The organism is Oerskovia sp. Root918 (genome assembly GCF_001428945.1).
GTDB lineage: Bacteria > Actinomycetota > Actinomycetes > Actinomycetales > Cellulomonadaceae > Oerskovia > Oerskovia enterophila.
This window is the reverse complement of the sequence record NZ_LMJG01000017.1, coordinates 1-57,320: the sequence shown is the minus strand read 5'-3', so window position 1 is coordinate 57,320 and position 57,320 is coordinate 1. Positions and strand designations below refer to the sequence as shown.

Annotated in this window: 51 protein-coding genes (1 of these 51 running past the window's edge); 32 read left to right on the top strand and 19 right to left on the bottom strand. The window is 70.5% G+C overall.

All coding sequences use genetic code 11. The features are described 5' to 3' along the window. Positions 1 to 561 carry the 5' end (the start) of an MFS transporter gene (locus tag ASE27_RS18525; protein ID WP_235535494.1) on the bottom strand. It extends 639 nt beyond the left edge of the window, so only the first 561 of its 1,200 coding nucleotides appear in the window; its start codon is at positions 559 to 561; the stop codon falls past the left edge of the window. Between the two features lie 109 nt (positions 562 to 670). On the opposite strand from ASE27_RS18525, the gene ASE27_RS18520 reads away from it, so the two are divergent. Then, positions 671 to 1,360 carry a M23 family metallopeptidase gene (locus ASE27_RS18520; RefSeq protein WP_056654131.1) on the top strand — a complete coding sequence of 230 codons (690 nt, stop codon included), beginning with the start codon at positions 671 to 673 and terminating at the stop codon, positions 1,358 to 1,360. A gap of 158 nt (positions 1,361 to 1,518) precedes the next feature. After that, positions 1,519 to 2,925 carry a cellulase family glycosylhydrolase gene (locus ASE27_RS18515; protein WP_056654129.1) on the top strand — a complete coding sequence of 469 codons (1,407 nt, stop codon included), beginning with the start codon at positions 1,519 to 1,521 and terminating at the stop codon, positions 2,923 to 2,925. Positions 2,926 to 3,036: 111 nt separating this feature from the next. Here the strand turns inward: ASE27_RS18515 and ASE27_RS18510 are convergent, their stop codons facing one another. From ASE27_RS18510 to ASE27_RS18495, 4 genes are all read right to left on the bottom strand, one after another. Further along, positions 3,037 to 3,525 carry a nitroreductase family deazaflavin-dependent oxidoreductase gene (locus tag ASE27_RS18510; RefSeq protein WP_056654126.1) on the bottom strand — a complete coding sequence of 163 codons (489 nt, stop codon included), beginning with the start codon at positions 3,523 to 3,525 and terminating at the stop codon, positions 3,037 to 3,039. Between the two features lie 109 nt (positions 3,526 to 3,634). Beyond that, on the bottom strand, positions 3,635 to 4,039 hold the full coding sequence (locus tag ASE27_RS18505) for a cupin domain-containing protein (RefSeq protein WP_056654123.1): 405 nt from the start codon (positions 4,037 to 4,039) through the stop codon (positions 3,635 to 3,637). Next, entirely contained in the window at positions 4,039 to 5,025 is a 987-nt protein-coding gene (locus ASE27_RS18500; RefSeq protein WP_082609129.1) for a helix-turn-helix transcriptional regulator, read from the bottom strand. Before ASE27_RS18500 ends, ASE27_RS18505 begins: the two co-directional genes overlap by 1 nt. 111 nt (positions 5,026 to 5,136) lie before the next feature. Then, entirely contained in the window at positions 5,137 to 5,733 is a 597-nt protein-coding gene (locus tag ASE27_RS18495) for a dihydrofolate reductase family protein (protein WP_056654120.1), read from the bottom strand. Positions 5,734 to 5,972: 239 nt separating this feature from the next. Here ASE27_RS18495 and ASE27_RS20385 point away from each other — a divergent pair, with 239 nt between their 5' ends. The 5 genes from ASE27_RS20385 (at position 5,973) to ASE27_RS18475 (ending at position 12,450) form a co-directional block, all read left to right on the top strand. Beyond that, a complete protein-coding gene (locus tag ASE27_RS20385) occupies positions 5,973 to 6,164 on the top strand; it encodes a hypothetical protein (RefSeq protein ID WP_157257707.1) in 192 nt (63 codons plus the stop codon). Further along, positions 6,161 to 6,844: a hypothetical protein gene (locus tag ASE27_RS18490; RefSeq protein ID WP_056654117.1), complete on the top strand. Its 684-nt coding sequence runs from the start codon at positions 6,161 to 6,163 to the stop codon at positions 6,842 to 6,844. Before ASE27_RS20385 ends, ASE27_RS18490 begins: the two co-directional genes overlap by 4 nt. A gap of 84 nt (positions 6,845 to 6,928) precedes the next feature. Continuing rightward, positions 6,929 to 8,818 (top strand): alkyl/aryl-sulfatase, encoded by a 1,890-nt coding sequence (locus tag ASE27_RS18485; protein WP_056654114.1) that lies wholly within the window; start codon positions 6,929 to 6,931, stop codon positions 8,816 to 8,818. 8 nt (positions 8,819 to 8,826) lie between these two features. Further along, entirely contained in the window at positions 8,827 to 9,660 is an 834-nt protein-coding gene (locus ASE27_RS18480) for a CPBP family intramembrane glutamic endopeptidase (protein ID WP_157257706.1), read from the top strand. Between the two features lie 222 nt (positions 9,661 to 9,882). Further along, positions 9,883 to 12,450, top strand: a complete 2,568-nt coding sequence (locus ASE27_RS18475; RefSeq protein ID WP_056654109.1) for an alkaline phosphatase family protein — start codon at positions 9,883 to 9,885, stop codon at positions 12,448 to 12,450. 76 nt (positions 12,451 to 12,526) lie between these two features. Here the strand turns inward: ASE27_RS18475 and ASE27_RS18470 are convergent, their stop codons facing one another. Next, on the bottom strand, positions 12,527 to 13,708 hold the full coding sequence (locus tag ASE27_RS18470; protein ID WP_056654105.1) for an alpha-D-ribose 1-methylphosphonate 5-triphosphate diphosphatase: 1,182 nt from the start codon (positions 13,706 to 13,708) through the stop codon (positions 12,527 to 12,529). Between the two features lie 220 nt (positions 13,709 to 13,928). Here ASE27_RS18470 and ASE27_RS18465 point away from each other — a divergent pair, with 220 nt between their 5' ends. From ASE27_RS18465 to ASE27_RS18450, 4 genes are all read left to right on the top strand, one after another. After that, positions 13,929 to 14,897: a phosphate/phosphite/phosphonate ABC transporter substrate-binding protein gene (locus tag ASE27_RS18465; RefSeq protein WP_056654102.1), complete on the top strand. Its 969-nt coding sequence runs from the start codon at positions 13,929 to 13,931 to the stop codon at positions 14,895 to 14,897. A gap of 2 nt (positions 14,898 to 14,899) precedes the next feature. Then, positions 14,900 to 15,778, top strand: coding sequence for a phosphonate ABC transporter ATP-binding protein (gene phnC / locus ASE27_RS18460; RefSeq protein ID WP_056654385.1), 879 nt, complete (start codon positions 14,900 to 14,902; stop codon positions 15,776 to 15,778). A gap of 128 nt (positions 15,779 to 15,906) precedes the next feature. Beyond that, on the top strand, positions 15,907 to 17,427 hold the full coding sequence (gene phnE, locus ASE27_RS18455; protein ID WP_200955979.1) for a phosphonate ABC transporter, permease protein PhnE: 1,521 nt from the start codon (positions 15,907 to 15,909) through the stop codon (positions 17,425 to 17,427). Further along, positions 17,403 to 18,458 (top strand): zinc-binding dehydrogenase, encoded by a 1,056-nt coding sequence (locus ASE27_RS18450; RefSeq protein ID WP_056654099.1) that lies wholly within the window; start codon positions 17,403 to 17,405, stop codon positions 18,456 to 18,458. The genes phnE and ASE27_RS18450 overlap by 25 nt, the downstream gene beginning before the upstream one ends. Before the next feature lie 11 nt (positions 18,459 to 18,469). Here the strand turns inward: ASE27_RS18450 and ASE27_RS18445 are convergent, their stop codons facing one another. Further along, a complete protein-coding gene (locus ASE27_RS18445) occupies positions 18,470 to 19,177 on the bottom strand; it encodes a GntR family transcriptional regulator (protein ID WP_197487092.1) in 708 nt (235 codons plus the stop codon). A 128-nt stretch (positions 19,178 to 19,305) separates the two neighbouring features. Between ASE27_RS18445 and ASE27_RS18440 the strand changes: the two genes are divergently transcribed. The 4 genes from ASE27_RS18440 to ASE27_RS18425 all read left to right on the top strand — a co-directional run bounded on the left by ASE27_RS18440 (position 19,306) and on the right by ASE27_RS18425 (position 21,767). After that, positions 19,306 to 19,995 carry a phosphonatase-like hydrolase gene (locus ASE27_RS18440; protein ID WP_056654095.1) on the top strand — a complete coding sequence of 230 codons (690 nt, stop codon included), beginning with the start codon at positions 19,306 to 19,308 and terminating at the stop codon, positions 19,993 to 19,995. A 116-nt stretch (positions 19,996 to 20,111) separates the two neighbouring features. Next, positions 20,112 to 20,780 carry a bifunctional 2-polyprenyl-6-hydroxyphenol methylase/3-demethylubiquinol 3-O-methyltransferase UbiG gene (locus tag ASE27_RS18435; RefSeq protein WP_056654093.1) on the top strand — a complete coding sequence of 223 codons (669 nt, stop codon included), beginning with the start codon at positions 20,112 to 20,114 and terminating at the stop codon, positions 20,778 to 20,780. Positions 20,781 to 20,840: 60 nt separating this feature from the next. Then, entirely contained in the window at positions 20,841 to 21,344 is a 504-nt protein-coding gene (locus tag ASE27_RS18430; RefSeq protein ID WP_056654090.1) for a VanZ family protein, read from the top strand. 189 nt (positions 21,345 to 21,533) lie between these two features. Continuing rightward, the gene (locus tag ASE27_RS18425; RefSeq protein WP_056654376.1) at positions 21,534 to 21,767 is read left to right on the top strand and encodes a hypothetical protein; all 234 of its coding nucleotides are present in this window, start codon (positions 21,534 to 21,536) and stop codon (positions 21,765 to 21,767) included. A 207-nt stretch (positions 21,768 to 21,974) separates the two neighbouring features. Here the strand turns inward: ASE27_RS18425 and ASE27_RS21030 are convergent, their stop codons facing one another. After that, positions 21,975 to 22,325, bottom strand: a complete 351-nt coding sequence (locus tag ASE27_RS21030) for a transcriptional regulator (RefSeq protein ID WP_056654087.1) — start codon at positions 22,323 to 22,325, stop codon at positions 21,975 to 21,977. Continuing rightward, a complete protein-coding gene (locus ASE27_RS21025) occupies positions 22,322 to 22,882 on the bottom strand; it encodes a hypothetical protein (RefSeq protein ID WP_056654084.1) in 561 nt (186 codons plus the stop codon). The genes ASE27_RS21030 and ASE27_RS21025 overlap by 4 nt, the downstream gene beginning before the upstream one ends. Positions 22,883 to 23,185: 303 nt before the next feature. On the opposite strand from ASE27_RS21025, the gene ASE27_RS18410 reads away from it, so the two are divergent. From ASE27_RS18410 to ASE27_RS18385, 6 genes are all read left to right on the top strand, one after another. Further along, positions 23,186 to 24,085, top strand: a complete 900-nt coding sequence (locus ASE27_RS18410) for an aldo/keto reductase (RefSeq protein WP_056654081.1) — start codon at positions 23,186 to 23,188, stop codon at positions 24,083 to 24,085. A gap of 42 nt (positions 24,086 to 24,127) precedes the next feature. Continuing rightward, positions 24,128 to 25,144, top strand: coding sequence for an aldo/keto reductase (locus ASE27_RS18405; RefSeq protein ID WP_056654078.1), 1,017 nt, complete (start codon positions 24,128 to 24,130; stop codon positions 25,142 to 25,144). A 48-nt stretch (positions 25,145 to 25,192) separates the two neighbouring features. Beyond that, positions 25,193 to 26,242 (top strand): zinc-dependent alcohol dehydrogenase family protein, encoded by a 1,050-nt coding sequence (locus ASE27_RS18400; protein WP_200955978.1) that lies wholly within the window; start codon positions 25,193 to 25,195, stop codon positions 26,240 to 26,242. A gap of 73 nt (positions 26,243 to 26,315) precedes the next feature. Further along, positions 26,316 to 27,104: a carboxymuconolactone decarboxylase family protein gene (locus ASE27_RS18395; protein ID WP_056654073.1), complete on the top strand. Its 789-nt coding sequence runs from the start codon at positions 26,316 to 26,318 to the stop codon at positions 27,102 to 27,104. 51 nt (positions 27,105 to 27,155) lie between these two features. Then, positions 27,156 to 27,521, top strand: coding sequence for a DUF2255 family protein (locus ASE27_RS18390; protein ID WP_056654070.1), 366 nt, complete (start codon positions 27,156 to 27,158; stop codon positions 27,519 to 27,521). 178 nt (positions 27,522 to 27,699) lie between these two features. Beyond that, complete coding sequence (locus ASE27_RS18385; protein WP_235535493.1) at positions 27,700 to 28,392, top strand: DUF6518 family protein; 693 nt, start codon at positions 27,700 to 27,702, stop codon at positions 28,390 to 28,392. A 293-nt stretch (positions 28,393 to 28,685) separates the two neighbouring features. Here ASE27_RS18385 and ASE27_RS18380 read toward each other — a convergent pair whose 3' ends face one another. Together ASE27_RS18380 and ASE27_RS18375 are read right to left on the bottom strand one after the other, a co-directional pair. Further along, entirely contained in the window at positions 28,686 to 29,576 is an 891-nt protein-coding gene (locus ASE27_RS18380; protein WP_056654063.1) for a hypothetical protein, read from the bottom strand. Then, on the bottom strand, positions 29,569 to 30,078 hold the full coding sequence (locus tag ASE27_RS18375; RefSeq protein ID WP_056654060.1) for a hypothetical protein: 510 nt from the start codon (positions 30,076 to 30,078) through the stop codon (positions 29,569 to 29,571). Before ASE27_RS18375 ends, ASE27_RS18380 begins: the two co-directional genes overlap by 8 nt. A 121-nt stretch (positions 30,079 to 30,199) precedes the next feature. On the opposite strand from ASE27_RS18375, the gene ASE27_RS18370 reads away from it, so the two are divergent. Beyond that, the gene (locus ASE27_RS18370) at positions 30,200 to 32,392 is read left to right on the top strand and encodes a P-loop NTPase fold protein (RefSeq protein ID WP_162259242.1); all 2,193 of its coding nucleotides are present in this window, start codon (positions 30,200 to 30,202) and stop codon (positions 32,390 to 32,392) included. Between the two features lie 191 nt (positions 32,393 to 32,583). On the opposite strand, the gene ASE27_RS18365 is transcribed toward ASE27_RS18370, so the two are convergent. Beyond that, the gene (locus ASE27_RS18365; protein ID WP_056654053.1) at positions 32,584 to 34,575 is read right to left on the bottom strand and encodes a hypothetical protein; all 1,992 of its coding nucleotides are present in this window, start codon (positions 34,573 to 34,575) and stop codon (positions 32,584 to 32,586) included. Positions 34,576 to 35,054: 479 nt separating this feature from the next. Further along, positions 35,055 to 36,431, bottom strand: a complete 1,377-nt coding sequence (gene dnaB, locus ASE27_RS18360; protein WP_056654050.1) for a replicative DNA helicase — start codon at positions 36,429 to 36,431, stop codon at positions 35,055 to 35,057. A gap of 486 nt (positions 36,432 to 36,917) precedes the next feature. On the opposite strand from dnaB, the gene ASE27_RS18355 reads away from it, so the two are divergent. Beyond that, positions 36,918 to 38,270: an MATE family efflux transporter gene (locus ASE27_RS18355; RefSeq protein ID WP_056654047.1), complete on the top strand. Its 1,353-nt coding sequence runs from the start codon at positions 36,918 to 36,920 to the stop codon at positions 38,268 to 38,270. A 112-nt stretch (positions 38,271 to 38,382) separates the two neighbouring features. Here the strand turns inward: ASE27_RS18355 and rplI are convergent, their stop codons facing one another. The 5 genes from rplI to ASE27_RS18330 all read right to left on the bottom strand — a co-directional run bounded on the left by rplI (position 38,383) and on the right by ASE27_RS18330 (position 42,763). After that, entirely contained in the window at positions 38,383 to 38,832 is a 450-nt protein-coding gene (gene rplI, locus ASE27_RS18350; RefSeq protein WP_056654042.1) for a 50S ribosomal protein L9, read from the bottom strand. Positions 38,833 to 38,849: 17 nt separating this feature from the next. Then, positions 38,850 to 39,086: a 30S ribosomal protein S18 gene (rpsR, locus tag ASE27_RS18345; RefSeq protein ID WP_030152654.1), complete on the bottom strand. Its 237-nt coding sequence runs from the start codon at positions 39,084 to 39,086 to the stop codon at positions 38,850 to 38,852. Positions 39,087 to 39,183: 97 nt separating this feature from the next. Further along, positions 39,184 to 39,723, bottom strand: a complete 540-nt coding sequence (locus ASE27_RS18340) for a single-stranded DNA-binding protein (RefSeq protein WP_056654039.1) — start codon at positions 39,721 to 39,723, stop codon at positions 39,184 to 39,186. A 148-nt stretch (positions 39,724 to 39,871) separates the two neighbouring features. Continuing rightward, positions 39,872 to 40,162, bottom strand: coding sequence for a 30S ribosomal protein S6 (gene rpsF / locus ASE27_RS18335; RefSeq protein WP_056654034.1), 291 nt, complete (start codon positions 40,160 to 40,162; stop codon positions 39,872 to 39,874). A gap of 171 nt (positions 40,163 to 40,333) precedes the next feature. Further along, positions 40,334 to 42,763 carry a transglycosylase domain-containing protein gene (locus tag ASE27_RS18330; protein ID WP_056654032.1) on the bottom strand — a complete coding sequence of 810 codons (2,430 nt, stop codon included), beginning with the start codon at positions 42,761 to 42,763 and terminating at the stop codon, positions 40,334 to 40,336. A gap of 332 nt (positions 42,764 to 43,095) precedes the next feature. On the opposite strand from ASE27_RS18330, the gene ASE27_RS18325 reads away from it, so the two are divergent. The 4 genes from ASE27_RS18325 (at position 43,096) to ASE27_RS18310 (ending at position 48,379) form a co-directional block, all read left to right on the top strand. Beyond that, entirely contained in the window at positions 43,096 to 43,704 is a 609-nt protein-coding gene (locus ASE27_RS18325; protein WP_056654029.1) for a PadR family transcriptional regulator, read from the top strand. A gap of 52 nt (positions 43,705 to 43,756) precedes the next feature. Next, positions 43,757 to 44,848: an inositol-3-phosphate synthase gene (locus tag ASE27_RS18320; RefSeq protein WP_056654026.1), complete on the top strand. Its 1,092-nt coding sequence runs from the start codon at positions 43,757 to 43,759 to the stop codon at positions 44,846 to 44,848. Between the two features lie 395 nt (positions 44,849 to 45,243). Continuing rightward, a complete protein-coding gene (locus tag ASE27_RS18315) occupies positions 45,244 to 46,566 on the top strand; it encodes an MFS transporter (protein WP_056654024.1) in 1,323 nt (440 codons plus the stop codon). 277 nt (positions 46,567 to 46,843) lie between these two features. Then, positions 46,844 to 48,379 (top strand): MDR family MFS transporter, encoded by a 1,536-nt coding sequence (locus ASE27_RS18310; RefSeq protein ID WP_056654021.1) that lies wholly within the window; start codon positions 46,844 to 46,846, stop codon positions 48,377 to 48,379. 159 nt (positions 48,380 to 48,538) lie between these two features. Here the strand turns inward: ASE27_RS18310 and ASE27_RS18305 are convergent, their stop codons facing one another. Continuing rightward, complete coding sequence (locus ASE27_RS18305; protein ID WP_056654018.1) at positions 48,539 to 50,017, bottom strand: CCA tRNA nucleotidyltransferase; 1,479 nt, start codon at positions 50,015 to 50,017, stop codon at positions 48,539 to 48,541. 123 nt (positions 50,018 to 50,140) lie between these two features. On the opposite strand from ASE27_RS18305, the gene ASE27_RS18300 reads away from it, so the two are divergent. The 5 genes from ASE27_RS18300 to ASE27_RS18280 form a co-directional block, all read left to right on the top strand. Next, on the top strand, positions 50,141 to 50,800 hold the full coding sequence (locus ASE27_RS18300; RefSeq protein ID WP_082609125.1) for an NUDIX hydrolase: 660 nt from the start codon (positions 50,141 to 50,143) through the stop codon (positions 50,798 to 50,800). Then, on the top strand, positions 50,797 to 53,109 hold the full coding sequence (locus ASE27_RS18295; protein ID WP_056654015.1) for a DUF6049 family protein: 2,313 nt from the start codon (positions 50,797 to 50,799) through the stop codon (positions 53,107 to 53,109). Before ASE27_RS18300 ends, ASE27_RS18295 begins: the two co-directional genes overlap by 4 nt. Further along, on the top strand, positions 53,106 to 54,962 hold the full coding sequence (gene murJ / locus ASE27_RS18290) for a murein biosynthesis integral membrane protein MurJ (protein ID WP_235535492.1): 1,857 nt from the start codon (positions 53,106 to 53,108) through the stop codon (positions 54,960 to 54,962). Before ASE27_RS18295 ends, murJ begins: the two co-directional genes overlap by 4 nt. A 59-nt stretch (positions 54,963 to 55,021) precedes the next feature. After that, entirely contained in the window at positions 55,022 to 56,929 is a 1,908-nt protein-coding gene (locus tag ASE27_RS18285) for a protein kinase family protein (protein ID WP_056654012.1), read from the top strand. 144 nt (positions 56,930 to 57,073) lie between these two features. Continuing rightward, positions 57,074 to 57,320 (top strand): NAD(P)/FAD-dependent oxidoreductase (locus ASE27_RS18280; protein WP_157257705.1); only part of this gene is annotated, 247 nt, incomplete at its 3' end.

Below are 57,320 nucleotides of genomic sequence, written 5' to 3'. Positions count from 1 at the left end.
CGCGCAGACCCCGGCGAGCACCGCGAACGCGGTCCGCCAGCCCACGGCTGCACCCAACGAGGTCGAGAGCGGCACGCCGAAGACGAAGCCCGCCGACGCCCCGGCGGTCACGAGCGCGAGCGCGCGGCCCGTGAACAGCGGCTGCACGAGCCGCGCGCCGTACCCGATGCTCACCGAGAAGAACAGTGCGTGCGCGATCCCGCCCACGGCCCGCCCGGCCGCGACGACGGCGAACGTCGGCGCCACCGCGACCAGGGCGTTGCTCACGGTGTACGCGACGAGCGTCCCGAGCAGCAGGCCCTTGCGCGGGAGGCGCACGGTCGCGAGCGTCAGCGGCACCGCGAGCGCGGCGACCATGAAGGCGTAGACCGTCACGAGCAGCCCCGTGGTCGACTCCGTGACGTCCAGCTCGTCGCTCATGAGCGGCAGCAGGCCCACCGGGAGCAGCTCGGTCGTCACGGCGAGGAAGGTCGCGAGCATGAGCGCAAGGATCCCCCCGGCGGCGTCCCGCACGGTCCCCGGACGCCAGCCCGGTGAGGCGTTCGGCGCAGGATCGGTCACCCAGGCATCTTGGCACGGCGCGTCGCCCTCCTCACGACGCGCCGCAGGGACGGGCACGCGGGGCCGCACCTAGGGTGAGGAGCAGGACCCGAGGGGACGGGAGGCACGGATGGTCGAGACCGTGACGCTCGACCTGCCCTTCCGCGACCGCTGGCTCGTGCAGAACAGCCCCGCCCGGCGCGTCCCGAGCCACGGGGTCGACATCCTGGGCGAGCGCTACGCGATCGACTTCGTGGGCGTCGACGAGCGGCACCGCACGGCCGCGGTGCGCGACTGGCGCACGCTCCTCGCGACCGAGCCGCCCGAGCGCTTCGTCGCGTTCGGGCGCCCGATCCTCGCGCCTGCAGGCGGTGTCGTGGCCCACGTGCACGACGGCGAGCACGACCACGAGGCCCGTCGCTCCCAGCCCGCCCTCGTGCCCTACGCGCTCGGGGCCGCCGGGCGCCTGCGCAAGGGCGTGCACGCCGTGGCGGGGAACCACGTGACGATCGCGCTCCCCGGTGCCCGGGCGTTCGTGTCGCTCGTGCACCTGCGGCGCGGGACCGTGCAGGTCGGGGTCGGCGACGAGGTGCACGTGGGGCAGCAGCTCGCCGAGTGCGGCAACTCCGGGAACTCGACCCAGCCGCACGTCCACGTGCAGGTCGCCGACAGCCTGGACCTCACGGTCGCCCAGGGGGTCCCGGTCGCGTTCCGCGACTTCCGCGAGTGGCTCCGCGGCCGGGGCGAGCCCCTCGACCGGGCGACAGGACTGCCCGGCGAACGCTCCGTCGTCGAACCCTTGCCCCTCGCCGGGACGTGACGGGCGCACGACCTTCACGTCCCGGCGCCGGCTCACCCGGGGCACGAGCGCAGCGGGGCTAAACGCTTCACCCCCTGGCCACCGACGCCCCGTGCTCCTCACCATGGGCCGGGTCCGCACGACCGTGCGGACGACGCCGCCAGAGACGAGGACGTCCGATGAGCCGCACCCCCCTCCCACCCGACGCCGCCCCCGGGCGCCTCGCCCCCGTCGTCGCGGGCCTGACGACGGCCGCGCTGCTCGCGACCCTCGCGGCCGTGGGCGTCGGAGCCGCCGCGCGCACCGCCCACGCCGCCGAGACCCCGGGCATCCATGTCGCCGACGGCCGGATCGTCGAGGGCGACGGCACCGACCTGGTGCTGCGCGGCGTCAACCACGCGCACACCTGGTTCACGGGCCAGACCTCGTCGATCGAGGCCATCAAGGACGCGGGCGCGAACTCGGTGCGCGTCGTGCTCTCGAGCGGCGACCAGTGGACGCGGAACACCCCCGAGGACGTCGCGCACATCGTCGACCTCTGCGAGGAGAACCGGCTCGTGTGCGTCCTCGAGGTCCACGACACCACGGGCTACGGCGACCAGTACGCGCCCGCGGCGGGCACGCTCGACCAGGCCGTCGACTACTGGGAGGACCTGTATCCCACGCTCGCGGGGACCGAGGACTTCGTCATGGTCAACATCGGCAACGAGCCGTTCGGCAACGACGCCGCGACCAACACGCGCTGGGGTGCGGAGACGTCCGCGGCGATCGGGCGCCTGCGAGACATCGGGTACGAGCACGCGATCGTCGTCGACGCCCCGAACTGGGGGCAGGACTGGACGAACATCATGCGGGCCGAGGCCGACGAGGTCTTCGTGTCCGACCCCGACGCCAACACGATCTTCTCGATCCACATGTACGGCGTGTACGCGCAGGCCTCGACCGTCACGCAGTACCTCGAGCACTTCGTCGACGCGGGCCTGCCCCTGATCGTCGGGGAGTTCGGCTGGCGGCAGACGTCGTCGGACGTCGACGAGGACGTCGTGCTGGCCGAGGCCGAGCGCCTCGACCTCGGGTGGCTCGCCTGGTCGTGGAGCGGCAACACCGACCCGTACCTCGACATGGTCCTGGGCTTCGACCCGGCGAACCCGAGCGCGTGGGGCACGCGCATCGTCGACGGGCCCGACGGCCTGCGGGACACCGCGGTCGAGGCGTCGTGGTTCGGCGGCACGGTCGAGCCCACCGAGGAACCCACGGAGGAGCCGACCGAGCAGCCCACCGAAGGGCCCGAGGACTGCACCGCGGCGCTGCGCGTCGTGGGCTCGTGGCCCGGAGGGTGGCAGGGCGAGGTCACGGTCACGGCGGGGTCCGCGCCGGTCGACGGCTGGTCGGTCGGCGTCCCGCTCCCGGCGGGGGCCTCGGTGACCCAGCTCTGGGGCGGGGTCCGCACCTCCACGCCCGACGGCGTCGTCGTGACCCCCGCGGCCTGGAACGGGACGCTCGCGGCGGGCGGGGCGGCGACGTTCGGGTTCATCGGGACGGGTGCCGCGCCGTCGGGCACGGGCGTGACCTGCGCGGGGTCCTGACGGGACTGCCGGGCGCTCCTCGCGGGGAGCGCCCGGCGGGACGCGGCGGGGCTGCATGCCCGACGGCGCAGCCTGGGTCGCGTGTTCGGCGCGGCCAGGAGCGACCGAGGCTCACGCCAGCGGCTGGAGCCTGAACAGGCGGACCACCCGGCCCGACTCGCGCTCGTACGCGCGGTACCCCGGCCACTGCGCCTGGATGAGGTCCCACGCGGCCTCACGCTCGCCGTCGTCCTCGACGAGGGACGCCCGCACCCTCATGTCCCGGCCGCGCACCGTGATCGCGGCGTCGGGGTGCGCCAGCAGGTTGTACGTCCAGGCCGGGTGCCGGTCCCGCGCGAACGACGTCCCGGCCACGATCGCCCGGCCATGGCCGTCGGGCGTGTACATGAGGTAGGTGCTGCGCGGCTCGCCCGACCTCGCGCCTGTCGTGTGCAGGACGAGCGAGGGCACGAGGATCGCGCTGAGCTGCACGCGACCTCGCGAGACGCGCGCGAGGAAGCGTTCGGCCGGCGGCAGCACGACCGGCCCGATCCTGCGGAACGCCCGCGTGCGCGTGAGCGGGGCGACGAGCGACCGGACGACCTGCAGCAGGGAGGTCATGCCCTCCATGATGGCCGCGACGGCTGCGGGGTGCGCGTCCGGGGTGGCCGATCGAGCGGCCGGGTGCGAGGCGAGGGGCGGGATCGACGGGCGCCAGGCATCGGGCCCGTCAGCGCGCCGCCGCGTACTCCTCATCGGTCACGTGCTCGAGCCACGTCGTGGTGGTCGCCGCGTCGTCGGCGTTCTCGAGCATCGCGAGGTGCTCCATGAAGTCGTCCGTGGTCGCGCCGTGCCAGTGCTCCTCGCCCGGCGGGCAGTAGACCGTCTCGCCGGGATGCACCTCGACCACGGACTCCCCGCGGGACTGGACGAGCGCCACGCCCGACACCACGTGCAGCGTCTGCCCCTTGGCGTGCGAGTGCCAGGCGGTCCGTGCCCCCGGCGCGAAGCGCACGAGCGCGACGACCATGCGCTGCGAGGGGTCCTGCGGCAGGGCGATCGGGTCGAGCCACACGTCGCCCGTGAACTGCTCGGGCGGGTTCTTGGTGGTCGCGGGCTTGGTCAGCTTCTGCATCAGAGGTCCTTCTCGGTGGGGATGGTGGTCGGGCGTCCTGTCGGCCCGGGGCTCCCGGCGGGAGCACCGGCCTGCACCCCGTGGCCCTCGGCGGCCGCGCCGTCGGCCTCCGTGGCGCGCGTGGCGGCCCACGAGGCGAGGAGCTTGAGCCCGTCGTCGGACGACGACCCGGGTACCGCGGTGTAGACGTTGAGCTGCAGGCCGGCGTCCGCGGGCAGCTCCAACGCCTCGTAGTCGAGCTCGAGCCTGCCCACCGCCGGGTGGTGGAAGACCTTGGTCCCCGTCCGGTGGAGCCGCACGTCGTGCGACGCCCAGAGCCGACGGAAGTCCTCGCTGCGGGTCGACAGCTCCCCGACCAGCGCGGTGAGCGCCGAGTCGAACGGGTTCTTCCCGGCCTCGGCCCGCAGGATCGCGACCGCGTCGTGCGCGATCCGGTCGTACCGGTCGCCCCAGAACTCGCGTGCGGCGTCCGGGTCGAGGAACTGGAACCGGGCCGTGTTGACGGGCTTGTTCGCGATCCGCTCGGGCGAGTCGTAGATCGGCGCGTAGAGCGCCCGGCCCAGGGTGTTCGTGCCCAGCACGTCGAGCCGACCGTTGCGCACGAACGCGGGCGCGCCGTCCATCGCGTCGAGGATCCGCTGGACGGCGGGCCGCAGGACCGGCGCCGGAGTCCGGCGGGCGCGCGACCGCGCAGCGCCCGACGCGTTGGCCGCACGCGCCAGGTCGAACAGGTGGCGGTGCTCGGCCTCGTCGAGCTGGAGCGCCTGGGCCAGGGCCTCGAGCACCTCCTCGGACACCCCGCCGAGGCTCCCGCGCTCGAGCCGCGTGTAGTAGTCGACGCTCACCCCGGCGAGCATCGCGACCTCCTCGCGACGCAGGCCAGGGACCCGACGGTTGGTGCCGTACGCGGGCAGACCGGCGCGGTCCGGGGTGATCCGGGCGCGGCGCGTCGTGAGGAAGTCGCGGGTCTCCGCCTTCAGGTCCATGCCTACGACGGTACGACCAGAGGCCGGTGCGGGGGGAGGTACTGGTGGTACCCGGGACTGCCCGGGCCCTCGTGAGCCGGGCCCACCCGCTGGCTCAGCGACGCGCCCGGCTCACCGGTGCACGTCGTACGTCAGGCGCAACGCGCCCGTCTCCGTCGGCTCGGAAGCCGCCAGGCGCCAGCTCGACGCGGGCAGGCCGTCGTCGAACAGCCGCTCTCCCCCGCCCGAGATCTCGGGGCACAGCATGAGGCTCAGGCGGTCGAGCCGTCCTGCGGCGACGAGCTGTCGCAGGATCGACGCGCTCGACATGACCCACACGTCACCGCCGGCCTGCTCCTGAAGGTGCGCGACGACGTCGGGCGGGCTCTGCGCGGTCACGCGCGCCCCCGACCACCCGGCCTCGGTGAGCGTGCGCGAGAAGACGACCTTCTCGACGTCGTCCAGCCAGCGCGAGAACTCCCGGCTGCGCGGGTCCGCGGACTCGTCGCCCGCGACCGCGGGCCAGTAGGAGCGGAACCCCTCGTAGTTCTTGCGGCCGAGAAGGACCGTGGTGCTGGTCCGCATCAGGTCCTCCAGGAGGCCGAACGCCGCGTCGCTCACGGCGTGCGGGGCCACCCATCCCATGTCGTTCTCGCCGCCCGGGCCGTTGATGCGGCCGTCGAGCGAGACGGAGACGTTGCCGACGACGGTGCGTGAGCTCGGGGCCATGGTGCGATCCTCCTGCGGTGGGACTGGTGTCGCACGGTAGACGGGCGCGGGACCGAGAACTCATCGGTCCCGCGGACAGCGCGGAGGCCGGACCGAGAACCGGACATCTCGACCAGCAGGAGGTGCGTGCCGATGCTCTTCCGACAGCAACAGTCATGGCGTCCAGTCGCTACCGCGGGCAATGCCCCCGGTGCTACAGTCTCGCAGTTCACCTCCCCCCAAGACGCGAGGCGCGGTCCATGATCACCCAGCTTGCCCGGTACACCCGACACATGATCCTTCTGACGATCGTCGGGATCCTCCTGATCCTCGTCTCGCAGGCCGGCTCCGACTCGGGGGGCTTCCTCGTGACGGGGATCCTCGCCGTGGTCGTCGGGGTGGGCCTGCTCGTCCTGACCATCGTCGGCGGCCGACGCAAGAGTCGCCAGTGACGGCCCGCACGGGCTCGAGCCGGCGCGCCACGGTCCTTCTCGCCGCCCCGATCGCCCTCGTCCTCGCGCTGTCCGCCTGCTCGGGCGGGGCGGACGAGGCCTCCCCGACCCCCACGCCGTCCGCTCCGAGCGGCGTGCTCGCAGGGTCCGAGCACGGCCTCGCCGTGGGGAGCACGGAGGCCGTCCCGTTCGACGCGTCGGCCGTGAGCCAGGGACCGCAGGCCACGTTCACCACCCCGGCGACAAGCCTCGTCTACGACGGCAAGGGCAACGAGGACCCGGCCGTCGCCCAGGTCGAGCTCACCTCCCTGACCGAGGGCTCGGTCGAGGACCTGAACCTCGACGAGTCGTCGCTCGCTCTCGTCGAGGGCGCCACGCTCTACTACCTGTCGTACAAGCTCTCGTACGTCAACGGTCCCGTGTTCACCATGCCGAACTTCAACTCGTTCGCTCTCCTCGCGGGCGACGAGAACGTCACGGACGACATCTCCAACTTCAGCGCAGGGAACGCCGAGTGCGGCACGGCCTACGAGGTCGAGAACTTCGGGGCCGGCGCCTCCATGGAGACCTGCACCTGGTTCTTCGTCACCGCGGGCAACCCCGCCCCCACCGCCGTGCAGTGGTACTCGCCCGCGATGCTGGACGCGGGACTGACCCCGGTCACCTGGCCCATCGGCTGAGTCCGCGGGGCGCTGCCGCGGCGGTCGGCGCCCCGTCCGCCGCTCCGGATGCGCGAGCCGTGAACGGCTGCAAGGCTCCGAGACATGTCACGATCCAAGCCAGCCTCCCCCGCCATCGTCCGGCAGCAGCAGGCCTTGCGAGACAGCCTGCCGTTCCACGACACCCAGGACTTCGACGACACCAGTCGTGGGCTCCTCGGCCGACGCACCCCGAACGCGGTGACCGCCGAGGACGGCCGCGTCGTCTGGGACAACGACACCTACGACTTCCTCCAGGGCGAGGCCCCGGACACGGTCAACCCGAGCCTGTGGCGCCAGTCCCAGCTCGTCGCGACGCAGGGCCTGTTCGAGGTCGTCGAGGGCATCTACCAGGTCCGTGGCTTCGACCTGTCCAACGTCACCTTCATCGAGGGCGAGACCGGCGTGATCGTGCTGGACCCCCTCATCTCGACGGAGACGGCCGCCGCGGCGCTCGCGCTGTACCGCGAGCACCGCGGGGACCGCCCGGTCACGGGCGTCATCTACACCCACTCGCACGTCGACCACTTCGGCGGTGTCAAGGGTGTCACGACCCAGGAGGACGTCGACGCCGGGCGCGTGCCGGTCCTCGCTCCCGAGGGGTTCACCGAGCACGCCGTCTCGGAGAACGTCTACGCGGGCACGGCCATGGGGCGCAGGTCGGGATACATGTACGGGGCGGCTCTCGCGCGCGGGCCGCAGGGACAGGTCGGGGCCGGGCTCGGACAGACGACGTCGACGGGAACCATCACCCTCATCGCCCCGACCGTGGACATCACCACGACCGGCGAGGAGAAGACGGTCGACGGCGTCCGGATGATCTTCCAGATGGCCCCCGACACCGAGGCGCCGTCGGAGATGCTCGTCTACTTCCCCGACCACCGCGCGCTGTGCGCGGCCGAGGACGCGACGCACAACCTGCACAACCTGCTGACGCTGCGCGGCGCCGTCGTGCGTGACCCGCATGCCTGGGCGCACTACCTCACCGAGTCGATCGAGCTCTTCGGCGACGACCTCGAGGTCGTCTTCGCGTCCCACCACTGGCCCACGTGGGGCAACGCACGCATCCTTGAGTACCTGAACATCCAGCGCGACCTCTACGCGTACCTCCACGACCAGACCTTGCGCCTGCTCAACCAGGGACTGACCGGGATCGAGATCGCCGAGGTCCTCACGCTCCCCCCGGCGCTCGAGAACGCGTGGAGCACCCATGGCTACTACGGCTCCGTGAGCCACAACGTCAAGGCCATCTACCAGCGGTACATGGGCTGGTACGACGGGAACCCCGCGCACCTGTGGGAGCACCCGCCGGTCGAGGCGGGCAAGCGCTATGTCGAGCTCGGCGGTGGTGCGGACGCCGTGGTCGCCAAGGCCCAGACCGCGTTCGACGAGGGCGACTACCGCTGGGTCGCGGAGCTCCTGAACCACGTCGTCTTCGCCGAGCCCGACCACGCCGGAGCACGCGAGCTGCTCGCCGACACCTACGAGCAGCTCGGGTACGGGGCGGAGAACGGCACCTGGCGCAGCGTCTACCTCTCGGGGACGACCGAGCTGCGCGACGGCCCGTTCGGGACGCCCATCGTCACGGTGTCGGGTGACATGGTCGCCCAGCTCTCCCCGACGATGCTGTTCGACGCCCTCGCGATCCAGGTCGACGGGCCGCGGGCGTGGGACGAGAACCTGTCGATCGACGTCGTGCTGACCGACGTCGACGAGCGCTACCGCCTGCGCCTCGCCAACGGGGTGCTCAGCTACAACACGGCCGTCCAGAAGAGCCCTGCCGACGCCACGCTCACCGGGACCAAGCGTGCGCTACCGGTCCTCGCGAGCGGGAACGTCACCCCGGACACGCTTGCCCAGGCGGGCATCGAGCTGACCGGTGACGCGACCGTGCTGGGTCGCCTCGCCGCCGTGCTGGACCCGGGAGACCGGGACTTCGCCATCGTCACCCCGTGACCCGGGCCATGTCCTCACCTGTCGCAGTCCCGTCGCCCCGGTGGCGAGTCGCACCCTCGGTGCCCGTCGCGGCGGTCGTGTTCGTCGTCTACTGCGTGATCGTCGTCGGCCTGATGAAGGTCTCGGGCGTCGGGTACGAGCACTTCTTCGACACCGCGGACACCACGCTGCGCACCGCGGTCCTGCCGCTCGCGGCAGGCGCCGTCTGGCTCGTCGCCTTCCTCGCCTGGGCGCGCTGGGACCACGTGTTCCGGGACGCTCGCCGCCTGCCGACGAGCTGGTTCCTCTGGACGCTGCCGGCCGTCATGGTCCTCATCTCGGTGCTGCACCTCCTAGGACTCGAGTGGAGCCTGTTCGCCCCCGCGCACGTGCTCGCCGTCCTGCTGGCGAGCCTGCTCGTCGGGTTCACCGAGGAGACCTTGTTCCGTGGGGTCGTCCTGCGCTCGATGCGGCAGGGGGAACGGTCCGAGGGCATGGCGATCCTGTGGACGACGCTCTGGTTCGGCGCGTTCCACCTGACCAACCTCCTGCTGAACGAGCCCGGCGCCGTCATCCAGATCTTCTTCGCCGCCCTCACCGGGACCGGCCTCTACCTGGCGCGGCGCGGGACCGGCACGATCCTGGCCGCCATGGCCCTCCACGCGCTCTGGGACTTCTCGTCCTTCCTGGTCGGGGTCCACCCGGCCGACAACGGTGCGGCCATGGGCGCGAACTTCCTCGTCCCGGTCGTCTACGTCCTGGCTGCGGTGACGCTCGTCGTGCTCGTCGTCCGCGAGCGCACGCGGCCCGCCCGCGAGGCGATCACCCCGGCGCTCGTGCCCGACGTCGGGGCGCGCCCGTGAGCTGTGTCCAGTGGGGCTCGCGCCCTCTGGCCGACCGCTGATCAGCACCCCACCTGCGACGACGGACCTTGAGCGCCGACCTGCTCGCAGGCGGGAGGACGCTTGTCCGCACAACCGGCCGAGAGCGACAGGAGGTGTTCATCGGTCGTTCGTCGGCCCGCAGTCGCCAGGTCGTCGCGTGGAAAGACCGTCTGAGGGTCCCCACCCGACGAAAGGACCACGATGCGACCACGCAACGGAGCGACCCTCGCCACCGCGACCTGCCTCTCGGCAACGTTGCTGCTGGCCGGGCTCCCGGCGGCTGCGACCGCCGACGATCACGCGCACAGCACGACCCCGACGACCTCCGAGGGCCACGTCCTCGCGAGCGAGAGCTTCGACGGGCTCACCACGAGCCTGCGGCCCCGGGTCCACGAGACCCACATCCCCATGAGCACCCTCGGCTGGACGCCCGAAGCGCCGGCCGGCTGGACGGTCACGAACGATCCGTCGATGGCCGGCAAGGGCAAGGACGAGTGGCGGGGATGGACCTTCGCGACCCCGGCGTTCTGGTCGGCGGCCCAGACCGGGCAGGGGCGCGAGCAGTTCACCAAGGCGTCGGGGGTGCTCGCCGTGGCGGAGAACGACGAGTGGGACGATGGCAACACCCCCGGCGAGCAGCTCTTCTCGAGCACGCTCACGTCCCCCGGGATCACTGTGGCCGGGGGCTCGACCGTGCACGTGAACTTCGACTCGAGCTACCGGCAGACGGGCCCCCAGGTCGCAGGCCTCGAGGTCTCGTTCGACGGCGGGGCTCCTCGACGGCTCTTCGAGTACTCGACCGAGGCCCTCGGCGACCAGGTCTACCTGCAGGACCGGACCCTCACCCAGCCCGTGGTGGTCCCCGCCGGCGTGACCTCCATGCGGGTGTCGTGGGTCGTCGAGCGGGCGACGAACGACTGGTACTGGGCCATCGACGACTTCTCCGTGACCGACGCGGCCGTGCCTGGAGCGGAGTCCCCGCTTCCGCCTCCCCCACCAGGTCCCGCCGACGTCCCGGACGGCATCAGCGACCGCAAGGTACTGTTCGTCGACTTCGACGGCGTCCGGCTCGACAAGCTGCGCGAGTACGACACCCCCAACATCGACGCGCTCGCCGCGGCGGGCCAGCTCAGCGCCTCGTACCTGCAGGACAACGCCCTCGGCCCGACCGTCTCGGGTCACGGGCACGCCAACCTGCTGTCCGGTGTCTGGGTCGACAAACACCGTTCTCCCGACAACAGCTTCACGAACCCCAACATCGAGGCGTACCCCGACGTCCTGACGCGGCTCGAGCAGGTGAACCCGCGCTTCTCGACGTTCTCCACCGCCGACTGGGCTCCCCTCAACCAGCACCTGATCCTGCGGCCCGACGTGAAGATGCAGCAGAAGGGCGCGTCGGTCGCCGCGACCGACGCCCAGAGCGTCGAGGACGCCGTCGAGGTGCTCTCGACCCGCAACCCGGACGCCATGGTCGTCTACCTGCACAACGGCGACGCCACGGGGCACGCGTACACCGCAGAGTCGCCGCAGTACAAGACGACGATCGAGACGCTCGACCGCCAGGTCGGTGAGCTCGTGGACGCCATCGAGGCCCGTGCGACAGCCCAGCAGGAGGACTGGCTGATCGTGTCGTCGACCGACCACGGATTCACGGGGTACGGGCACGGTGGGGACCAGCACCTGACCCGCAAGGTCTGGGTCCTCGCGTCAGGCGGCGACGTGCCGGCGACGGGAACGGCGATCCGGGAGTGGCGCCAGGTCGACCTCGTCCCGACGATGCTCAAGCACCTCGGGGTCGAGATCGACCCCTCGTGGGGCCTCGAGGGCGTCCCGATCGGCACGCCCTCGCGCGACCCCTTCGACACCGTCGCGACGGCGTTCCAGGGCGTGGTCGACGAGCCTGCCAAGCCCGAGGACACCCAGGGGTGGACCAAGCAGACGCCCGCGGGATGGTCGATCGACGAGAGGACTCCCGACGTCGGGGTCACGGAGTACCGCGGGTGGTCCTTCATGTCGGGCGAGTTCTGGACCACGAGCCAGGAAGGACAAGGACGGGGGTCGTTCGTCCGCGGCCGCGACGTCATCGCCGTCGCCGACCCCGACGAGTGGGACGACCTCGGCGAGCCGACGGTGTCGGGCGCCCGCTTCGACTCGACGCTGTGGTCACCGTGGCAGACGGTCGGGGGCGGTGGCGCGGTGAACCTGTCGTTCGTCCACCACTACCGCCAGATCAACGCGTCCGCCTCGCAGCACGCCGAGGTCGTCGCCGAGTTCGACGACGGCACGACCCAGGTCCTGTGGGAGCGAGACGCCTCCCAGGGGCCGCTGTTCGAGATCTCCCGGCCGGTGTCGTTGTCCACGACGGCACCCGACGGTGCGACCGGGGTGCGGATCGGATGGCGCCTGTCCGACGCGGGGAACAACGGGTACTGGGCGGTCGACGCGCCCCAGATCGCCGCGGAGGGGTCGACCGAGGATCCCGTCGTCGAGCTGGACGTCGAGGTCATGCCGCGCTGCGTCGCCGGCAGGGTCACCCTCGCCGTGCGTGCGGTCAACGCGGGAGACGTCCCTGCTGACGTGAGGGTGACCACGCCCTTCGGCAGCCGGACCTTCGTGGAGGTGCTCCCCGGGAAGAGCGCCCACCAGTCGTTCGCGACCCGGGCGTCGTCGGTCGAGGCCGGCACGGTCACCGTCACGGGAACCGCGAGCATCGACGGGTCTCCGGTGAGCACGCCGTACGAGCAGTCGATCCCCGCGGCGGCCTGCTGACCCTTCGACCGTCCGGACCGTACCGGAGCGACGAGGGCGCTGGGCACGCGGCTGTCCGCGCTGCCCAGCGCCCTCGTCAGGCGACCGATCGCAGGGTCGCCACCACGGAGAGCCACGCACCACGTCGGCGCGCGAGGACCAGGTCGGCCCTGGTCCCGGGAACGAGCGCACCCCGGTCGACGAGCCCCGCCGCACGCGCGGGGCCGGACGTCACGAGCTCGACCGCCCGCGGCAACGTCGCCAGGCCCTCGCGCACGAGCACGTCCACGGACGCAAGCATCGAGGCCGGCACGTAGTCCGACGCGAGCGCGTCGACCACCCCCTCCTCGACGAGCTCGCGTGCGGACACGTTGCCGGTGTGCGACGCCCCGCGCACGACGTTTGGCGCTCCCATCACGACCGACAGCCCGGCGGAACGTGCAGCGCGCGCGGCAGCGACCGTCGTCGGGAACTCCGCCACGGCTCCTCCGCGGGCAACCAGAGCGTCGACGTCCTCGACCGTCTCCGGGTCGTGGCCCGCGAGGCGGACCCGACCGCTGCGCGCGAGATCGCCCAGGTACGCGAGCGTCACGGCAGCGACCTCAGCACGCTCCTCTCGGTCGGCCCGCCAGCGTGCGACGTGCTCGAGCGCGCCCGCCGACGACATCCCGGCGCGCTCGACCAACCATCGTTCCATCGTCCCGAGACGTGCGTACTGACCGATCCCCGGGGTGTGGTCCTCGTGCGAGACCAGGACCGGCCCACCGCCCGCGGCACGGAGATCCCTCGCCTCCGCGCTCTCGAGCACACCACGCAGCGACTCGACCGCGGACGGGCAGCGGATGTCGACCCGGTGCAGGACCCGCGCACCGTCCTCGCGCACCTCGTCGCCCGCGAGCGCCGTCAGCAACGCCTCGGCCCCGGGCCCTGCCGGCGGCAGGCCGACGGGCGTGCGATCCCCGTAGGCCACACCGTGGTACGCCGTGAGCACCCCTGCCGCCACGAGCCGGTCGGTCGCCGCGCGGGTCGCCAGGTCGAGCGGGAGACGCGCGCCGGGTCGCGGACTGGCCTCGTGGCCGAGGACGTCGGTGTGCACGTCCACGAGCCCGGGGAGGCACAGCGCACCCCCGCCGTGAAGGTCGGCCCGGCTCCCTCGCGGAGCGGGCCCGACCTCGACGACCTGCCCTCCGTGCACGACGACCCGTGCGTCCTCGACGACCCGGCCCGGGAGCACCGCGTCCACGCCGTCGAGCGTGTAGTCGCGGGGAGCACGTCCCACCTCACGAGGAGGCGGACAGCTCTCGTCGGGACGACCGGACCGGCAGGTGGGCGCTGGCGTCACAGGCATGCCCGACATCTTGTCCGAACAACCTGGCGAAACGATGAACGACAGTTCACACCTCGTTCACCGTCGCAGGCACGACTGTTCTCGGGGTCCTCGCAGACTCCTCGACGGTGCTCGTCCCGGGCACCACCTGGACGTCACGACCGGAGACGACATGAAGACCACGACCACCCTCACCGCAGCCGCACTCGCCGCCGTCACGGCCCTCACGCTCTCCGCGTGCGGTGGCTCGAGCGCGGCCTCGGACGCCTCGACGGCCACGACCGGTTTCCCGGAGGTCCTGCGCCTGGGCGCGATCCCCGCGGAGAACTCGACCGACCTCGCCGCGGGGTACGACCCGATCATCAAGATGCTCGAGGCGGAGACCGGCGCGAAGGTCGAGGTGAGCCAGGCGTCCGACTACGCGGGCGTCATCGAGGGCCTCATCGCCGACAAGGTCGACCTCGCCTTCCTCGGCTCGTTCGCCTACGTCATCGCGACGCACAACGACGCGGCGATCACCCCGCTGGGCGCCGTGGTCGCGGAGAAGGGCGTCGACCCCGGCTACTACTCCCTCGGGATCACGCAGGGCGATAACGCCGAGATCGACGGCCTCGAGGACTTCGCGGGCCGCAGCGTCTGCTTCGTCGACCCCGGCTCGACGTCCGGCTTCCTCTACCCGAGCTCGGGCCTCATCGATGCAGGCATCATCGAGTCCGGGACCGAGAAGGACCTCGCGCAGGGCGTCCAGCCGGTGTTCGCCGGCGGCCACGACGCGTCCGCGCTCGCCGTCGCGGCCGGTGACTGCGAGGCAGGGTTCGCGATGCAGTCGATGGTCGAGGACACCCTGCCGGAGGCCGGCGACCTCGCCGAGGGCGACCTCAAGGAGGTCTGGAAGTCTCCCAAGATCTCGGGCTCGCTGTTCGTCGGCAACGACGCGCTCGGTGCCGAGGCGATCGAGACCCTGACCACGCTCATCACCGAGAAGGCCAACTCGGAGTACCTGCTGTCGAAGGGCTACTGCGACGGGGAGTGCCTCCTCACGGACGAGGACGCCTGGGGCTTCGCGCCCGCGCAGGACTCCGACTACGACGGCACCCGCGAGGTGTGCACCTTGACCAAGTCCGACAAGTGCGAGGGGTGACCGTGCGTTCCGGTCCCTCCCTCGCCGTCCCGTCGACCCGGAGCGAGAGCCTTGTGCAGGTCCGTGGGCTCGTCAAGCAGTTCGACGAGACCACGGCCCTGGCGGGGGTCGACCTCGACGTCGCACGTGGCGAGCTGCTCGTCCTGCTGGGGTTGTCGGGCTCGGGCAAGTCGACGCTCCTTCGCTGCCTCAACGGCCTGCACCGGCCGAGCGCGGGCGAGGTGACCGTCGCCGGCACGCGGGTCGACCGCGCCTCGTCGCGCGAGCTGCGCCAGCTGCGCACCGAGGTCGGCTTCGTCTTCCAGCACTTCAACCTCGTCGGACGCCTGACGTGCCTCGAGAACGTCCTGATCGGTGGCCTCGGCCGCGTGCGCGGGCCCCGCTACGGCATCTCCACCTACTCGCGGTCGATGCGGGAGGAGGCGCTGGCACACATCGAGCGGGTGGGGCTCGCCGACCAGGCCTACCAGCGGGCCGACACGCTCTCGGGCGGTCAGCAGCAACGCGTCGCGATCGCGCGCACGCTCATGCAGCGGCCCCAGCTCGTCCTCGCGGACGAGCCCGTCGCGTCGCTCGACCCCGAGAACGCGGCGGCCGTGATGGACCTGTTCGTGCGCGTCTGCGCCGAGGAGGGCCTGACCGTGGTGTGCACGCTCCACCAGGTGGACCTCGCGCTCGGCTGGGCGGACCGCCTCGTCGGGCTCCGGCACGGCGAGAAGGTCCTCGACCGCCCCGCTGCGGGACTCACTCGGGAGGACGCCATGGCGATCTACCGCCGCGTCGAGCCCCTGGCCGAGGACAGGACGCACGTGGAGGGCCCCACCGGCACGCCCGACGACGGCGCCCGGCTCGCCGAGCGCCGCACCGAGGTCCCGGCGTGACGGCCCCCGCCCCGGCACCGGCGCGGGACACGTCCCACGGCACAGCACCGGAGACCGGGCCCCGTGGCGACCTCGGCGTCCCACACGTGGTCGCGCGCCGGCCCCCGGCCACGCGCCAGCAACGTCTCTTGCGCTGGTTCGGCGGTGGCGCGGTCGTCCTCACGCTCGTCGCCGCCTCGTCCATCGGCCTCGACCTGCCTGCCCTCGTCGCAGGAGGCGAGGACGTCGCCAACCTGCTCGAGCGCATGCTGCCGCCGCGGCTCGACGACCCGGCCCGCATCACGACGCTCGCCCTCGACACCGTCCTCATGGCGTTCCTCGGCACCGTGCTGGCAACGGTCCTCTCCGTTCCGCTCGCGTTCCTCGCCGCCCGCAACACGACCCCGCACCCTGCGGTGGCAGCCGTCGCACGTGCCGTCGTGACGTTCTGCCGCGCGGTGCCGGACCTGGTCTTCGCGGCGCTGTTCGTCCGCGCGCTCGGGCTCGGCGTCCTGCCGGGAGTGCTCGCTCTCGCCCTGCACTCGGTGGGCATGCTCGGCAAGCTCTTCGCCGACGCGATCGAGGGCATCGACCCAGGACCGCGGGAAGCGGTGCGCAGCGTCGGCGTCGGACGCGTGCGCGAGCTCGTGAACGGCGTCCTCCCGCAGGTCGTGCCCGCCTGGATCTCCGCGTTCGTCTACCGCGTCGACATCAACCTGCGCACGTCCGTCGTGCTCGGCTTCGTCGGCGCCGGCGGTATCGGCTTCGCGCTCCAGGACGCGCTGCGTGGTCTGGTCTACCCGAAGGCGCTCGGCATCGTCGCGGTCGTCCTCGTGCTCGTTGCCGCCATGGAGCTCCTGTCGGTCAGGATCCGGCGCTCGCTGCTCGCGCCGAGCCGCCCACGGTTCCAGCGTGACCGTGCGGTCCGCTGGGCGTCCGGGGCCGGCGCGGCCGTCCTCGTCGTGGTCTCGTTCGTCCGCCTCGACATCGACCCGCTCGCCGTCGTGACCTCGATCCCGAGCCTCCTCGAGGTCGCGGGCCGCACGTTCCCGCCCGACCTCACATCGCTCGGGCCGGCACTCTGGGAGGCCATGCTGCAGACGCTGGCCATCGGGCTCGTCGCGACCGGGCTGGGCGTGGTGCTGTCGCTGCCGCTCGGTCTGCTGGCCGCTCGCAACGTCGCGCCGCACCCGGTCGTCTACGGCGCCGCCCGCACGACGATCCTCCTCGTCCGCGCGGTCCCCGAGCTCATCCTCGCGGTGATCTTCGTCGCCGCCGTGGGCCTCGGCCCGGTCGCCGGAGCGATCGCCCTCGGCATCGGCTCGATCGGCTTCCTCGGCAAGCTGGTCGCGGACGCGGTCGAAGAGATCCCGACCGGCCCCCTCGAGGCCGTGCGCTCGGTGGGCGGTGGCTGGTGGAAGGTGCTGTTCTCCGCGGTGCTGCCGCAGGGCATGCCGTCGATCGTCGGTTCCGGCCTCTATCTGCTGGACGTCAACATCCGTACCTCGACCGTCCTCGGGATCGTCGGCGCCGGTGGCGTCGGATTCCTGCTCTTCGAGGCGGTCCGCACCCTCCACTTCGAGGTGGCCGGCGGGATCGTCCTCCTCGTGTTCCTCGTCGTCCTCGCCATCGAAAGGCTCTCCGGATGGATCCGCGCCCAGCTGACCTGACCACCGTCGCCCTCTGGGAGGGCGACGGCGCCCTCCGCCTCGTGGAGGTCCCGCTGCCCACGCTCGTTCAGGGGGAGGTCCTCGTCCGCGTCCGTCTCGCCACGGTCTGCGGCAGCGACCGGCACACCGTGTCCGGTCGCCGCTCCTCCCCCTGCCCCTCGGTCCTGGGGCACGAGGCAGTCGGGGAGGTCGTCGGTCTCGGCCCGCACGGCGCCCCTGGCGACGACGGCCGGCCGTTGGAGATCGGTGATCGCGTCGTCTTCGGTGTCACCGTGGCGTGCGGGTCCTGCGACCGTTGCCTGGCCGGCCGCAGCGCCAAGTGCCGGTCGGTGCGCAAGGTCGGCCACGAGGCCTTCGGCTCGGCGTGGCCGTTGAGCGGGACGTACGCCCGCCACCTCGTGCTGCCCTCGGGCGCGACCGTCGCCCGGGTGCCCGCCGGGCTCCCCGATCTCCTGGCGGCCCCTGCGGGGTGCGCGACGGCGACCGTCATGGCGACGATCGAGGCGGCCGGCCCGCTCGAGGGACGCCGAGTGCTCGTCAGCGGGGCCGGGATGCTCGGCATCACGGCCGTCGCCGCCGCCCGGGACGCCGGTGCCGACCAGGTGGTCGTCACGGACCCCGACGCCGAGAGGCGCGCACTCGCGCTGCGGTTCGGCGCGACGTCCGCGCGGGACACGGACGAGCCCGTCGGCCTGGTCGACGTCGCGATCGAGCTGTCGGGCGCGAGTCCTGCTGTCGCTCGTTGCCTCGAGCTCCTCGACCTCGGGGGCCGGCTCGTCCTGGCGGGCTCGGTGGCCCCCGGGCCGGACGTCCCGGTCGACGCCGAGCGCGTCGTGCGCGGCTGGCTGACGATCACCGGGGTGCACAACTACGAGCCACACCACCTGCGTGCCGCGCTCGACCTGCTCGAGCGGACCCGTGACCACGTGCCGTGGGACGAGCTGGTCACGCCCCCGGTCGGCCTCGACGACATCGGTCGGCTCCTCACGGGCCCCACCGAGACGCGACCCCGCGCTGCGGTCGTGCCGTGAGCGCGCCCCGCTCAGGCCTCACCCAGCTCGACGACGACGCGCACCGCGTCGGCCCGCACCCACCGCTCCGTGGACAGCAGCGGGCGACCGTCGCGGCCGTCACGGGCCAGGCTCACGATGAGCCACGCCGGGTCCCCCGGCCGACAGCCCAGCCCCGCGCTCGCCTCCTCCGGCGCGGACTCCATGCTCGCCCGGGTCCAGGCGCGCTCGGGCAGCACCTTCGCGGTCCCGCGCAGGATCGCGTCGAGCGACTCCTCGTGCCGCAGCGCGAGGGGCAGCTCGGGGACGAGCTCCGCGGTCATCCACTCGACGCCCCACGCGGCCGGCATGTCGTCGATGAACGACCGCCGGACCAGGCGGAACCCCGGCACGCCGGTCGCCACCTCGAGCGCGCCGGCGACGTCGTCGGGCAACGCGACCTCGTCGCACGCGAGGACGACCGTCCGTGGAGTTCCGCCCGCCTCCCGCACCGTCCTGCTCCACGACGGTGCGCTGCCGGGCGACACGAGGTAGTCCACGCGGTGCCGGGAGAACGTCCCGAGCCCCTGGATGCGGCTCACGAGCATGCGGCGCTCGAGCTCCTCGAGAGCCGAGCGCGCCGCAGCGCGACCGACGCCGAACCGCGCCCCCACCTCGGCCTCCGACGCGACCCGCTTCCCGGGAGGCATGACGGCGAGCTCCTCGGCGAGCACGCGGACGATCTCCGACGACCTGGTCACGCGCGGACTGTACCCGTGCCGGACGGCCTCCAGGTGAACACCACCCGGCCGACCTCCCGCGACCGGATCTCGCGCGTCGCACCACGACACCCCACCCCTGCACCACCCCACCACTGGAAGGACATCCCATGATCGCTCTCGCCGCTCTGGACATCGCCGGCACCACGATCGAGGAGGGCAGCGCCGTCTACCGCGCCCTCCACGACGCCGTGCGACGACACGGAAGCTCCGCCGACGTCGCCGACGTGGCGCGCTGGATGGGGGCCGACAAGCGCACCGCCATCCGCGCCCTGCTGGCGCTCGATGGCGACGCCTCAGCTGTCGAGCAGACGTTCGTCGACTTCGAACGCCTCCTGGCCGAGGCCTACGAGGCGACACCCCCGGTCGCCATGCCGGGCGTCCTCGACGCGTTCGCGGCGTTCCGCGACCGCGGGGCACGGATCGCGCTCACGACGGGATTCTCGACCGACGTCACCGAACAGCTGCTCGAACGACTGGGGTGGACCGATGGCGTCGTCGACGCGGTCGTCACCACCGACGACGTGCCCGCCGGCCGCCCGGCGCCCTACATGGTCCACCGCGCGATGGAGCGTACGGGCGTGACGGACGTCGCGCAGGTCCTGACTGCGGGTGACACGGTCCTCGACCTCCAGGCCGGGAGGAACGCGGGCGCCCGCTTCGTCGTCGGTGTGCTCTCGGGGGGCGTCCCCCGGGAGGTGCTCGAGGCTGCGCCGCACACCCACGTCGTGCCGAGCATCGCCGACGTCCCGATGCTGCTGGACCTGCTCGACACACCGGCCGCGCTCGCCACGGTCTGACACGACGCTCCGTCCCGCCGACCGGTATCCCTCCCGACGCCGGCGGGACGGCTCGCCGCGCCTGGGCCGAGCGCGGGCCGTTGTCGACGCACCTGTGCCTGGCTAGGGTCGACGGCATGCCCGCACCTCGTTCCTGGCAGTCCGAGACCGCGCGGCTCGGCAACGCCGAGCCGTCCGACCCCACGGGCTGGTTCGAGCGGCTCTGGTCCTCCGCCGCGCACGGCGACATCACCATGCCGTGGGACCGGGTCGATCCGCACCCGGCGCTGGCCTCGTGGACCGGAGCCCCCGCACCGGGCGGCGCGAGCGGGACCGCGGTCGTCGTCGGGTGCGGGCTCGGGGCCGACGCCGAGCACCTGGACCGGCTCGGCTACCAGACGACGGGCTTCGACGTCTCGCCGACCGCGGTCCAGGCCGCCCGCGGACGGAACCCTGGATCGTCGGTGACCTACGCCGTCGGGAACCTGCTCGACCTGCCGCCCGCGTGGGCGGGCGCGTTCGACCTGGTCGTGGAGATCTACACCGTCCAGGCCGTGAACCGCAGCGTCCGCGACGCGCTCACGGCCGGGGTCCGCTCGCTCGTCGCGCCGGGCGGGACCCTGCTCGCCGTCCAGGGGGCCGCACGCCGGCCCGACGACGACGGCCCGCCCTGGCCGTTGACGCGCACCGAGGTCGAGGCGTTCGGCCGGGACGGCCTGGAGGCCGTGTCGATCGAGGAGCTCGCGGCGCCGGGTGCTGCTCCTGGCCGGCCCGGGACGTGGCGGGCGGAGTTCCGTCGGGGCTGAGCGTCCGACCCGGCTACGGTGGGGTCTTTCTGCCCGACCGAGCCGGAGCGTTCGTCCCCCGTGATCTCCACCCTTCTCGTCGCCCACCCGTGGTTCTCCCCCGTGGTCCTCGCCGTGCTCGTGCTCGGCGGGCCGGTCGCGGGGCGCTGGCTGTACTGGCGGCCGCGCACCGCGTGGACGGTGTTCGCGGCGTCGCTGCTGCCGATCGTGCTGCTGACCCTCGTCCCGACGAGCCGGGAGGTCCTCGAACGGTGCGCCGTCTCCTGGTACCTGCCGACGTTCGGCCGGGTCGAGCTCATGGCCAACGTGATCCTGTTCGTCCCGCCGGTCCTGCTCGCCGCCGTCGCGAGCCGCCGCCCCGTGGTGGCGCTGGTCGGGGGTGTCGTCGGTTCCGCCGCGATCGAGGCGGTGCAGGCGCTGGCCCCCGGTCTCGGGCGCTCGTGCGACACCAACGACTGGCTCACGAACTCGATCGGCGCGGTGATCGGCGCGGCCCTGGCCTGGGCCGCGATCTGGGCCGCGCGACGGTGGCCGCGACGGATCGGGACCACGGGCCGTCGGTGAGGCGCGTGGCGTGAGGCGCGTTGTGTCCGAGGGGCGCTGGGTAGGGGCGCTGGGGGGCGGGCGCTCGGTGGGGCGTCCCGCGTCTGATCGGGCGTCGGCCTGGTCCGGGTACCCGGCGTCGTGCGTGTCGGGTCGAGCGCGCGTAGCGTCGAGGGCACAAGCCGTCGTACCGACACAGGAGGGGTGCTCATGGCACGCAAGAAGTCGTGGAGCGAGTTCAGCAGCGGCAAGAAGGCACTGATGGTGGTGGCCTCGATCGTGCAGATCTCGCTCACGGTCGCGGGCTACCGCGACCTGGCCAAGCGCTCCGACGACGAGGTCGAGGGCTCGAAGCTCGCATGGGGCGTGGCGATGCTCGCGAACTGGGTGGGCCCGATCACCTACTTCGCGAAGGGCCGCAAGGGGCTGGGCCTCAACAGCTGAGCCGTCGGGGCGCGGGCCCGCAGTGGCAGGACGACACCGGCGAGAAGCGGTGTGTACGGTCGCCATCCGCTCGTAGAAGTCTCGAGGGACGAGGTCGTCGTTCTCCGTCGAACGAGCGAGCCGGGCGACGACGTCGGTCGACGCTGCAACGCGCCATCACAGGCCGGAGGCCTGTCGCCCTTTCGCCCTCCGCCTCTGCTCGGCTGGTCACGATGCTTCGCCTCCCGTCGCTGGAGGCCCCACGGTCGGCAGACTGGCGAGCAGGCCACGGAGGAGCTCCACCTCGACGAGCAGTGCTTGCTTGCCGCGCGGGGTGATGCGTGCCCACGTGCGAGATCGGCGCCCGTCGCTGCCCTTGCGGAGCTCGACGTAGCCGCTGGTCACGAGGACCTCGAGATGTCTTCCCAGGTTGCCGTCGGTGAGTTGGAGCGCGCGCTTGAGGTACGTGAAGTCGGCGTCGCGAGTCTCGACGAGGATCGCGAGAATCCCCAGCCTGGCTCGTTGGTGGACGGTCTCGTCGAGCTGGGAGAGAGGATGCGGATCGGACGCGGAGCTCACGCTGGAGCCACCTGGGCGAGACGTCGTTCTCGGACGAATGCCAGCACACCCAGGACCAGGAGCCCGACGGTGCAGATGACCATCCCACCGACACCGCCTCCCAGGAGGGCCGCGTGGTTGTCGAGCGTGCCGAGCGAGACCAGCGGGCTGACCGCCATGAGAGCCAGCCCGGGCCCCCACAGCCACGCTGTCTCCGCGCGCCATCCGAGCACGCCGAGACCCACACCCAAGAAGAACACCGGGCCGACGAGGAACACGGCGCCGAAGCCGAACGGGACGAAGAGCAACGCCAACAGCGCCAGGGCGAGGACGCCGTACCTGTCGTTGCCGACCCCGACCCCGATCAACCGCCGCTGGACCAGCATGACCGCCAGCAGCACCCCGTAGGTGACCGCCGGAACGAGAATCTTCGGGAAGAGCATCCCGAACGTGGCCGCCTCGAGGTACGTCAGATAGACCATGGCCAACGCGTTGACGAGCAACGGCAACGACGTCGCGTGCCGCACCGCCCGCTGCTGGACCCGGATCGCTTCGACGTACTCCGACGCAGTTGTCATGCACGCACTCTGTCAGACAGAGTAAATCGGATCAAGACACCTGTTCGTGGCGACGACCCACCGACGGAAGACGTCGCAGAACTGGTGTTCACGATGCGCCAGGGCGCCCTCGACGACGGGCGACAACGTCGGCTGGTAGGTAGGCGACAGTCCCCGCGCCGGGCGTGAATCTGGGGAACCTACCCCTCGGCGGTGCTCTGCTGGCCGCCGTCCTCCCCGTTCTCCCCCGCGCACCCAGGCCGTCCTGAGCGGGGTACCAGCAGAACCTGCCTCATCCGGCGGGCACCTCCTAGCGTGAAAGGCATGACGTTGAACCCGATCCCCACTCTGACCTTGAACAACGGCACAGAGATGCCTGCCCTGGGGTACGGCGTCTTTCAGACGCCCCCGCAGGAGACCGTCGACGTGGTCACCGAAGCGCTGCGCACCGGCTACCGGCACATCGACACCGCCGCCGCCTACGGCAACGAGCGCGAGGTCGGACGCGCGATCGCCGAATCCGGTCTCGAGCGCGACGAGGTCTTCGTCGAGACGAAGGTCTGGATCAGCGACTACGGCTACGACGCGACGCTGCACGCGTTCGACAAGTCCGCCGGCAAGCTCGGCATCGAGACCATCGACCTGCTGCTCCTGCACCAGGCGCTGCCGAGCCGGTTCGACCTGACGATCGAGGCCTACAGAGCACTGGAGACGCTTCTCGCCGACGGCAAGGTCCGCGCGATCGGCGTCAGCAACTTCATGCCCGACCACCTGACCTCGCTCCTCGAGGCCACCACGGTGGTCCCAGCGGTCAACCAGATCGAGGTCCACCCCTACTTCCAGCAGAAAGACCTCCAGAAGCTGCACGCCGAGCACGCCATCCTCACCCAGGCATGGTCGCCGATCGGCGGCATCACGTTCTACCCCGGCTACGGCGAGGAACGTCGCAGCACCCTCGCCGACCCGACGATCGGCCAGATCGCCACCGCGCACAGCAGGACGCCCGCGCAGGTGATGCTGCGCTGGCACCTGCAGCAGGGCCGCTCCGCGATCCCCAAGTCCGTCACCCCCTCGCGCATCGCCGAGAACTTCGCCGTCACCGACTTCGAGCTCACGGACGCCGAGCTCACCGCGATCGACGCCCTGGACACGGGCGTCCGCGGCGGCCCCGACCCCGCCGACATCACGCTCGAGAGCTTCGGCCGCGAGATCCCCGAAACCTGAGCACCAGCACCGGCCGAGCCTCACCGCACGAAGGAGCCAACCATGCAGTACCGCCCGCTCGGACGCACCGGCGTCCAGGTCAGCCCCCTGACCCTCGGTGCCATGATGTTCGGCCCGTGGGGCAACGACGACCGCCAGGACGCGACGCGCATCGTCCACCGCGCGCTCGATGCCGGCATCAACGTCATCGACACCGCTGACGTGTACTCCGCCGGCGTCTCGGAGGAGATCGTCGGCGACGCGATCACCGGGCGCCGGGACGAGGTCTTTCTCGCGACCAAGTTCTTCATGCCGATGGACGACGACCCGAATCACCGGGGCGGGTCGCGCCGGTGGATCGTGCGCGAGGTCGAGAGCTCGCTGCGGCGGCTGAAGACCGACCACATCGACCTGTACCAGGTGCACAGGCCCGACCCCGGCACAGACGTGACCGAGACCCTCGGCGCCCTGACCGACCTGGTCCGCCAGGGCAAGGTCCGCTACATCGGCTCGTCCTCGTACTCCGGGTCGCAGATCGTCGAGGCCCAGTGGGCGTCCCGGGAGCGGCGCCTCGAGCGCTTCGTCACCGAGCAGCCGCCGTACTCGATCCTCGTGCGCGGCATCGAGGAGGACGTCCTGCCCGCCGTGCAGCGGCACGGCATGGGGACCTTGACCTACAGCCCCCTGAGCGGCGGCTGGCTGTCAGGCCGGTGGCGCAAGGGGGCCGCGTCCACCCCGACGTCGAGCGCGCGACCCGGTGCCCGCTTCGACATGAGCAGCCCGGCCAACCAGCGCAAGCTCGACGTCGTGGAGGAGCTCGCCCTGCTCGCAGAGCAGGCGGGCATGTCGCTCGTCGAGATGTCGATCGCCTGGGCGATCCGTCATCCGGGTGTCACGTCCGCGATCGTCGGCCCTCGCACGATGGAGCAGCTCGAGTCGTACCTGCCCGCCCTGGACGTCACGCTCAGCGCCGACGTCCTCGACCGGATCGACGAGCTCGTCGCCCCGGGGGTCACGGTGAACCCCGACGACAACAGCTACGGCGCGCACGAGCTGACTCCCGCGGCACGGCGCCGCTGAACCACCACTTTCCCGAACCATCCCAGCACCACTGAGAGGCACCACCTCATGCGAGCAACACTCATGTACGGCGCCGGCGACGTCCGCATCGAGACCGTCCCCGACCCCGTCCTCCAGCAGCCCACCGACGCCATCGTGCGCGTCGTGCGGGCGTGCGTCTGCGGGTCGGACCTGCACCCCTACCACTCCATGCCCGGCTCTACCCAGGGCAACCCGATGGGCCACGAGCTCATCGGCGTCGTCGAGGAGACCGGCAGCGCCGTGACGAACGTCAAGAAGGGCGACTTCGTCATCGCCCCGTTCGCGTTCTCCGACAACACCTGCGTGTTCTGCCGTGAAGGATTCCAGACCTCCTGCGTGCACGGCGGATGGTACGGCTCCCCCGAGACGGGTGGCCTGCAAGCCGAGCTCGCCCGCATCCCGCTGGCCGACGGCAGCCTCGTCGTCGTCCCCGACGTCGACCCGGCGACCGCCGACGAGGGACTGCTGAACTCCCTGCTCACCCTGTCCGACGTGTACCTCACCGGCTACCACGCGGCGCACATGGCACAGGTGCAGCCCGGCCAGATCGTCACCGTGATCGGTGACGGCGCCGTGGGGCTCTCCGCCGTGCTCGCCGCCAAGCAGCTCGGCGCGGAGCGGATCATCCTCATGGGCCGGCACGCCGCGCGCACCGACCTGGGGCGTGAGTTCGGCGCGACCGACGTCGTCGCTGAGCGTGGCGCCGAGGGCATCAGCAAGGTCATGGACCTCACCGGAGGCGAAGGCTCGCACGCCGTGCTCGAAGCCGTGGGCCACATGCCCGCCTACGAGCAGGCCTACGGCGTCGTACGCCCCGGCGGGATCATCTCCCGCGTCGGCGTCCCCCAGTACGAGGACGCCCCCGTCGGTTTCGGGTCCCTGTTCGGCAAGAACGCACGCCTCGCCGGCGGCCCCGCTCCGGTGCGCGCCTACCAGGAGGCAGCGATCACGCAGGTCCTTGCCGGGGAGATCAACCCGGGCAAGGTGTTCGACGCCACCCTGCCGCTCGAGGACGTCGCCGAGGCCTACCGCCTCATGGACTCCCGCGAGTCCCTCAAGGTCGCCCTGCGGCCCTGACCACCAGAGGGTGGGCGCCCCGGCGCCCACCCTCTTCCCGTTCTGTGTCCCCGACCCCGCCCGAGGAGTGGTCATGGCTCCCACACCGTCCGCACGCGCCCACCACGACGAGCTGTTCCCCGACCACGTCTCGACGCTCGCCCAGACCGACCCCGAGCTCGTCGAGTACTTCGACAGCTTCGCGTTCGGCGAGGTGCCGCGCGACGCACCCCTGCCGGTGCGCACCCGGCTCATGGTCCAGCTCGCCGCGCTCATCGCCTGCGGTGCCGTGAACGAGTACCGCACGATGGCCGGCGCCGCACTGACCGTCGGCATCACGCCGGTCGAGGTCAAGGAGGTCGTCTACCAGGCGGTGCCGTACGTCGGTATGGGCCGCGTGCTCGACTTCCTGCACGCGACGAACACCCTCCTGACCGAGCACGGCGTGAGCCTGCCGCTGCCCGGCCAGTCGACGACGACCCCCGACACCCGCAAGGAGGCCGGGCTCGCGGTGCAGAAGCAGATCGTCGGCGCTGCGGCCGTCGACGCGATGTACGCGAACGCGCCGGCCGACGAGCAGCACATCCAGCGGTACCTGTCCGCGAACTGCTTCGGCGATCACTACACCCGCGACGGGGTCGACGTGCCCACGCGCGAGCTGCTCACCCTCGCCATGCTGATCGCCCTCGGCGGGGCCGAGCCCCAGGTCGCCGGGCACGTCCGCGCCAACCTCAACGTCGGGAACGACCGCGCCACGCTCCTGGCGGTCATCACCCAGCTGCTGCCCTACGTGGGCTACCCGCGCACCCTCAACGCGCTGCGCGCGCTGGACGAGCACGCCCCCGCCCGAGCAGGCGAGGCGCCGCCGCACCATCGATCCTGAGGGGACGTGCAGGACCGCCGACATGGCCCCTGACCACGAAGGAGCAGCATCATGAGCGACTGGAACTCCGCCGAACTCGCGGCCATCGACGCCGACGGCGAGCTACGCGTCACCGCGCACCGCCCCGACGGGACACTGCGTACCCCCCGCATCGTGTGGCACGTCGTCGTCGACGACCATCTGTACATCCGCTCCGTGCGGGGCACCGACGGCGCCTGGTACCGCGGCGTGCAGCGCACCGGCACGGGTCAGATCGACTCCGGTGGAATCCGCACCGACGTGACCTTCGTCCGCGACGACAGCCATGACGACGCCATTGATGCCGCCTACCGCGCCAAGTACGGCGACGGCTCGGCCGTCGACCACATCACGGCACCCGCCGCACGGGCCACCACGCTGCGCGTCGAACCCGCCTGACCACCTGCCGATCCGAGCGCCGCCGCCAGCCCCGTGGCGGCGGCCCGGCTCGTCGGCGCGTTGCCGAGAGGGCGGCAGGCTCCTCGCGCTCGATCGTCCTGCCACGGTAGGACCCCGTGGCACTCGCGTCCGACGACGGGGTGACGCCCGGACGCGAGCGCGCGCCTACCGTCGGGGTGTGCCCGACTCGACCTCGCTCCACGAACCCCTCGACGACCGCTCGCCCTTCGCACCGGTCCGTTCCCACAGAGCTGCGGCGCCCAGCGGACAGCCCATGTCACGTGGCGCCGTCGTGCTCGTCGCAAGCTTCCTGCTCGGGGGACTCACGTCCTTCGCCCAGGGCCTCCTGCCCGACGCCGCAGCTCCCTTCGCGAACTCCGCGAGCGGCTGGACCCTGCTCACGGCGCTCCTCGTCGCCTGGGTGGCGGGCGACCCGCGGGCCCGGACGTGGCACGCCGCAGTGTTCGGAGCCGCGAGCTTCGTGCTGCTCGTCGTCGGCTACACCGTCGCCGCCGACGTCCGCGGGTTCGTCTACGACCCGGTGCTGTTCGGGGTCGTCGGCCTGCTCGTCGGTCCGTTCGTCGGCGTCGGAGCGGCGTGGCTGCGCGAGACAGGCGTACGCGCCGCCCTGGGCACAGCGCTGCTCGCGGGGATCGGCCTCGGCGAGTCGGTGTACGGGCTGACAACCGTGGTGGAGACGACGGGAGCCGGCTACTGGGTCGCGATCGGGCTCGTGTCGCTCGGCCTGCTCGCCGTCATGCTCGGGCGTGCACTCCGCGGCACGCTGCACGTGGCACTGACCGCGGCGGGCACCGCCGTCTTCTGCGCGGCGTTCGTCCTCGCCTACCGCGCACTCGGCACGGTCGGCTGACCCTGCGTCGACGGCGAGGCCGCCCGCTGCGGCGCGCGACCCGTCACGACAGACAGACAGACAGACTGTCGACGTGCGACGCAGATTGCATGGACACGCCGCCGTACTTTGGGTGATCCCGGTCGTGTCGATCAGGCTGCGAAAGGTAGGTTGCACGCCCTAGAGGTCTGTGGACGGAGCGCTGCGCGTTCTCCTGAACCCACTCGGCTCCGCCAAGGGTGACGCTACCGGTCCGCCGTGGATGCCACGACCTCCGCAGCGGCCCGCGGGCTGCCCAAATCGTTTCAAAATCCCTACTTCCAGTTTTGCATCTCGTTGAAGCCCTTGCATGGCCCTAGGTCCGCGTCGCAGTTGAGGAGGCCCTGCTCAGCGGCGGCGCGAACGCGAGGGCGATCACCGATCTCTCCGAGGTCTTTCGTCATTTCAATGATGCGCGCTTGCGGGTACCGAGGCCGTGCCACGAACGACACTTCCTGCGCGACAACGTTGATCGCGCTCGCGTAGGCAACGACAAGGTACGACTCACCCGCGACATGCTCGCACTCGGTGGCGGCGCAGATCGAGCACTCGCCGTCTTTACTCTCCGCCACCTTCGGATGGGGCTCGCCCATCTGGTGATCACAGTCTTCCACTAGGCGAGCGCAGATAGAGCATGCGAAGTCGCTGACCAGGCCGCCGGACACCCCCACGCGCAGGTGCGAGACATCGATAGGACAATCCGTCCAATACGCTTCGTCGCGCCAGACAACGGGGCAGCCAAAGAGGCCCCGATTCACGAACGCGGCCCGGTGAATCGCGAGGTGCGCGATCTCCTTCAGTTCGTGGTCTTCGAGGTAATTCAGGGCCGCCACCGCCGAAGTGGTCGACTTCGTGATGTGAGGTTCGATCGCGTTGAGAGTCGCCTGGTCGATGGTCGCTCCAAACTGCTCCCACTCCTCGCGCTTCTGTCGCTGGATGACACGTGCCGCGTCCTCGTCCTCCTCGACCAGTTCAAAATCCAGGGTGGGCACCTCCTTCGCACGATCGCCAAGGATCATAAGCACGGCGTCATACTCGTCATCAGCCGCCTGCATCGACTCTCGCCCGTAGTGGTCAAGGTAGCGCTCGCGGTTCGGTCCGCCGGACGGCGGGATCGATCCCCACTGCATCACGACCATCTTGAATTGGAGTCCGCCCTCACTCATGTTCCTTTCCTCCGATCCCCTTCCGCATCTTCGCTGACCTGTTCAGCTCACGCAGGGCACGGAGCACGTCATCACCCTCCCCCTCGACCTCGTAGTTGCGGCCGGTCTCTGTCTCCGCTACCGAGACCCTCAGCGGCAGTTTCATTGCCTGTTCCGATGTCCATCCCTGTGTGTCGGACCGGTGGGCGATGAACAGCGACACCGTGAGGATTAGCCAGTCACTCGCCATCGTGAAGCACGCCAAGCCCAGAGCCCACATCTCTGGGTCGACGCTGAACTCAGACAAGTACTTGCGTGAGCCCTCAGGCACCGAGAACTCAACGGGGAGGTCAGCGGATCGCGCAGCCTTCGGGAGATAGCGGACGTTCTCCGTGTAGCGCAGCCCTCCATCGGCGCCGCCGCCGGTGGGCAATACCGTACGAGTCGGGATCACGTAGACCCTGTCGGGGTCAACGACCTCGGGGATCGCACCCGGCAGAGGGGCCCACTCGCCGACGGTCACTTGGCATGTCATGCCGGAATCCTATTCCGGCCTTACGACGCATTGCTGGCCCATGCTCGCGGGAGTTGCGGCCCGAGACTGACGGAGACTCGTGTCGGCGATGCCAGGTACGGTCGGTGGCATGTCGGACACTCCCAAACCCACACCAGCACGGCAAGGTCTCCTTAGCGACGACGCCCGTGATGGGACTGACGCGCGTCCCGACGAACTGGACCGTCAAGGCTATGCGGACCACCTCACGAGGCTCCTGAACAACGTCCGGGTGCAGAGCGAGTCAACGGTCCTCGCGCTCATTGGCGACTGGGGGTCGGGCAAGAGTTCCGTCCTCGAGATGTTGCAGCGTCGGCTCCAGGATCCTTGGCGCGTCGCGGTCTTCAACCCCTGGACCTACCCCGACACCCCGAGCCTGCATCGCGGGTTCTTCAACGAGCTCGCATCCGCCCTCCCCGCGGGAAACCGCCCTGGGGGCGCTCGAGCAAAGGTCGGAGACTTCGCGCGGGCGATCAGTCCACTCGGGAAGCTTGGCAGCCTGGTCGGTCTTGACGCGCAGGACCTGCTCAAGGCCGCGGGAGATCTTGTCGCTGGCGACACCAGCGCCTCAGCAGCCAAGAAGTCCGCTGAGGCTGCGCTACGCACCGCCGACCTCCCAGTGCTGATGGTCGTCGACGACCTCGACCGACTGACGCCCGACGAACTGCTCGAGGTCCTGAAGCTCGTGCGCCTGGTCGGGCGACTCCCGAACGTGTACTACCTGTTGTCCTACGACGAGCGAACCCTTCTTGACGTCCTTCTACGCACCCCAGTCTCCGGAAACGACGAGGGACGGGCTCACGCCTATCTGGAGAAGATTGTCCAGGTTCGACTGGACATGCCCGCGCTCCGAGCCCCTCAACGCGCAAGGCTGCTCAATGACGGACTGGACAAGATCGGCGCTGCCGTCGGTCTGCTTCTCACAGCGGAGGATGAGCGAAGACTGAGCAAGATCTACTTCAGTGTCCTCGACCGTCGCCTTTCGACTCCGCGCGCGATCACGCGCTTCCTCGGCCAGATCCAAGCCTTCTACCCGCTCCTGCACGGAGAGGTCGACTTCGTCGACTTCTTCGTCGTCAACTGGCTGCGCACCCAGGAGCCAGGTGTATACCGGATGCTCCAGAACTACCGCGACGATCTCCTCGGGCAAGACTTCTCGCACCTCCCCCTCAGTCGCGACGCGGCTGCTCAACAAAGTCGGCGCGCACGGTGGGACGAACGTCTTCGCGAGGCGCACGTCCAACAAACTGATCTCCCGGGCGTGATCGAAGTTCTCTCCGCCCTCTTCCCGCAGATTGCCGCCGCGTTCGCCGACGTGCAGTATCTCGCGGAGGCACGACAGCGGTCGACACCGAAGACGATCAGCCACATCGACTACTTCGACCGCTATGTGAGCTTCGGCATCCCCCAGGACGACGTCTCCGATGCAGACGTCGCGAAGGCAGTCGCGGATCTCGCCAGGTCGGCAGACAGCCCGGCGGTCGCGCTACTCGGCGAGGAGATCGCCAACGAGACGGCACGCGCCATGCGAAAACTCGTCGCGCTCCGAGAAGCCCAGGTACCGCTGCCCGAAACCGCACTCTTCGACCTGATCGCGCGCACGTCGCCCAAGATTGACCGACGGCGCAACGACCTCTTCGACAACCCCTGGCTCGCCGCCGTGCGAGGTGGGGCCGCTTGTCTCGCAACCATGGGCACCGAAGTAGCCGTCAACACCGTCACCCAGCTCGGAAACGTCCAGGAACTCGAGGAGTACGTCGTCGACGTCGTAGGTCTCCTAAAGCCTCGGGACACCGATTCTGTAAACGAACGCCTGCCCGCCGAGTTCGACTTCCCGTCCGTGGAGAGCGCCGCGTCTGCGGTCATCAAGGCTTCCCTTGAGGCGCATGCCGCGAGCAGTCCACTCAACGACGGTGCCATGACAAGATTCTGGACATGGCGACATCTCGACCCTGACGCTGCCAAGGCGTGGCTGGTGAGCCAGGTCGACACTGGGCTCTGGTCCATGTCGGATACGGTGGGCGCCTTCACCACCACGCTGGTAGCCGTTGGAGTGCCGATCCCAGACCCGCGCATTGGCGACTTCGAGATCCGCGCCGTGGACGACATCCTCGGCCTCGAGCGGGTGTTCGCCGAACTGGAATCGGACCTGGACGCCGCAACCCCACTCAGTGGCAGCGGTCATCGAGTACCTGCGACACCTGAGAACCGCGTTCGGCACGCACTGCTCAGCCTGAAGCGGGAGAGGGAATCACGCACCAACGTGGGAGAGCACCACACCTGACATACCCGCTGACCCACGGAACCTCCGTCAGGCAGATGTGGTCATAGTCAGATTCTGGTGGTTGTTCAGACTCCCCCGCGTAGCGACGCGCTGGTCGCGCGCCGGGTGTTCCGCCCGGGGAGATGTACCACTCTCTAGCTTGTACCATCCGACTGGGCTGCTCCATCCGATTGCTGCCAGAGGGCGGTCCGCTATGCGCGGTAGCGTCGAGCCTCGGCAAGCATGTGCCCGCGCAGAAGGAGACGTGACATGACGGCGACCGCCCGATCGCCGAGCCCCTTCGGTCCGGGGCGCGGTGCAGCAAGCTGGGTTGCGAGCGCTAGCGTCTTTTGCTCGTCTGCCACGCTGCCGCTCGCAGTGATGAGCAGAGCAGCAGACCGCAGCACCAGGGTCGCGTGGACGGGGTCCATGGTGGTAGTGAATCCGTGGGCGATGTCGTTGCGGATGTTTGAGCCTTCAGGGCCGAGCAGCAGCCAAGTCAGGAAGTAGTGCCACGAAGGATCGAGGCTGATCCTTAGGAGTTCATCGAGGAGCGTGCCGAGCGAGGGGTACTTGCCAGGGCTGTTGCCGACCTGAACCTGATACGCGCCTTCGTCCATCTCGCGCAGGAGCCGTCGTGCGGCGGCTTCGACCGCTGGCGTCGCCACGTACGCGGCCTCCAGATAGTCGCCTGCCCAGAAGTGGCAGAACGCCTTGGCCAAGACGCGTGCACCGTCGGGATCGCACGCATAGACGTCGAGGAGCCATGTCGTGAGCTCGGTCTCTGTGGGGGTGCTGTACTTCTCGCCGAGCCGGTACAGGCCGGATCCGTGGATCTGGCCCATGTGCCGGGAGGCAATTGCCACGTGCAGAGCTACGTCGTGCTCGACTTGCTCATCCGGAGTCGTAAGTGTCTTTCGTGGGAGACCGTCTGCGCCGAGAAGAACTGTGGTGAATAGATGCCGGATGGCGAAAGGACGGCCGCGAACGGAAGTCCGGATCCGGTCGATATCACCGCACGGGACTGGTGACTCGAGGAAGTAGCGCAGGCCACGGTGCCAGGTGTGGCCGCGGGTGAACGCGTGGAGCTCACTCTCGGGGATCCAACTGGGGATGTGGGCACTTGAGGAGATCTTCTCGAGGCCGAGGTCGCCGGCCGAGACAACCTCGAGCTCGCGCTGGATCTCTCTGAGGTCGCTGCGCAGATTGTGCTGTGTCGCGAATCGCGCGGCGGTCGCCAGATGGGACTGCTTGACCAAGGGCTCGCTGGTGGCGGCGGCTATCCGGCGGAGTGCCGCCATCTCGTCGATGCGAGTCTCGGCTCGCTTGGCATCGGCGTGGGGGCCGGGAGTGATCATCTTCCGACGCAGGTCACTAGCCTCGGAGATGACATGGTGCATGACTTCCATCGCGACGATGTCGGTCAGTAGCTTCTCCGCAGTAGCGTGCAGGGCACCTTGTCGAAGGGAGTTGGTCGGCTTCTGCGCTATGACTGCCAGCAGTGGCATGACGTGGCCAATGCACTGCCGGGCACCCGGCAGCCTGACCCGCCTCTCGATCTCGTCGAGTATGACGTCCTCAACATCAAAGAGTTTGAAGAGCCGGGAGATCGTCCACGCGCGTGTCAGGTACGCCCCGGTAGTCAAACTGTTGTCGACTCCGGCGACGGCCGCCAGGTAGCTGATGGCGGCATGGCGAGCTCGATGGACCAGGTTCCCGTCGCGGCGAATCATGAGAAGCTCCTCGAGCCGGGCAACGGCTGCCGGATGTGTCACCGAACCGAGCACCTCGCGCCACAACTCCACGACGTCGACCGACGCGTTCTTCGGATCGGGCAAGAACCTGTCTGCAACAAATTCCGTGCCTGGCTTGCGCATCTCGCCGACGCTCAGGCTTCGGCCTCCGACGGCCGCCAACTCTCGGGTCAGTACTTCGTCCATGCCGCCCCGGGCCTCGATCGCGTTCTCGACCTGCCCCCATCCAGCCGGGCCGTCGGTCATCTCGGCGAACGCAGTGTCGAGGACTTCCGCAGCGGCGACGACGTGACTCAGGTCGAAAACGTACGGCGCTGATAGAGGAAGCTGCGCCGGCACCTCGTCCTCCGCGGCCAAGTCCGCGTCAGTGTCGACGTCCTCGTCGGAGAACGAACCTGCGTCCTTGGGCGTATCCGCCGATGGGTCCTCCGGTGCCGCGCTTGCGCTCATAAGCTCATTCTCCCGGATGCAATAGCGATTCTCGGCGCTCAACGCAGATGAGGGCGTAGACGAGGTCTGAACCGCCCCGGGTTTCATGGAGGCACTCGACCCATGGCAGTGGAGAGCCAAGGCAGTGCTGGGGAAGTACCCGCACGAGCTTCGGGAGCGGGCGGTCCGGATGGCGGTGGACATGCGACATGATCCATCCACGCGCAAGGGCACCCTGGCCACGGTCGGCGATCCACTGGGGATCACCCCTCAGACGCTACGGAACTGGGGGCACGTGTGCACGCCCGATCCCCCGTGCGACGTCCCGGGACGTCGCACCGCTTGCTCATGTTGAGTCCCACGCGAGCCTCCGCCGGCCCGTCGAGCCTTGCACTGACGAGCGGTAGCGCGGCTTACGCATCGCCCGAGGATCATTCAGCATCGCTTACGTAACGTATCTGGAGGATGACGAACAGTAGGCTGCACGTCGACAGGACGGGCTAGACCTGCATGTCCACGAATCGCGCGTAGTGCCCCTGGAACGCCACGGTGATCGTGTCGGTCGGGCCGTTACGGTGCTTGGCCACGATCAGGTCTGCCTCGCCTGCTCGCGGGGACTCCTTCTCGTACGCGTCCTCACGGTGCAGCAGGATGACCATGTCGGCGTCCTGCTCGATAGAGCCCGATTCGCGCAAATCCGACATAGCAGGCTTCTTGTCCGTGCGCTGCTCGGCGCCACGGTTCAGCTGCGAGATCGCGATGACCGGTACCTCGAGCTCCTTCGCGAGGAGCTTGAGCGCACGGGAGAACTCCGAGACCTCCTGCTGGCGGGACTCGACGCGCTTGCCCGACGTCATGAGCTGAAGGTAGTCGATCACGACGAGCTTGAGGTCGTGCTTCTGCTTGAGCCGGCGGCACTTGGCGCGGATCTCCATGAGCGACATGTTGGGCGAGTCGTCGATGAACAGCGGCGCCTCGGAGATCTTTCCCATGGTGCCGGCGAGCTTCTGCCAGTCGTCCTCACCCATGGAGCCGTTGCGCATCTTCTGCAGGTGGATGCGTGCCTCCGCGGCCAACAGACGCATCGTGATCTCGTTGCGGCTCATCTCGAGCGAGAACACGACGGACGTCATGTTGTGCTTTATGGAAGCACTCCTAACTATGTCGATTCCCAGCGTGCTCTTCCCGATGGCCGGACGTGCCGCGATCACGATCATCTGCCCGGGGTGCAGCCCGTTGGTCAGCCGGTCGAGGTCGGCGAAGCCCGTCGGCACCCCGACCATTCCCTCGCCGCGGTGCCCTGCGGCCTCGATCTCGTCGACCGTCCCGCCGATGACCTCGCCCAGCACGATGTAGTCCTCGGCCGTGCGGCGCTCGGTGACCGCATAGACCTCGGCCTGCGCGTTGTTGACCACGTCGTCGACGTCGCCGCCGTCGGTCGCGTAGCCCAGCTGGACGATCCTGGTCCCGGCCTCGACGAGGCGTCGCAGCACGGCGCGCTCGCGCACGATGCGCGCGTAGTAGCCCGCGTTCGCGGCCGTCGGCACCATGGCCATGAGGTCGTGGATGTAGGGCGCGCCACCGATCCTGCCCAGCTCGCCGCGGCGCGTGAGCTCGGCGACGACCGTGATGGCGTCCGCGGGCTCACCGCGTCCGTAGAGGTCGATGATGACGTCGTAGATCGACTCGTGCGCAGGCTTGTAGAAGTCGGTGCCGCGGATCTGCTCGATCACGTCCGCGATGGCGTCCTTGGACAGCAGCATGCCACCGAGCACGCTCTGCTCGGCGGCGATGTCCTGCGGCGGGGTGCGGTCGAACCCGGGACCGCCGCTGCCTGCGGGCGGTCCAAAGCTCGACTCGAGCTCGTCGATCGACATGCGGGCCCCTCACTCCCCCGGCACGGCCGGGTATCGTCCTGCGTCGCACGTCTGTTCTACTCCGGCCCACCGACACGCCTGCGCCCGCATCGTCGAGGGGTATCGCTGGTGGTGCACCGTCGACCGTTCGGAAGGCCCGAGCATGCGCGACTCAGCGACACTAGATCGCGCTCCCACAGCCCGCAAACGGCCCTGTTCACAGAGGTGTGGACAGCCTGTGGACAGAGGCCCCCATGCTGTTCACAGGCTTGTGGACAACCATGTGGACAAGTGACCAGTTTTCCCCTGTACAGCCCTGGGAGCAGCCAGTTCACTAGGCTCAGCCATGTGGACGAAGAAATTTCCGGCAACACGCCGCCGACACGCCAGCCCTCCCCCGGTCAGGGCGAGGACACCGGTCGTTCACCCCGTTCACCCGAGCACCGCCCCCAGGACACCCGGGAGGCATCGGCCGCCGCGCAGTCACCTGGTTCGTCCACAGGGCCTGTGGAGACACCTGCCGGGTCCCCGCCCCAGCCTCCCAGCCGTCGCCTCATCGACAAGCAGATCCTGGCCCTCGCGGTCCCGGCCCTGGGAGCGCTCGTCGCGGAGCCGATCTTCGTGCTCGTGGACAGCGCCGTCGTCGGGCACCTGGGGACCGCACAGCTCGCCGGGCTCTCCCTCGCGTCCACGGTCCTCCTGACCCTCGTCGGCCTGTGCGTGTTCCTCGCGTACGCGACCACCGCGGCCGTGGCCCGGCGCATCGGCGCGGGGCACCGGCGCGAGGCGCTCCAGTCCGGCATCGACGGCATGTGGCTCGCGCTCGGGCTGGGCCTCGTGCTCGCCGCAGCCCTGTGGTTCGGCGGCGGCTGGGCGATCGGCGCGATGGGCGGCACGGGCGAGGTCGCGCACCACGCCCTGGTGTACCTGCGGTGGTCGGGCCTGGGCCTGCCCGGCATGCTCGTCGTCCTGGCGTCCACGGGCGTGCTGCGCGGCCTCCAGGACACCCGCACGCCCCTCTACGTCGCTGCGGGTGGCGCGACGTTCAACGCGATCCTCAACGTCGTGCTCGTGTACGGCGTGGGCCTCGGCATCGCCGGCTCGGGGATCGGGACCGCCGTCGCCCAGCTGACCATGGGCGCGGTGCTCGGCGTCGTCGTCGTGCGTGGGGCCCGACGCGAAGGCGCCTCCCTGCGCCCCGCCGCAGGCGGTATCTGGTCCAACGCGCGCGCGGGCGCGCCGCTGTTCGTCCGCACGCTCTCGCTGCGCCTCGCGATCCTCCTGACGGTCTTCGTCGCGACAGGCCTGGGCGAGGTCACACTCGCGGGCTACCAGGTGGTCGCGTCGGTGTGGGGTCTCGCGGCGTTCGCGCTCGACGCCCTCGCGATCGCGGCGCAGGCCCTCGTGGGGCACGGCCTGGGCGCCGGGGACCGGTCGCACGTGCGCTCGGTCCTGCGCCGCACGCTCCAGTGGGGCGTCGCGGCAGGGGCGCTGCTCGGTCTGGTCATGGCCGTGGGCGGTTGGTGGTTCGCGCTGTTCTTCACGTCCGACCCCGACGTCCGCACCGCCGTCGCGCTCGGCATGGCCGTGTGCGGGTTGCTGCTGCCCATGGCGGGGTGGGTGTTCGTCCTGGACGGGGTGCTCATCGGGGCCGGGGACGGCCGCTACCTCGCGTGGGCAGGCATGCTCACGTTCGTCGTGTACGTGCCGTTCGCGCTGGCGGTCCGTGAGCTCGCGCCCGACGGCGCCGCGGGCCTCGCGTGGCTGTGGGCGGCCTTCGCGGGGGTCTTCATGGCGGCGCGCGCACTCACCACGGGCCTCAGGGCGCGCGGGGACCGGTGGATGGTCACGGGGGCCTGAGGAGGCCTGCCTCGGGAACGCCGACGGCCCGGCCCCCTCCGCAGAGGGGACCGGGCCGTCGGGTGAGATCTCCGATCCATCCATCCCTCACGGGACAGGGGCGATCAGTCGATCAGGCAGCCACCACGTTGACCGCGATGTTCGCCGAGACCTCGGCGTGCAGGCGGATGGTGACCGTGTACGAACCGGTCGACTTGATCGGCTGGCCGATCTCGATCTTGCGCTTGTCGACGGACGGGCCGCCGACGGCCTTGACGGCCTCGGCGATGTCACCGGTGGTGACCGCGCCGAACAGACGGCCGCCCTGGCCCGCCTTGGCCTTCACGACGACAGGCTTCGACTGCAGCGAGTCGCGCGTCGCCTTGGCCTCGTCGAGCGTCGCGATCTCGCGAGCCTTGCGTGCCTTGCGGATCGCAGAGATCTGCGACTCGGCACCCTTGGACCACCCGGTCGCCAGACCACGGGGCACGAGGAAGTTACGGGCGTACCCGTCCTTGACCTCGACCACGTCGCCGGGCTCGCCCAGGCCGGTGACCTCGTGGGTCAGAATGAGCTTTGCCATGTTCTATCCCCTCTCGATCAGCGTGCGGACGACGAGTACGGCAGGAGTGCCATCTCGCGGGCGTTCTTGACGGCACGTGCGATCTGACGCTGCTCCTGGACGGAGACGCCGGTCACGCGACGGGCACGGATCTTCCCGCGGTCGGAGATGAACTTCCGCAGCAGGGTCGTGTCCTTGTAGTCGACCGACTCGATCTTCGCCGACTTCAGGGGGTTGGACTTCTTCTTGGGCTTGCGCACCACTGGCTTCGCCATGGTGTTGCTCCTTCACAAGGTGCTATCCCCGGCCGGGGCGAGTGCCGTCGTCGGGCACCTGCCCTGCCGGGAAGGGTTTGTCTGGGGTGAGCGGTGACTAGAAGGGGGGCTCGTCCGAGAACGAGGCACCACCCGACGACGCGGGGCCAGCCGTGGCCCACGGGTCGTCGTTGCTCTGCTGGCCACCGCCGGAAGCGCTGAATCCGCCGCCGCCGCTCGAAGCGCCGCCGCCGCCGAAACCGCCGCCACCACCGAAGTTGCCGCCACCCGAGCGCTGGGCCCGGGTGACCTTCGCGGAGGCGTACTTCAGGGAAGGACCGATCTCCTCCACCTGCAGCTCGACGACCGTGCGCTTCTCCCCCTCGCGGGTGTCGTACGAACGCTGGACCAGACGGCCCTGAACGATGACGCGCATGCCCTTGGTCAAGGACTCGGCGACGTTCTCCGCGGCCTCACGCCAGATCGAGCAGCGCATGAACAGCGTGTCGCCGTCCTTCCACTCGTTGCTCTGGCGGTCGAAGGTGCGCGGCGTGGACGCCACGGTGAAGTTGGCGACGGCAGCCCCCGCGGGGGTGAAGCGAAGCTCCGGGTCCCCGGTCAGGTTCCCGACCACCGTGATGACGGTTTCACCAGCCATGCCAGCTCCTCATTGTTCGTTACGTATCGAAGACTCTTCGAAGGGGATGACCCCCGTCCGCGGACATCCCACCACGTGCCACTGACGCTGTCCTGGGGACGCGCAGCGCACCGGAGGTGCCACGAGGGAAGTCAGAAGTGCGGGGTGATCAGCGAGCGTCGGTGCGCAGGACCTTCGTGCGCAGGACGACCTCGTTGAGGCCGAGCTGACGGTCCAGCTCCTTGGCCGTGTCCGACGTCGCGGTGAAGTCGACGACGGCGTAGATGCCCTCGGACTTCTTGTTGATCTCGAAGGACAGGCGGCGACGGCCCCAGATGTCCACCTTGTCGACAGTGCCACCGTCGGTCTTGATGACCGTCAAGTACTTGTCGAGCGACGGAGCAACGGTGCGCTCCTCGATCTCGGGGTCGAGGATGATCATCAATTCGTACTGACGCATGCGGTTAACCCACCTCCTGCGGACTCAGCGGTCACGGTATCTCCGTGACAGGAGGGTTGTGCGTCGCTGTGAGGTCACCGTGCTGATGGCAGCACAGATCGAGACACAGCAAGTTCCCAAGGTACCCGGTCGGGACCGGGCTCGGGAAATCTGTGGGGGTGACGTCGGTCGCTACCCGCCGTTGTTGCCGTTCCCGTTGCCGTTGCCGCTGCCCGGGTTCCCGCCACCTTCCGGTGGCGTGGTCGGCGGCGGGGTGCTGGGTTCGGGTTCGGGGTCGGGCTTGGGCTTGGGGTCCGGCCCCTTGGACAGGACGACCGTGACGGTCTTGCCCGTCTCGACCTGCTGACCGGATCCGCCGACCCTGAGCACCACGCCGGGGGCGACGTCGGCCGAGTACTCCTCGGTGAACGAGACCTTGAGCCCCATGCCCTCGAGCACGGCCTTGGCATCCGCCTTGGACCTGCCGGTGAGGTCGGTCGGAACCGTCACAGTGGTCGGCGCGACAGGTTCCTCCGGCTCGACCGGCTCCTCGATCGCGGGCTCCGTGGGTTCCTCGGTCGGCGTCGGAGAAGGCTTGACCTTCTTCATCGTGTACTCGGGGAAGTCCTGGACCTCGGCGTACTGGGGCAGCGCGAGGACGCCCTCCATGTAGGAGGTCCAGGCGTCGACGGGCCACGTACCGCCCGTGATCGACCTCTTGTAGTACTTGCCGAACGGGGTGATCTGCTCCTGGACCCCAGTTTCCTTGTTGTCCTGGTAGAGCCCGACGACCGTCGCCAGCTGCGGGACGTACCCCGCGAACCAGGCCGACTTGTTGTCGTTCGACGTACCGGTCTTGCCCGCGACGGGACGGTTCAACGCCTTGGCCGGGGCACCGGAGGCCCCCTTCGCCTCGACGACCTGGGTCATGGCGTAGGTCGTCGCGGCCATGACGTCGGCATCGAAGACCCGGTCGTTGCGGCCCGGTGGGTCGTAGGTCTCGGCGCCCGTGCCCAGCCGCTTGACCGACTGGACCACGTGCGGCGTCGACTCGAAGCCTTGCGCGGCGAACGTCGCGTAGGCGTGCGCGATGTCGATCGGGTGGACCGACGCGGTACCCAGCACGTTCGACGGGACGGCCTTGAGGTCCATGGTGTCCGCGGGGATCCCGGCCTTGACTGCCGCGTCGACCGTCGCCTGCGGGCCGACCTCCATGTTCAGGGCTGCGTAGACCGTGTTGACAGAGTTCGCGGTCGCGGTCGCCAGGTCGATCTGGCCGAAGGGCTGGTCGCCGAAGTTCTTGACTCCCTGGCCCTTGTCGTAGAAGCCGGGCACCTCCACGTCGTTGTTGCCGTCGTACGTCGCCGACAGGTCGATTCCCTGCTCGAGGGCCGCGACGAGCGTGAACGGCTTGAACGTCGAGCCGGCCTGCGCCACACCACGCGTCGCGGAGTTGTACTGGTCGCTGAGGAAGTCGCTGCCGCCGTAGACGGCCCGCACTGCACCGTCCGCCGGGTCGATCGAGACGATGGACGGCTTGAGCCATCCGGAAGCCGCATGGTCGCCCTCGCGCGGGATGCTCTCCGCGGTCGCGACCGCGAGGTCCTGCATGGTCTTGTCGATCGTCGTGACGATCGTGAAGCCCTTGGTGTCGAGGTCTCCGTCGCCGTAGCCGTTGGCCTCGAGCTCACGCCTCACCAGGTCCAGGAGGTAGCCGGCCTGCCCACCCTTGGAGTTGGTCGCGGCCTTCTCCTTGATGTCGGCCGGGAAGGCCGCCTCGGCCTTCTCCGCCGCCGTGATGTGCCCGTCCTTGGCCATCCGGTTGATCACACGCTGCCACTTCTCCTGCGTGATGTCGGGGTTGTTGGCCGGGTCGTAGACCGTCGGGTTGGGGATGATCGCGGTGATCATCGCCGCCTGGGAGATCGTGAGGTCCTTGGCCGAGACACCGAAGTACGCCTGCGCGGCGGCCTCGATCCCGTGCGCCCCGCGGCCGAAGTAGATCGTGTTGAGGTAGTTCCCCAGGATCTCCTCCTTGGGCTGCTCCTGCGTGAGCCGCAGCGCGAGCATCGCCTCCCGGAACTTCCCCACGTAGTCGGAGACCGTCGCGCCGGCGTAGTAGCGCTCTGCGTACTGCTGGGTGATGGTCGAGGCGCCCTGGGTGCTCCCGCCCTTGAGGTTGTTCACCATCGCGCGAGCGATGCCCTTGAGGTCGATCCCCGAGTTCGTCCAGAACGAGCTGTCCTCGGACGCGACCACGGAGTTGCCGACGTAGTCCGGGAGCGTGGCGTAGTCGACGATGACACGGTTCTCCTCCTGGAAGGTCCCGATCTCCGTGACGCCGTCGGCGTAGTACACCGTCGTCTTCTGGTTCTGCACCGCATAGGCGGGGTCCTTGGGGACCGAGGTCGTCGCGTAGGCGGCGATGACGATGCCGGCGACCAGCGCGGTCCCGGTGAGGAAGGTCCCGAGCAGCACGCGCCAGGACGGCAGCCAGCGACGGAAGCTCTTGACGTGGGAACGGGGGTAGTTGAAGAAGCGGCGCTTGCGCGCCGAGGTGCCCGTGCGCGCCGTGCTGCCGGCACGCGCCGTGCCCTTCGTCTGCCTCGCGGAGCTCGCCACGGTTCACCTTCCTCTGGGGGTCTGTACCGGTCAGGGCCTGTTCCGCACCGCTGCCCGGGAGAGGGCGCGCCAGGCGCAGAGCATGCATCAGACCACCCTGAACAATAGGGCGTCCTCCCGTGAGGACAAGGCCCTCCGGGGCCTGGTCCGCCATTGTTTCGCCACAGCCACGCCGCAGGTCCCCCAGTCCTTCACATCTGCTCGAGGGCGTGACATATTGCGCGCCACCGCGAATCCACCTAACCTGTCGATGTATCGACTCGATACATCGAGTAGTCGAACCATGCCCGATCCGCCCTCCGCGGTGACAGCCGGACCGAGGAGGAGGTGTCATGGCACGCAGCCGTTCCGACGTGCTGGAGACCGCGATCCTCGGCCTCCTGAACGAGTCCCCGCTCCACGGGTACGAGCTCCGCAAGCGGCTGAACCTGCTGCTCGGGTCGTTCCGGGCGTTCTCCTACGGTTCGCTCTACCCGGCGCTCAAGGCGATGGTCACGCACGGCTACATCGTCGGCACCGAGTCACCCACCACCCCTCCCCACGCGTTGTCGGGCAAGCGGGCACGCATCGTGTACCAGCTGACCGCCGAGGGCAAGGAACGTCTTCAGACGGTCCTCGCGACCTCGGGACCGGCGGCCTGGGAGGACGAGAGCTTCGACGTCCGGTTCGCGTTCTTCGCGCAGACCGACGCCGAGACCCGGCTCCGCATCCTCGAGGGTCGGCGCAGCCGGCTCACCGAGAGGCTGGAGTCGGTCAAGGAGTCCGCCGCACGCACTCGTGAGCGGCTGGACGAATACACCCTCGAGCTGCAGCGTCACGGCCTGGAACAGGTCGAGCGTGAGGTTCGGTGGCTCGACGGACTGATCACGACCGAGCGCGACCGTCGTCGCACCCGGCCGTCGAGCGGCCCTGAGAACCGTCACGGGCAAGACAACCACTAACTACGAAGCCGTCGGCGCGCAGCGCCCCCGGCACTGACAGCAAGGAGCGAGGATGTCCTCCATCCGCGTCGCCATCGTTGGCGTCGGAAACTGCGCATCTTCCCTGGTCCAGGGCGTGCACTACTACCGCGATGCTGACCCGAGCAGCACCGTGCCCGGACTGATGCACGTGCAGTTCGGTGACTACCACGTGTCCGACCTGGAGTTCGTCGCCGCTTTCGACGTCGACGCCAAGAAGGTCGGCTTCGACCTCTCGGAGGCCATCCACGCCTCGGAGAACAACACCATCAAGATCGCGGACGTCCCGCCGCTGGGCGTGCCCGTCCAGCGCGGTGTGACGAACGACGGTCTCGGCAAGTACTACCGCGAGACCATCGAGGAGTCGGACGCCGAGCCGGTCGACATCGTCGCCGCGCTCAAGGAGTCGGGCGCCGACGTGCTCGTCTGCTACCTGCCCGTCGGTTCGGAGATCGCTGCGAAGTACTACGCGCAGTGCGCGATCGACGCGGGTGTCGCGTTCGTCAACGCCCTGCCGGTCTTCATCGCGTCGGACCCCGAGTGGGCTGCGAAGTTCGAGGCCGCGGGCGTCCCGATCGTCGGCGACGACATCAAGTCGCAGGTCGGCGCGACCATCACGCACCGCGTGCTCGCGAAGCTCTTCGAGGACCGCGGCGTGGTCCTGGACCGCACGTACCAGCTGAACGTCGGTGGCAACATGGACTTCAAGAACATGCTGGAGCGCACGCGCCTCGAGTCCAAGAAGATCTCGAAGACGCAGGCCGTGACGTCGAACCTCGAGGGTCCCCTCGGTGGCAAGACCGAGGACCGCAACGTCCACATCGGCCCGTCGGACTACGTCGCCTGGCTCGACGACCGCAAGTGGGCGTACGTCCGCCTCGAGGGTCGTGCGTTCGGCGAGGTGCCCCTGAACCTGGAGTACAAGCTCGAGGTCTGGGACTCCCCCAACTCGGCCGGCATCATCATCGACGCCGTCCGCGCTGCGAAGATCGCCAAGGACCGTGGCGTCGGTGGCCCGATCCTCTCGGCGTCGACGTACTTCATGAAGTCCCCGCCGGTCCAGATGGAGGACACGAAGGGCCGTGCGGCTCTGGAGGCCTTCATCTCCGGCGAGAACGAGCGCTGATCCGTAGCGAGCCTGCGAGTGCAGGACCAGCGCGACCAGAAGTACCTGCGCTGATCCGTAGCGAGCTTGCGAGTGCAGGACCAGCGCGACCAGAAGTACCTGCGCTGATCCGTAGCACCCGCCGAGTTGTCAGAACCAGCCCGGGCGATACCCCGCCCTGCTTCTGACGACCGAGCGAAGAGGGTCCGGAACCTGAGGGTTCCGGGCCCTCTTCGCATGCCCGACGGCGGAGGGCACCACCCCGTTCGGCCCCGGCAACCCCGCCGGCCGAGTTGTCAGAACCACCCCGGGCCATGCCCCGCCCGGCGTCTGACAACCCCCGAACCTCGGGGGGAGGCCCGCCGTCGAGCCGTCCCGGGGTGAGGTCCGCTCCCACCACCGCATACCCTGAACCGGTGGGTGTGATCTCGGAACTCGGCGTCCTGCTTCGGCTGCGCGACTTCAGGAAGCTCTTCGCCGTCCGGCTGGTCAGCCAGGCGGGCGACGGCATGTTCCAGGTCGGGTTGGCGTCGCTCCTCTTCTTCTCCCCGGAGTCCCAGGGCACGGCGGCGTCGATCGCCGCGGCGTTCGCGGTGATGCTGGCCCCGTTCACGATCGTGGGGCCGTTCGCGGGGGTCTTCCTGGACCGGTGGAGCCGACGCCAGGTGCTGGTGTGGGGCAACGCGGTGCGCGTGGTCCTGACGGCGGCCACGGCGGTCCTCATGCTGACGTCGGGCGTCACGCCGTGGATCTACGTCCTGGCGCTCGCGACGCTCTCGGTCAACCGGTTCCTGCTCGCGGGCCTGTCGGCGGGCCTGCCGCGGGTGGTCGACGGCCCGCTGCTGCTCACGGCGAACTCCCTGACCCCGTCCCTCGGTGCCGCGGCGGCCTTCGTCGGCGGGGGCATCGGCTTCCTGCTGAGCCTGTTGTTCGAGCCGGGCCGGGTCAAGGACTCGGTCGCGCTCATGTGCGCGGCACTCGTGTTCGGGGCGGCGTCGGCGCTCGCGCTGCGCATGTCGCGCGGGCTGCTGGGGCCGGACGAGCCGGCCGAGGCCGCGATCACGACAGAGATCGCGAAGGTCGCGCGCGGCCTCGCGGACGGCGCGCGCTATCTCGCAGCCCGGCGCACGCCGGGTCAGGCCCTCATGGTCATGGCGACGCACCGCTTCCTGTACGGGGTCACGTTCATCGCGTCGATCCTCATCTCGCGCAACCTGCTGTCGGACCCGGGCAACGCGAACGCGGGGCTCGCGACGTTCGCGACGGTCGTCGGGCTCACGGGGGTGGGTGGCGCGCTCGCCGTCGTGCTGACCCCGACCCTGTCGCGCTACACGGGGCCGCACCTGTGGATCGCGCTCATGCTGGGCCTGGCCTCGGCGAGCCAGCTCCTGCTCGTCACGACACCGTCGCGCACGGTCGTGTACGCGGGGGCGCTGCTGCTGGGGCTCGCGGCCCAGGCGACCAAGATCGCGGTGGACACGATCGTCCAGCGTGACACCGCGGACGCCTTCCGGGGCAGGGCCTTCGCGTTCTACGACGTCCTGTACAACGCGGCGTTCGTGGGGGCGGCGGCCCTGGCCGCGTTCACGCTCCCGGACACGGGCTACTCGCGTCCGGTCTTCGTGGTCCTCGCGCTCGCGTACGCGGCAGCGGCGGTGGTCTTCGGCCGGTTCGGGGCACGCCGCCCGGCGGAGCCCGACGGCGCGGCTCACCTCCCGCGCGCGGCCGTCGGCGAGTAGCGCGTGGGGTGAGGTCGCTCACCCCGGATCCCTGCCCGCGCGAACGCGTGCCGTGAGACCGGCGCCGTGCCGGGCCTCGCGACCCGGTCGGCGTCGTCGTCGGAGGACGACCGATGAGTCCTGCCCGGAAAAGGAGTCGTCAGGGTCGCGGGGAATAACTCAGGATGGTTGAGCGTCGTTTCTCGTAGGGCGTACGACTTCTCGACCCGACGCTCCCCACCTCCCTCGCTGTGCTCCCCCGGGCCGCGCGGGCGCGCACCGACCCCACAGGAGAGCCATGCAGGTACCTCAGAGCACCGCCCCGTCCTTACCCACCTCCGACAAGCTCTCGCGCGAGAACTTCCTCGTGATCGCGCTGCTGCTCGTCTCGGCGTCGGTCGTCATCCTCAACGAGACGACCATGGGCGTCGCCCTGCCGCACCTCATGGCGGAGATGCACATCTCCGCGACCACGGGCCAGTGGCTCACGACGGCCTTCATGCTCACCATGGCGATCGTCATCCCCGCGACCGGCTTCCTGCTGCAGCGCCTGGGGACCCGCGGCGCGTTCCTGCTCGCCATGTCGCTGTTCAGCACGGGCACGGCCCTCGCGGCGTTCGCACCCGGCTTCGGCTGGCTGCTCGGCGCGCGCGTGGTGCAGGCCTCGGGCACCGCGATCATGATGCCGCTGCTCATGACGACCATCATGACGCTCGTCCCCCCGACGGCCCGTGGCCGGATCATGGGCAACGTCGCGATCGTCATGGCGGCCGCTCCCGCCCTGGGCCCGACGCTGTCCGGGCTGATCCTCGACACCCTGAGCTGGCGCTGGATCTTCGGCCTGGTCCTGCCGGTCGCCCTCGTGGCGCTCGTCGTCGGCGCGAAGTACGTCAAGGACTCGGCCGACCGGACGCACACGCGACTCGACCCGCTCTCGCTCGTCCTCGCGGCCCTCGCGTTCGGCGGTCTGGTCTACGGCCTGTCCAACCTGGGTGAGGCCGCGCGCGCCACGCCGGTCGTCCCCGTGTGGATCCCGCTCGTCGTCGGACCCGTGTTCCTGGTCCTGTTCGTCGCACGTCAGCTCGTCCTCCAGCGTCGCGACGCGGCGCTGCTCGACCTGCGCGTCTTCTCCTCGCGCGGCTTCACGGTGTCGCTCGGGATCATGGCGGTCAGCATGATCGCGCTGTTCGGCTCGATCATCCTGCTGCCGCTGTACCTGCAGAACTCGCTGGGCATGGACCCCTTGTACACGGGGCTGCTCGTGCTGCCGGGTGGTCTGCTCATGGGTCTGCTGGGTCCCACGGTCGGACGCCTGTACGACCGCGTCGGACCCCGTCCCCTCGTCCTGCCGGGCCTGGTCGCGGTCACGGTGTCGCTCGCCGCGCTGTCGACCGTGGGCGCGAGCACGTCGCCCTGGTTCGTCCTGGGCGCGCACGTCGTGCTGAGCCTGGGCCTGGCGTTCGTGTTCACACCGCTGTTCACGGGGGCGCTCTCGGCGCTCAAGCCGTCGCTGTACTCGCACGGCAGCGCCATGATCGGCACGGTCCAGCAGCTCGCGGGCGCGGCCGGGACGGCGCTGTTCGTCGCGGTCATGACGTCGCGCTCGGTCGCGCTGGCCGCTGAGGGCGCGAGCGAGCAGGTCGCCCTCGCGGAGGGCGTGAGCTCGGCGTTCGTCTGGGGCGCGGCGGTCACGCTGGTCGCGGTCGCGCTGACGTTCCTGCTGCGCAGGCCGGCTGCGGTCGAGACGTCCCCCGTCCTGCCCGACGCCGTCGCGCCCGCCACGCTCGACGCTCCCGTCCTCGAGAGCGTCGGGGAGGCGCCCGAGCGCCGCTGACGCGGCCGACGGCACGCGAGCGGAACGACGCACGAAGGGCGGGCACCGAGGTGCCCGCCCTTCGTCGTTCCCGGCCTTCGAGGTGGCCCGCGGTCGACCGGCCGACCGCGAGAGCCGACCAGCACCTCGGCCGGCGTCAGCCCGCGGCCGGGCTCGCGCTCACTGCTCGCGAGCCGCCCACCAGGCGAGCAGCTCCTCGCGCGCGACATCCTCGCCGAGCGGGCCACGGTCGAGCCGCAGCTCGAGCAGGAACTTGTAGGCCTGGCCCACCTCGGGGCCGGGAGCGATCCCCAGGGTCGCCATGATCTGCTGCCCGTCGAGGTCGGGACGGATCGAGGCCAGCTCCTCCTCGCCCCGCAGCCGCTCGATGCGCTGCTCCAGGTCGGTGTACGCGTCGGAGAGACGCTGCGCCTTGCGCTTGTTGCGCGTGGTCGAGTCGGCCCGGGTCAGGCGGTGGAGCCGCTCGAGCAGAGGGCCGGCGTCCGTGACGTACCGCCGCACCGCGGAGTCGGTCCACTCGCCCTCGCCGTACCCGTGAAAGCGCAGGTGCAGCTCGACGAGCCGCGAGACGTCCTTGACCGTGTCCTTGTCGAAGCGCAGGGCCTTGAGCCGCTTGGCGGTCTGCTTGGCCCCCACGACCTCGTGGTGGTGGAAGCTGACCCCGCCCCCGGACTCGAAGCGCCGCGTGGCGGGCTTGCCGATGTCGTGCAGGAGCGACGCGAGCCGCAGGACGAGGTCCGGGGCCGGCACCGCGCCGTCGGGCCCCGTCTCCTGCGCGATCGCCTGCTCGAGCACCGTCAACGAGTGCTGGTAGACGTCCTTGTGCCGGTGGTGCTCGTCGATCTCGAGGCGCAGCGCCGGGAGCTCGGGCAGGACGTGGTCCGCGAGCCCGGTCTCGACGAGCACCTCGAGCCCCTTGCGCGGCTCGTCCGACAGCAGCAGCTTGGTCAGCTCGTCGCGCACGCGCTCCGCGGAGACGATCTCGATGCGCGAGGCCATGTCGACGATCGCTGCGCGGGTCGCGGGCTCGACCTCGAACCCGAGCTGGGCGGCGAAGCGCGCTGCCCGCATCATGCGCAGCGGGTCGTCGTCGAACGAGCGCTCGGGGGCGATCGGGGTGCGCAGGACGCCCAGCGCCAGGTCCGCGAGGCCGTCGTGCGGGTCGACGAACAGCATCTCCGGTACCCGCACGGCCATCGCGTTGACCGTGAAGTCCCGCCGGGACAGGTCGCCGACGAGCGTGTCCCCGAACGCGACGAGCGGCTTGCGCGACGCCGGGTCGTACTCGTCGGTGCGGTAGGTCGTGACCTCGACCACCAGGTCACCCGTCCCCCGCGGGCTGCCCTTGGGCCCGAACCGCTTGGCGCCGATCGTGCCGAACTCCTTGCCGATGTCCCAGTGCGCGTCGCCCCACGCCGCGAGGAGCGCCTGGGTCTGGTCCGGGTCCGCCGAGGTCGCGAAGTCGAGGTCGTTGCTCGCGCGGCCGAGGAACGCGTCGCGGACCGGACCGCCCACGAGGGCGAGCTCGTGGCCTGCGGCGTGGAACAGCTCCCCGAGCTCGATCGCCGCGGGCGCCATCTCCGTCAGCACCGCCAGGGCGCGCCGGAGGAGCTCGAGCTGTTCGGGCGTGGTCGGCACCCCACGAGAACCCCCCGCTGGCTGCGCGGAAGGTTCGGGGACGGGGGCGTTCTGGGAAGGAGTCGGCACGACATCCAAGCGTGCCAGATCAGGCGCCGACTCCACACTCGGTAAAGTTGGGTCATGTCCACCCCAGCGCACTCTCCGGACCACCGCGGTGTCCCAGCACCGCCCGGTGGGCATGCGTTGCGGATCGACCCGGAGGCCGCGCGCGCAGCGACCCCGGCGCCCTCCCCGACCACACCGCTCCCCGTCGTCGAGGAGATCTCCGCAGGTGGACTCGTCGTCGACACGTTCGACGGCCTGTTCCGGGCCGCCGTCATCGCCCGCCGCAACCGGGGTGGACGCCTCGAGTGGTGCCTGCCCAAGGGCCACCTCGAGGGTGACGAGACGCCCGAGGAGGCCGCCGTCCGGGAGATCGCCGAGGAGACGGGGATCACGGGCGTGGTCCAGCTGCCGCTCGGGATCATCGACTACTGGTTCACGGGCGAGGACCGGCGCGTGCACAAGGTCGTCCACCACTTCCTGCTCAAGGCCACGGGCGGGCGCCTCACGGTCGAGGGCGACCCCGACGGCGAGGCCGAGGACGTCGCCTGGATCCCGTTCGAGGACCTTCCCGAGCGGTTGTCGTACCCGAACGAGCGGCGCCTCGCGGCCGTCGCGCACGACGTCCTCCGAGGTCGGCGCACGACAGCCCGCTTCCGGGGTACCGTGACTCGCACCGTCGTCCGTACCAGCCGGCCGGCACCCGACGACCCCCGGAACCCGACCGACCACTCATGACCTTCCACTCGCCCGTCGGCTCAGCCCGTGCATCGAGCCGTCGCCCCGCAGACTCCCCCGCGCCCTCGGCCGTCCCGCAGACTCGACCGCTCCTTCGGTCGTCCCCGGACGACCTGCGTACCGGTGCCAGGGCTTCCGGTCCTCGATCCCTGACCAGGAACCTCGTCGGCGGTCTCCTGACCGCAGCGCTCGCCCTCGCGCTCGTCGTCGTACCCTCCTCCCCCGGCGGTGCACGTGAGGCCACGGCGTCCGCTGCTGTCGGGACGAGCGGGGCGGCCGGGGCCGCGCCCGCGGTCGTCGACGAGCCGGGCGCGGTCTCGACCACGCTCGTCTCGATGACGCCCACCACGGTCGGTCCCGGGAGCACCGTCACGGTGGTCGCGCGGATCCACAACGGCACCGACGAGGCGCTGACGGCCCCCCGGGCCACGCTCGGCGTGAACTGGCGCCTCCTCGGCACCCGGTCCGCCCTGGCCACCTGGGCCGACGAACCCACCTCCAAGCGGTCCGCCGAGGCCATGGCGACCGAGGCCCTCGATCCGATCGCCCCGGGCCAGGAGGCGACCGTGACGTTCGACCTGGACACCGACGACTTCAACCTCGAACCGGGATCGACGTGGGGGCCCCGCCCCCTCTCGATCACGGTCACGGACGGCTCCGCACGGCTCGACGTGCTGCGTACCTTCCTCCTGTGGGAGGACGCCGCGGCGCCGGCACCCGTCGGGCTGAGCCTCCTCGCCCCCGTGACCGGCCCTCCGCTGGGCCTCACCACGGCCCCGGACGCCGAGGGGCAGGAGCAGACGAGCGTCGACGTCGCGGCCGTGGACGGTGCGCTCGGTGCCGAGCAACCTCTGGGACACCTCCTCACCGCGACCGCGGGTCGCCCCGAGGTCGCCTGGGCGGTCGACCCGGCGCTGGTCGCCGCGGCGCGCACCTCGGCCGAGAGCTCGACCGCGGCGTGGGTGTCCGCCTTCGACGAGGCGTCCGCGGACCGGTCGATCTTCGCGCTCCGCCCCTACGACCCGGACCCTGCGGCCTACGCACAGGTCGGGGCCGCGCTCCCCGCGCCGTCGGTCCCCCTGCCAGGAGGCTCGACGACGGATCCCTCCTGGCGCACCGACCTCACGCTCCCCGGCGACGAGGTCCCGGGCCGGGCGACCGTGCGCACGAGCGTGCAGGCCGGATCGCCCCTCGTCGTGGTCCGGGGCGACGGCCTGACCCCGGTGGACTCCGTGAGCTACACCCCGACCGGCCTGGCCACGGTCGAGACCGACGCGGGTCCCGCGACCGCTCTGGTGTCCGACGCCGCGCTCACCGAGGCGTTCTCGGCGGGCACCCGGGCCTCGGGAGCGGGTTCGACGGCGGACGCCACGCAGCGCCTCCTCGCGGAGACCGCAGTGATCGCCTCGGAGCGCCCTGCGGACTCCCGACACCTCCTGATCGCGCTCTCCCGTGGGTTCGACCCGGACCCTGCCGCCTTCGACGCCGTGCTCGACGCGCTCGACGCCGCCTCCTGGGTCACGCTCACCCCCGTCGACGACCTGCTGTCCGCACCGGTGCCGGACGTCGAGCGGAGCGCCCTCCCCGAGACCGACGGCGGCGAAGGGGTCCTGCCGGCACCCGAGATGTCGTCGCTCCAGCGGGCCCGCTCCGAGGTCTCGACGTTCTCCACGATCGCCACCGACCCGGCCGCGATCGTCCAGGAGGCCGAGCCCGCGCTCGTCGTGCCCACGGCCGTGGCGTACCGCGCGGCGCAGGACGAACGGACGGCCGCGGTGCAGGCGGCGATCGCCGACGCGGACCGCCTCCGCTCGTCGGTCGCCGTGGTCCGTCGCGGGTCGGGCGTCCTGCTCATCAACACGTCGGGCAACATCCCCGTGCGGGTGCAGAACACGCTCGACCAGGAGGTCACGGTCCAGGTCGCGCTCCGACCGGACAACGCGCGCCTCAAGGTCGTCTCGTTCCCCGTCGGCCCCATCCCGCCCGGGACCGAGGTGGACTTCAAGGTCCCGGTCCGGGCGTACGGCAGCGGCAACGTCCGCGTCGAGGTCGAGCTCCTCGCCGTCCCGTCCGGGACGGTCGTCGCTCCGTCCTCCGACTTCTCTGTCAGGGTGCGCGCCGACTGGGAGACCGTCGGCACCGCGGTGTTCGCCGGGCTGGTCGCCCTGCTCATGATCGGCGGCCTGTGGCGGACGATCCGGCGCGGACGCTCCCCGCGCCGTGTCGCGGAGCTCACCCCCGCGTCCGGTGTGCCGACCGCTCAGGCCTCGGCGCCGTCGTCGGACGCCTCGGCAGGGAGCGAGGAGTGAAGCACGCCCGCCCGAGCGGCACGCCGCGCAGGCCACGCCCCGTGCACGACGACGCGGCGCCCATCGCCGCCGGAGCGACGTCGTCCGCGCCCGACGGCACCCAGGACACCGAGGCAGGGACGACGACCGTGACCGGCACCAAGGGCGGCCTCGGCCGCAGCTCGATGCTCATGGCGTCCGGGACCGCGGTCTCGCGCATCCTGGGACTCGTCCGCAACGTCCTGCTCATCACCGCGATCGGGACCACGGGCCTCGCAGCCGACGCGTTCGACGTCGCGAACAAGATCCCCAACGTGCTCTTCGCGATCCTGGCGGGCGGTGTCCTCAACGCGGTCCTCGTCCCCCAGATCATCCGCGCGTTCCGCTCCAAGAACCCGCAGGAACGTCTCGACAAGCTGCTGACGCTGTCCGGGGTCCTGCTCCTGGGCCTGAGCCTGCTCCTGACGTCGGCGTCCACGATCATCGTGTCGCTGTACACCGACGGGTGGGGCTCCGCGCAGTTCTCGCTCGCGGTGGCGTTCGCGTTCTGGTGCATCCCCCAGCTTTTCTTCTACGGGCTGTACACGCTGCTCGGGCAGGTGCTCAACGCGCGCGGACAGTTCGGGCCGTTCATGTGGGCCCCCGTGGTCAACAACGTCGTGTCGATCGTCGGCTTCGTCGCGTTCATCCTGATCTACGGCCCGTACGCGACCGGCGCGGTCGAGGACCTCGGCACGTGGGACGGGGCCAAGATCGCGCTCCTCGCCGGGACGGCGACGCTGGGGGTCGCGTCCCAGGCCCTCATCCTGATCCTGCCCCTGTGGCGCTCCGGCTTCCGCTGGCACTTCCGCCTGGGCCTGCACGGGATCGGCCTGCGCTCGGCGGGCCAGGTCGCGATCTGGACGTTCGGTGCCGTGATCCTCGAGCAGATCGGCGTCCTGTTCACGACGCAGTTCGCCTCGAGCGCACCTGCCGCCGCGCTGCGGCAGACGTTCGGCGACTACGCCTCCGAACCGGCCGCGCTCGGGGTGGTCACGGGCGTCGTGACGGGCGCGCCCGAGGCCTTCTCCGTCGCGGGCAACGCCGCCTACACCCAGGCGCTCATGATCTACCTGCTGCCCCACTCGCTCGTCACCGTGTCGATCGCCACCGCGCTGTTCACCGGCATGAGCGCGGCCGCCGGGGCCGGCGACTTCGCGCGCGTGCGTCACGACCTGTCGCGCGGCGTGCGGACGGTGGGCGTGTTCACGGTCTTCGCGACCGCGGTCTTCGCGATCCTCGCACTGCCGCTCACCAAGCTCCTGCTCATCAACGTCTCGCCGAGCGGGGCCGTCGCCGTCAGCCAGATCCTGGTCGCCATGGCCTTCGGCCTGGTGCCGCTCGGCGGCATGGTCCTCATGAAGTGGGTGTACTTCGCCTACGAGGACGGCAAGACCGTCTTCATGATCCAGGTCCCCGCGACCGTCGCGCTCGTGGGGATCGCGTGGCTCGCGACGCGCACGCTCGACCCCGTGTGGTGGGTCGTCGGCGTCGGTGCCGCGATGTCGCTGTCCAACATGATCGTCGTGCTCCTGCGGACCGCCGGCCTGCGGCGCAAGCTGCACGGGCTGGACGCCTTCCGGATCGTCCGGATGCACGTCAAGACCATCCTCGCCGCGGGAGCCAGCGCTGCGGTCGGATGGGGTGTACTTCAGCTCTTCGGTGACCTGTACGGACTGTCGTGGCTCCGCGCCGCGGTCGTCACGGTGGTTGTCGGGATCATCATGACCGCCGTGTACATCGGCGGTCTCAAGGCCATGCGGGTCCGTGAGCTCGACCAGCTCGCCGACCCCCTGCTCCGCAAGCTCGGGCGACGACGTCCGGCCGCGAGATAGAAGGCGCCCGTACCATGTGGGGGGAAGATGTCAACGGCAAGGAAGTTCGAGGTGGGCAGGTGACCGCAGCAGGACCCGGCACGACGCTGGTAGGGCGATACCTGCTGGCCGAACGACTGGCGAGCGACCTGGTCGACGTCACCGCCTGGTCCGCGCACGACTCGGTGCTCAACCGCACCGTGCGTGTCTCGCTCGTCACCGGGGAGCACGTCACCGAGGCGATCGACTCGGCACGACGCGCTGCGCTCGTCGCCGACCCCCGGCTGACCCGTGTGCTCGACGTGGGGACCGACGACGGCATCGCCTACGTCATCACCGAGCCCTTCGCCGGCATCACGCTGTCAGAGGTCGTCGCGGGCGGGATCGTCGACGCCCAGCAGGCCCGAGTCATCGTCGGCGAGGCCGCTGCTGCGCTCGAGGTGGCACGGCGCCGCGGTGTCCACCACCTCGCGCTGCGCCCCGAGGCCGTCCGCGTCGACGGCAACAAGGTCCTCGTCACGGGCCTCGGTCTCGACGCCGGGATCAGCGGGCAGGACCAGCAGGATGCCGACGTCACCTCCCACCTCGACGCCGTCGGGCTCGTCGCGCTCCTCTACTACGCCATGACCGCGCGCTGGGCCGGGCCCAGTCTCGACGTGCCGTGGATCACCCCCGACTCCGTCCATCCCCTTCCGGCGCAGCGCGACGCCTCGGGCATCCTCCCGCTCGCGGCCGTGGTCCCCGGGGCGCCCGCCGACCTGTCCGAGCTCTGCGCGCAGGTCTTCGCCGACGCCGCGGCGCGTTCGGACGCATCGGGTGACGACACCGCCGCCGACGGCGACCGCCCGGCTCCCGCGACACCCGCCCAGATCGTCTCGGCCCTCGAGCCCTGGGGCACCCTCTCGGTGGTCGCCGCGCTCCCGACCTTCGTCCAGCGCCCCGCCCCGCAGCCCACCAACGGGGTGAGCAGGCAGTCGATCCGCAGCGCGTTCGACGTCCCGCTCTCGACCCCGCCGGGCACCCCGCCGCCCGCGGTACCGTTCCATCGTCCGGCCACGGGACGGATCCACCGGGTCCCCCTGAGCGGCGCATCGACGCTGCCCGACGGCGCGAGCTACCCGGCTCCCACCTACGCCGACTCCCCGGCTCCTGCGGCCTACGCCGCGGTCCCGGCCGGGCCTCCCGCCGGCGGGTACCCGACGCAGCCGGCCGCCGCCGTGCCGCACCCGGTCTCCGCGGCGCAGCCCACGGTCAGCGTGCCGCCGCCTCCCCCGGCCGCCGCCCAACCTTCCGCCGGACAGACCGCGGCGGGCCCGCCGTCGGGCCCCTTCGCCACCACCCCCACCAAGAAGACCGGGTCCAAGAGCACCTGGATCATCATGCCGATCGTGCTGCTCCTCGTGATCGTCGCGGTCGTGTGGGGCGTCAAGTTCGGCCTCAGCGGGTTCGGTGACACCTCCTCGCCCAACGACGACAACGGGATCGAGCAGCCGAGCGGGTCCGACCCCTCGGAAGGCGGCACCGACGAGGAGCTGCCGGTCAACACCGATCCCCTCACGATCGCGAGCGGCGGGCTGCTCGACCCCGACGTGGCCGACCCCGGTGACGTCGGAGAGAAGCCCGAGGCCGTGCCCCTCGCGATCGACGGAGACCCGTCGACCTTCTGGTTCACGTACTCCTACAAGGACGGTGGCTTCGGCGGCCTCAAGTCGCGTACCGGCTACACCTTCTCGTTCAGGGAGCCGGAGACCGTCCAGCGGATCGTCCTGAGCACGAACAACACGGGCGGCCACGTCGAGGTCCGCGCCGTGACGCCCGCCGAGCCCAACGGTGGCGAGATCCTGGCTTCGGGAACCTTCTCGGAGACCGTCGAGCTCGAGCTCGACCCCGCCGCGAAGGGCACGACGTTCGTCCTGATGATCACCGAGCTGCCCCAGGCCCCCGACGGCGCGTACCGCGTCGAGCTCAACGAGATCACGGTCTACTGAACGGCTGACCAGCATCGACCGCACTGCTGCGCTCCCCGCGTCGGCGTGAGGGAGCGCAGCAGACCACCGACACCGGTGCCCTCGGAACAGAAGGACGCCCCTGGGCGTTGGACCCGGTGCACCACCCACCACTGAGGAGTACACGTGACGGAGAACAGCCCCACGACCGCGCCGCGGAACGTCATCATCGTGGGTTCGGGCCCCGCCGGGTACACGGCCGCCGTGTACGCCGCGCGCGCGGGCCTCGAACCCCTGGTCCTGGCCGGTTCCATCACGGCCGGTGGCGCGCTGATGAACACGACCGAGGTCGAGAACTTCCCCGGGTTCCCCGACGGGATCATGGGTCCTGAGCTCATGGAGAACCTGCAGAAGCAGGCCGAGAAGTTCGGCG

Excerpts from the sequence above, each read along its gene's own strand:
- ASE27_RS18340 (WP_056654039.1), bottom strand. The coding sequence starts at position 39,723 with ATGGCTGGTGAAACCGTCATCACGGTGGTCGGGAACCTGACCGGGGAC.
- ASE27_RS18480 (WP_157257706.1), top strand. The coding sequence starts at position 8,827 with ATGTCCTCACCTGTCGCAGTCCCGTCGCCCCGGTGGCGAGTCGCACCC.
- ASE27_RS18310 (WP_056654021.1), top strand. The coding sequence starts at position 46,844 with ATGCAGGTACCTCAGAGCACCGCCCCGTCCTTACCCACCTCCGACAAG.
- ASE27_RS18500 (WP_082609129.1), bottom strand. The coding sequence starts at position 5,025 with ATGGACCTGAAGGCGGAGACCCGCGACTTCCTCACGACGCGCCGCGCC.
- ASE27_RS18465 (WP_056654102.1), top strand. The coding sequence starts at position 13,929 with ATGAAGACCACGACCACCCTCACCGCAGCCGCACTCGCCGCCGTCACG.
- rplI (WP_056654042.1), bottom strand. The coding sequence starts at position 38,832 with ATGGCAAAGCTCATTCTGACCCACGAGGTCACCGGCCTGGGCGAGCCC.
- ASE27_RS18515 (WP_056654129.1), top strand. The coding sequence starts at position 1,519 with ATGAGCCGCACCCCCCTCCCACCCGACGCCGCCCCCGGGCGCCTCGCC.
- ASE27_RS18475 (WP_056654109.1), top strand. The coding sequence starts at position 9,883 with ATGCGACCACGCAACGGAGCGACCCTCGCCACCGCGACCTGCCTCTCG.
- ASE27_RS18520 (WP_056654131.1), top strand. The coding sequence starts at position 671 with ATGGTCGAGACCGTGACGCTCGACCTGCCCTTCCGCGACCGCTGGCTC.
- ASE27_RS18370 (WP_162259242.1), top strand. The coding sequence starts at position 30,200 with ATGTCGGACACTCCCAAACCCACACCAGCACGGCAAGGTCTCCTTAGC.
- ASE27_RS18300 (WP_082609125.1), top strand. The coding sequence starts at position 50,141 with ATGTCCACCCCAGCGCACTCTCCGGACCACCGCGGTGTCCCAGCACCG.
- ASE27_RS18485 (WP_056654114.1), top strand. The coding sequence starts at position 6,929 with ATGTCACGATCCAAGCCAGCCTCCCCCGCCATCGTCCGGCAGCAGCAG.
- ASE27_RS18450 (WP_056654099.1), top strand. The coding sequence starts at position 17,403 with ATGGATCCGCGCCCAGCTGACCTGACCACCGTCGCCCTCTGGGAGGGC.
- ASE27_RS18440 (WP_056654095.1), top strand. The coding sequence starts at position 19,306 with ATGATCGCTCTCGCCGCTCTGGACATCGCCGGCACCACGATCGAGGAG.
- ASE27_RS18505 (WP_056654123.1), bottom strand. The coding sequence starts at position 4,039 with ATGCAGAAGCTGACCAAGCCCGCGACCACCAAGAACCCGCCCGAGCAG.
- rpsF (WP_056654034.1), bottom strand. The coding sequence starts at position 40,162 with ATGCGTCAGTACGAATTGATGATCATCCTCGACCCCGAGATCGAGGAG.
- ASE27_RS18400 (WP_200955978.1), top strand. The coding sequence starts at position 25,193 with ATGCGAGCAACACTCATGTACGGCGCCGGCGACGTCCGCATCGAGACC.
- ASE27_RS21025 (WP_056654084.1), bottom strand. The coding sequence starts at position 22,882 with ATGACAACTGCGTCGGAGTACGTCGAAGCGATCCGGGTCCAGCAGCGG.
- dnaB (WP_056654050.1), bottom strand. The coding sequence starts at position 36,431 with ATGTCGATCGACGAGCTCGAGTCGAGCTTTGGACCGCCCGCAGGCAGC.
- ASE27_RS18295 (WP_056654015.1), top strand. The coding sequence starts at position 50,797 with ATGACCTTCCACTCGCCCGTCGGCTCAGCCCGTGCATCGAGCCGTCGC.
- ASE27_RS18410 (WP_056654081.1), top strand. The coding sequence starts at position 23,186 with ATGACGTTGAACCCGATCCCCACTCTGACCTTGAACAACGGCACAGAG.
- ASE27_RS18390 (WP_056654070.1), top strand. The coding sequence starts at position 27,156 with ATGAGCGACTGGAACTCCGCCGAACTCGCGGCCATCGACGCCGACGGC.
- ASE27_RS18380 (WP_056654063.1), bottom strand. The coding sequence starts at position 29,576 with ATGAGTGAGGGCGGACTCCAATTCAAGATGGTCGTGATGCAGTGGGGA.
- ASE27_RS18405 (WP_056654078.1), top strand. The coding sequence starts at position 24,128 with ATGCAGTACCGCCCGCTCGGACGCACCGGCGTCCAGGTCAGCCCCCTG.
- ASE27_RS18435 (WP_056654093.1), top strand. The coding sequence starts at position 20,112 with ATGCCCGCACCTCGTTCCTGGCAGTCCGAGACCGCGCGGCTCGGCAAC.
- ASE27_RS20385 (WP_157257707.1), top strand. The coding sequence starts at position 5,973 with ATGATCACCCAGCTTGCCCGGTACACCCGACACATGATCCTTCTGACG.
- ASE27_RS18425 (WP_056654376.1), top strand. The coding sequence starts at position 21,534 with ATGGCACGCAAGAAGTCGTGGAGCGAGTTCAGCAGCGGCAAGAAGGCA.
- ASE27_RS18365 (WP_056654053.1), bottom strand. The coding sequence starts at position 34,575 with ATGAGCGCAAGCGCGGCACCGGAGGACCCATCGGCGGATACGCCCAAG.
- ASE27_RS18325 (WP_056654029.1), top strand. The coding sequence starts at position 43,096 with ATGGCACGCAGCCGTTCCGACGTGCTGGAGACCGCGATCCTCGGCCTC.
- ASE27_RS18495 (WP_056654120.1), bottom strand. The coding sequence starts at position 5,733 with ATGGCCCCGAGCTCACGCACCGTCGTCGGCAACGTCTCCGTCTCGCTC.
- ASE27_RS18510 (WP_056654126.1), bottom strand. The coding sequence starts at position 3,525 with ATGACCTCCCTGCTGCAGGTCGTCCGGTCGCTCGTCGCCCCGCTCACG.
- ASE27_RS18320 (WP_056654026.1), top strand. The coding sequence starts at position 43,757 with ATGTCCTCCATCCGCGTCGCCATCGTTGGCGTCGGAAACTGCGCATCT.
- ASE27_RS18395 (WP_056654073.1), top strand. The coding sequence starts at position 26,316 with ATGGCTCCCACACCGTCCGCACGCGCCCACCACGACGAGCTGTTCCCC.
- rpsR (WP_030152654.1), bottom strand. The coding sequence starts at position 39,086 with ATGGCGAAGCCAGTGGTGCGCAAGCCCAAGAAGAAGTCCAACCCCCTG.